Origin of the sequence: Rhizobium sp. PEPV16 (assembly GCF_008919455.1) — a bacterium.
GTDB lineage: Bacteria > Pseudomonadota > Alphaproteobacteria > Rhizobiales > Rhizobiaceae > Rhizobium > Rhizobium leguminosarum_Q.
This window is the reverse complement of record NZ_VSZV01000355.1, coordinates 57,672-112,856: the sequence shown is the minus strand read 5'-3', so window position 1 is coordinate 112,856 and position 55,185 is coordinate 57,672. Positions and strand designations below refer to the sequence as shown.

Genomic DNA, 55,185 nt, shown 5'->3' with positions numbered 1-55,185 from the left:
CGCGGATTGCCAGCGACCTGATGGCTGGCATGGTTGCTGACGAGCGTGCGGTCGAAATCCCAACCGCAATCGACCGTTTTGCCATTGTCGGAGATTTCCATGCGTACGCTTGCCGCCAGTCCGATCACCCAGCCCGTCGCCATCGCGTCGAGGAAGGGCATGCAACGCTTCACGGTCAAGCCGCTGTTGTTGGATGAGACATGCGCCTCATCGACGGCAGGCAGCCTGCGGAACCAGTCGGGCAGCGCCGTCTTGGCGCGCACGGGAGCGGGGATAACCCCCTCGTCCTCCTTGCGGCAGAGAAATGTCAATCCGGGCTGCGGTTTATTCAGAAAGGCCATTGTCATCGCTGTTCTCCCGTCAATCGATGCGGGATGAACGGCGCCCGGAAGGACTTATTCCCGATGATGGCAAATATTCATTCAGGGGCCAGAACCTCTCGTTCCTCCTCAGGCGAAAGTGGTGCCCCAGCCTGGATCGAGGCCAGATAGGCGTCGATCGTCTCCTGTGACGAGGCAGGGACGTATCCGTCGGCTTTCGCAGATGTTAGTGCGAGCCGCGTCGCCCAGACGCCGTTCTGCCGGCAAGCGACGGTGAGGGTGCTGCTTTTCGGCTGCTTCAGCTCATATTCGCGGCAGAGTTCGCCGCGTTCGTCGCGGAATGAGGCGACGACATGCAGCACCGTTTCCGCGGAAGACAGCGTCACGTCCCGACCAGACACCTCGCGATCGAGGACAGCGGCGATCTCTGCGCCGGAATTCGATGCAGACGGGTTTATGCGGCCCAGCGCAAAACCGACAACGCCGGTCACGATCGCCACAAGACTTGCCGCCACCGGCACGAGCCGGCGCCGCATCGCCTGCTGCTGTTGTTTTGGACGGAAGGAAACGACGTTATCCTGCGGCTTTTGGTGCCGTACCTCATCCGCCATCCTGCGGACCGAAGCAAGCAACGCCTCAGGCACCGGCTCGTCGATCCGGGGTTTCAGCGCGTCACCCACCAACTGGCGGCTGTCGAGGAAGACGGCGAGGCGTTCGCAGAGCGCCTCGTTACCAGCAAGTGCCTCTTCCAGCGCGCGGCTTTGCGTCTCGTCCAGTTCGCCATCGGCAAATGCCATCAACGTTTCATCGTCAAAATCTTTCTTGCTCATAGAACGCCGCCTTTCGTATCGGGCGAACGTCTCTCGCCAAAACTTATTCCCGTCAGCTCCATCAGATTTTTCCGTGCGCGGGCAAGCCTGCTCATCACCGTGCCGATCGGGATAGCGAGAACCTCGGCGGCATCGCGGTAACTGAACTCCTCAACGCAGACAAGCACCAGCACTTCACGCTGTTCGGCCGGCAGCTTTTGGAGGGCGGCGGTCACTTCGAGCAGATCCATGCGCACAAGCGATGCAGCCTCGCCGGAGGGAATCGACACATCGCGCGCATCCTCCAGATCTCCTTGGGGGCCGGCCGTTTTCTGGCGGCGCAGGTGGTCGATCCACAAATTGCGCAGAATGCGGAACATCCAGGCATCGAACCGGCTGCCGGGTACAAAGCTGTCGGCTGCGAGGATAGCGCGCTCGCAGGCCATCTGCACAAGGTCGTCTGCCAATTCCCGGGAACGGCACAGCGAGATCGCAAAACGCCTGAGGTTCGGCAGGAAGGCAACCAGCCGTTCGGGTACTGTCTGCGTGTCGTTGGTCATTTCGCTTTTTCGCACGCGAGGGAATAAGCTGTCGAGTCAAACGTATTCTCGGGATAGTTTGATCGAAAGTGGCTTCTCGATCTGAGAATCCAATCGGAAACTGCCGCAGGAGACCGACCATGCTGCTTACAGTCAAGATTAAGTCATTGCGCCTCCTCGCTGCTGCAACTATCGGCGGGGTACTTACTGTTCTGCCCCTGCCGTTGGGTGACGCCGGGTTCACCATGCCCGCTGCGCTTGCCGATGACGATGATGGAGATGACGACGACGGCGGCAGTGGTGGTGGTGGCGGCGATAACGGCCGCGGTGGAGACCGTGACAATCCCGCATACCATCGGGGCGGAGGCGGCTTCCATGATCTGCGCTCGCTCTTTCGCTGGCCATCCCGCGAGCGTCGTACACCCATGCGCCGCGCAGCCTCGACGCCGGAACAGGCGCAAAACGAGCTCGTCGCGATTGGTCTTGAAGAAGACGCGATTGCCGGATTGACCCAGGAGGGCTTTGCCGTTGAGGATCGCATCCAGGTTTCGCTCATCGGCAGCGAAATGGTGAGGCTCATCGTGCCGGCAGGCACGACGCTCGATTCGGCGCGCGCTGCCGTCGTGGCCCGCAGTGCGACGGCCGTGGTCGATCTCAACCATTTCTACCAGCCGCAATCGGAGAACAAGGCAGGCTGCTCGGGGGAGGGGTGCGCACTCGTCCGCGAGATCGTCGGGTGGCCGACCAGTGAGATCACCCGATGTGCCAAGCCGCCCCGCATCGGTCTCATCGACACGGCGATCAATATCGATCATGTGACCCTGACGAATACGCGGTTGGAGGTCATCCGCCTCAGCGAAGGGGAGGCGACAAAATCGGGCGCGCAGCATGGTACTGCCGTTGCTGCCCTTTTGATCGGTGCATCGGACAGCCGCGTCCCCGGGCTCCTGCCTGGAGCGGAACTCATCGCCGTCGATGCCTTTCAGCGCTCCGGAAAATCTGCGGATATCGCCAACATTTACGACCTCGTGCGGGCGCTGGATATGCTCGTTCAGCGCGACGTCAAGGTCGTCAACCTGAGCTTGACCGGCCCGGCGAACGCGGTGCTCGAAAAATCCGTGAAAGCAGCGACTGAAAGCGGGATGATCCTGGTGGCCGCCGCCGGCAATGATGGCCCGAACGCAAAGCCTGTTTACCCTGCGGCCTATGACGACGTGATTGCCGTGACGGCAGTTGACAAGGGGCGCAACCCTTATCGCCGTGCCGTGCGTGGCGATTATATTGACATTGCCGCTCCTGGCGTGGGGGTCTGGACTGCGGCGTCCATCTCCGGCGCCCGACAAAAAACCGGCACATCCTTCGCTGCGCCCTTCATCACGGCGGCGGTCTCGGTGCTGATTGCTGGCGATCCTGATATGTCGCACGAAAGTCTGGAGGCAAAGATAAGGCAATTTACCGACGACATTGGGAAGCCAGGGAAAGACCCGGTGTTCGGGTGGGGGCTTCTAAACGCAAGCAGGCTTTGTGAAAACATAAGCGACACTAAGCCATCGGCGTTGTGACCCAGCTGCCGCTTCACGATCTGTTGACACGAACGATTATGGTTAACAGAGTGTAACGGAAATAAAAGCCGAAATAATTTCCGGTTGGCAGCTTCCGGCTTTCGGATCAGAGGGTTAGGGCCGAGAAAATTTTGAGAGACGGAAGAGCCCCGCAGGGGATGATCGACCAAACCGATCCATCGAAAAAACACCACATCCCACCAGTTGACGCGAAACGCTTTTTGACGATACGGCAACGCGATAGCGCGAATGGCGGATGGTCGGTCGGCAAGTCGGAAGAACTGCGGAGCATGGGTTTGAAACGGGCGGTGGATTTTTTCTTGGCTTTGATTGCGGCGGCGATCCTGCTCGTTCCAATCCTTGTCGTCGCTCTTTGTGTTCGCCTTACCTCGCCCGGACCGATCCTCTATTGGTCAAAACGTGTCGGCCGTTTCAATCAGATCTTCCTGATGCCGAAATTTCGCAGCATGCGCGTCGACACACCGACGGTAGCCACGCATCTGCTCGAAGATCCGGATCGCTTTCTGACACCGATCGGCTCGTTTCTGCGCAAATCCAGCCTCGACGAACTGCCGCAGCTCTGGTGCATTCTCGAGGGGAAGATGAGTTTCGTCGGACCGCGGCCGGCACTCTACAATCAATATGATCTGATAGAGTTGCGGACGGCCCATGGTGTCGACAAGCTCCTGCCCGGACTGACGGGATGGGCACAGATCAATGGCCGGGACGAATTGCCGATTCCGGAGAAGGTAAAATTCGATGTCGAATATCTCGAACGCCGCTCGTTCGGCTTCGACATAAGCATCCTGTTTATGACGGCCGAGAAGGTCATTCGCCGCAAGGGAATAAGGCATTAAGCTACCTACTTCTGATAGATGAGCGGTGCGGGAGACCTTACTTTCCGATTATTTCAGTTGCGCTCGTTGCAGAAAATGACAAGAAGGTGGTTGTCTGATTGATCCGCGAGACGCTGGTAAGCAATGCCCGAAAATACCCCCACTGAGACGCCGCGCTCAGGATGGTTCTTAATGCCGATGCAAGCGCTCGTCGCCCCTCTGCTGGCGATGCCGCGGGTTGCCAAACGCGCTCTGGCCTTGCTGCTGGATTCCAGCTTTTGTGTTCTGACGATCTGGCTGGCCTATTGTTTCCGCCTGAACGAATGGACGGTGCTGACAGGTGTGCAGTGGCTGCCGGTCTTCGTTTCACTGTGCATGGCCCTTCCCATCTTCATCGTCATGGGCATGTATCGGGCGATCTTCCGTTATGCCAACATGGCTGCTTTCATTACTGTTCTGAAGGCGATTGCGATCTACGGCGTCGCCTTCATGACGATATTTACAGCACTCAGCGTCCCCGGTGTTCCGAGAACCGTCGGCATCCTCCAGCCCTTCCTTCTGTTGATTGCGATCGGGCTGTCGAGGTTGAGTATCCGCTACTGGCTCGGGGATGCCTACCAGCGCATCCTTCACAAGAATATGCTCGCCAAGGTGCTGATCTATGGGGCAGGGACGGCCGGGCGGCAACTGGCCGGTGCCTTGATCAACAGTGCCGAACTCAATGTCGTCGGCTATCTGGATGATGATCCGCGTCTCAAGGGCGGCGTCATGGGTGGTTTGCCGATCTACGACCCCTCGGATCTTCCGGTGCTTGCCGAATCTCTCGGCGTGCACAACGTGCTTCTTGCTCTTCCCTCCGCATCGCGGCAGCGTCGCAACGAAATCCTGGAGCACATCCGTAAAGCCAGGGTCAATGTTCGCACGTTGCCGGATCTCACTGCCCTGGCTCAGGGACGCATCGCCGTCTCCGACATCCGAGAGCTGGAGATCGAAGATCTGCTGGGAAGAGAAGCGGTCGCGCCGCGCCAGGAGCTACTTGACAAGTCAATGCGCAACAAGGTGGTGATGGTCACCGGTGCTGGCGGCTCGATCGGCGGCGAGCTATGTCGTCAGATATTGCGCACCGGGCCTTCCAGCCTCATCCTCATCGATCAGAACGAGTTTGCGCTTTATAATATCCATGCCGAATTGCAGAAGCTGGCCGAACTGTACAAGCATGAAAATATGCAGATCGTCCCGATTCTGTGTTCTGTCCGCGATCAGGATCGCATGGAACATGTCATGCAGAGCTGGCGACCTCAGACGCTCTATCATGCAGCCGCTTACAAGCATGTTCCCCTTGTCGAACACAATGCCGTGGAAGGCATCAAGAACAATGTCATGGGTACGCTGGTCGCGGCACGCGCGGCGAATAAATGCGGCGTCTCGAATTTCGTGCTGATCAGCACAGACAAAGCCGTGCGTCCGACAAATGTAATGGGCGCCAGCAAGAGGCTGGCGGAGATGGTTCTACAGGCGCTTGCGGCGGAATCGGCAGTCGACAGAATGCGAACGAATTTCTCCATGGTCCGTTTCGGAAACGTCCTCGGCTCCTCAGGATCCGTCGTGCCGCTTTTCCGGCAGCAGATCAAGGACGGCGGCCCCGTGACGCTGACACATCCTGATATAACCCGCTATTTCATGACCATTTCGGAGGCTTCCCAACTCGTCATACAGGCCGGTGCTATGGCGGAGGGCGGAGATGTCTTCCTGCTCGACATGGGAGAGCCGGTTCGCATCGCCGATCTCGCCCGCAAGATGGTAGAGCTTTCCGGGCTGGCCGTCCGCGACGAAGACAATCCCGAAGGCGATATCGAGCTGTCCGTTACCGGACTTCGACCCGGCGAGAAGCTCTTTGAAGAGCTGTTGATCGGGGATAATCCTGAAACAACCGAACATCCTCGGATTATGAAGGCGCGTGAGGATTTCCTGTCCTGGCCCGAGCTGTCGCGAAGGCTCAACGCGCTCAACGCGGCGTTGGACCGGAACGATATGATCGCTGCACGTGCGACATTGGCAGAACTTGTTTCGGGCTATTCGTCAACGGGTGAGGTCTCGGATCTGGCTTTCACCGGCGCCGAGCCACTTAGGCTGCCCCAGACAATTCAAAACACGCTGTAAGGGTTGCTGAGGCTCAAGGATGCCAGACGTCAGCTCCGAACAACGGGCGCAAAGCCCGTGCTGCCGCGATCCGCACAAATAAGGGCGACCATGTAGGCGAAGATCGGATCCAAAGCTTTCTGATTGAACATGATGCCAAAGCTGCCTGTTATGACGTAGCTGCTGACGAGTAGAAGAGCGAGCGCAATCGCTAAATCCCGGCCCGGTCCCCGTTCTTTTCTCCACGCGCCTATCACGGGCGTCAGCAGCATCAGCGAAAGCGCTGCAATACCGAAAACGCCGGCGTCGATTCCCGCGGTCAGAAAGCCGTTATGGACATGCGAGTAAGGCAGCTGCGGCCTTATATTATCGGGAAGCTCTGCCAAAACCGAACTCATCCGGTTCTGCGGGCCATAACCTGTCAACGGGTCCTTACTGATTGCTGATAGTGCGCCTTTGTACAAGGCGAACCGGGCACTCAGCGACGTGATCTCGCCGTCGGTGCGTTCGAGCGATGTCAGATTTTCCTGAAGCGCCTGGATGCGATGGAGGATCTGGCCGCTGCCCAGGGTGATAAGTCCCGCCAACAGCAAGGAGCTGGTAATAGCCAGGCTGCGCAAACTCAGATGGAAGCTGTGTTTGCGAAAGTACCAGAGGAAGATGACGATATGGATGGGAATGACCAGCCAGGCCGAGCGCGTTCCGGAAAGCAGAACGCAGCCTAGACCCGCGGCATATCCCAATATCGCAATTCTTTGCTCCACGCTTCTGGGAGATTGAATGTTGAGAAGCGCAATGCCGCCGAACAGAATACCTATCACGCCGAGGAGCGCAGCGTTGGACGTTCCAGCCTCTGCTCTGTCCATCAAAAACATAATCTGCAGGAGACTGAAAAGAAAGGTGACGATCATGCCGATACCTGCGCCGAGGATAAAGAGCGGCACGAGACGGCCATCGGGAGATTGGCGCATCCGCGGCAATATCAGCCAGACCGAAAAGAAAGGCAGGAGCCGGAATATCCAGTCCGGTACTTCGGAGTAGGGCGGATTGATGAAGATGCTGGCGATCATCACCAGCGGGTAGATCGACATGCCAATGGCAACCAGCCGGTCGGATTTCGACAGGTTCCAGACGAGGCGGCCCGTCGCCAGACAGTAGACGCCCCACACCATCGACGCGAGAAGGATGAAGGAGTTGAAGTTCGGCGAAAGCCCTGGAAGGATTGCAAAGAGAAAGACGGCAATGCGGTTGTTTCGGTCGAGTGCGCTTCCGGCCTCATCCCCCGGAGAAAGCACTGCCATCTTGAGTTGTCTAAAATAATTCACTTTGCCGGTCCTGACCGTGTCGATGCTGCCTCGCTAAGGATCGTCATCACAGCTGTCAAGCTGTGATCACGGTGCAATCTATGGCTTTATTCGACGTGGTATTCCGGCAACAGGCGTCCGGACAGACGTGGTTCTGTTCGATGATGGGTGGCAAATGGGTACGACGGTAAGGCCGGCTTCAACAGAAAACACGTCTGAGGTGCGGGCGTGATGTGAAGGTTTGATAGGCGGCATCATCGGGATCGGCGAAGAACCGATGCATGCGCCTCGTTGAAGTGAAGCGGCTGCCGCTATCGCCAATATGGGCGTGTCGAAGATTCCGCCGACGATCGACCAAGGAGATAGCCAACCCCGAATGCGACAATGCCGGTGGTGAGCAGCAATGCGCTTGCGGTATACGGGTGCTCTCTGGCGCCGAAGGCGACGGCATAAGCCTCACGTTTCATCTCTTTGGCCGCCGACTTCGCGACCTTGGTCAATCCCTCCGGTTGCTCAGCGGGCGTTCCGGTGAATCCGGCGTTCAAGTTCTGTTTGTCGGTCATGTCGGGGACCTTTCTGAGTGGCAAGGGGTCTGAGATTGGCGCGAGTCCCAAAGGTTCAATCCTGCTCGCGTGTGCCGGGGGAGGCTTCGCGTTGATCGGCGTCCTCAAGATCGGTCTTGACGAGGAATGCATCGGTATGTTCGCGCGACGCCTCTCGCAATGCTGCGAGGTTTGGAGGATTGTCGGCTTCGCCCTGCTGCGCATCGAGTTCATGTTCGGCCAGGGTCCAGTGATGCCCGTGCTTGCCTTCCGGCCTCCCTTCTTTCTCCCACAGGGAATATGCCCTTCTTCGTATCTCCTCCTCGCGGCTAGCTGCTGGCGATGCGCCGCTCAGCCTGTCGATTTGGCTTGCGGCTCGCCGAACCATCTTCCGTCCGCCTGCGTCCGCGGCGGGTGGAGTTTTCGGCCGGCCGCCGTCAGTCGTATTTTCGTTTGTCTTGCGTGGTGCTGGCTTTTTCATGAGGGTCTCCTTGCGGATCTCAACCAACTTGGCCGATCTAAGTTCCAAACAAAGAGTGCCTCGGCGTAGAGATCGGCTTTCCATTTCCGCGAGGTCTATGCCGTTCACCCGCGCTTGCGCACTGTAATTGCCGTTCCATGTTTTTGCCCTCCAGCCTGCGGCCCGCGGGGTCGACTTGCTCAATTCGCGAAGCGTCGAACCTTGAGCAGCATGTCTTGGCACGGCGATAAAACTGATATACTAGTATGCCACAAAGTTTCAGCGTCCCGGTGTATCCATGCAGCAAGCATCAGAAACCGAAGTTTTGGTCGTCCCGGCGTTGCGGGAGGCCGGGGGCAGGCTGCGCCGTATCACCACGGCCGGCGCCATCTACGATCGCCTTTATGCCGACATTGTGTCGCTGCGGATGCCGCCGGGCATGCTGCTGCAGGAAAAGCGGATCGCCGATGATTTCGGCGTCAGCCGCACGCCGGTACGCGAGGCGCTGCTCCGGCTTTCCGAAGGCGGACTGGTCGATATCTACCCGCAGTCGGGCACCGTCGTGTCGCGGGTGCCGGTCTCGGCGATCCCTGAGGCGGTCGTCGTGCGCAAGGCGCTCGAAGGCGCGACCGTCGAGGCTGCAGCTCTGACCGCGACGGCCACCGATATCGCCCGTCTCGACGCCATCATAGCCCGCCAGCAGGCCCATGCCGCGACCGGCAATGCTTCGAGCTTCCATGAGGAGGACGAGGCCTTTCATGAGGCGATCACGCAGATATCGGGTTATCCCGGCATCTGGGCAATCCTGAAAACGGTCAAGGTGCAGATCGACCGGGCACGGCGGCTGACGTTGCCGGTGCTCGGGCGTATGGATAACGTCGTGCCCGAACATATGATCATCCGCAATGCGCTCGCCGCCCATGATGCGGCGGGGGCACGCAGTGCGATGATCCATCATCTGAGTGCCGTCATTCCCGATGTCGACGAGTTGCGCGCGCGTTACCCCGATTATTTCTGCTGACAGCAGGCCAGAACACGAAACGAAAAGCGAGAGGGAAGGAAGAAGGATGCGACAGGGTTGGAGATGGTTCGGGCCGGAAGCGCCGGTGACGCTGGACGATGTCCGCCAGACGGGCGCGACGAATATCGTCTCTTCGCTGCATCAGGTGCCGATCGGCAGGGCCTGGACGGAGAAGGAAGTGCGCGAACGCCAGGCTCTGATCGAGACGACGCCCGGCGGCCGCTCGCCGCTCGTCTGGTCAGTCGTCGAGAGCATCCCGATCCCCGACGCCGTCAAGCGCAAGGGCGGGGAGGCGAAGGCCGAAATCGAGGCGTGGATCGCCAGTCTCGAAGCGGTCGCTGCCTGCGGTATTTCGATCGTCTGCTATAATTTCATGCCGGTGGTGGACTGGACCCGCACCGAACTCGATTTCGTGACGCCGACCGGCGCCACCGCCATGCGCTTCGACCACGAGCGTTTTGCAGCCTTCGATCTCTTCGTCCTGGAACGGCCGGATGCGGCGCAGCACTATTCCAGCGAAGACCGCGAACGGGCGCGTATCGTCTTCGAGGCGATGACGGACGACGAGGTCGCCGACATCACCCGCATCATCACCTCGGCTCTGCCGGGGTCGACCACCGAACCTCTGACCATTCCGGCTTTCCGCGAAAAGCTTGTCGCCTATAGTGGCATCGATGCCGCAAGACTGCGCCGGCACCTGATCGAATTCTTGGAAGCGGTGACGCCGGCGGCCGAAGCCCGCGGCGTCAAGCTGACGCTGCATCCCGATGATCCGCCGCGTTCGCTGTTCGGTCTGCCGCGCATCGCCTCGACGGCGGACGACTATGCCGCTCTCTTCGATGCGGTGCCGTCGGCGGCGAACGGCATGTGTTACTGCACCGGCAGCCTCGGCGTGCGCGCCGAAAACGACCTGCCGGCGATCGCCCGACGCTTTGCCTCGCGTATCCACTTCGCCCATCTGCGCGCCACGACGCGCGAGGGTGACGGCCGAACCTTCCATGAAAGCGCGCATCTGGAAGGCGACGTCGATATGGTCGCCGTTCTCAGCGAACTGGTCGCGGAAGACCGCCGCCGCAGTCCCGAAGACACCATCGTGTTCCGATCGGACCATGGCCATCGCATGCTCGACGACCTCGACAAGGTCGTCACACCGGGCTATCCGGCCATCGGCCGCATGCGCGGCCTCGCCGAACTGCGCGGCATCCTGCATGCGCTGGGCGCTCCGCCGAACTGAGGGTGGACGCAAAACCGCCGCGCATTTTTTGCTGGAATTGCTCTAGCGAAAATCATCGCGCTCTGAAGCCCGAGCGATGCTTCAGAGCGCGCAACCTTTCAGGAAAAGATCGGCGCACATCTTCGCCCGAGCCGCAATCGTCTCGATCTTCGGCGGCGGCTCCTGGCGTAGCATCGCGGCACGCTGCGGTTCCATGATCATCATGCCGCGCAGCATGCCGCAGGCCGCATGCGGATCATCAAGGGCAATCAGTCCACGATCGATCTGCTTTTGCAGCCAGTTTTCCATCAGTGTATTGGTTCTGACGATCGCCTTTTCATAAAAGGCGTTGGCGATCTCTGGGAAACGATCAGACTCGCTGATGACAAGCCGGGTCATGGCGATGGTATCGATCGAGAGCGTCAGCATACCGTAGGCCATCAGTATGCGCTCCAGCCCCTGCCTGATATCGGCCACGGCGAGTGTGCCGGGGTCAAGGGCGATCAAAAAGCGCCCCGTGCGCTCCGTGATCATCTCTGAAAAGAGATCTCCTTTCGTCGGAAACAGGCGGTAGAGCGTCTTGGTCGAAATGCCGGCCTCCTGCGCGATCGCAGCGATGCTAGCCGCGGCATAGCCATTCTCGTGGAACTGCCTGTTTGCCGCCTCGATGATCACGCTTCTCGTATCCTCGTCGCAGCGGACCTGCGGGCGTCCTCGCGGCTTCTTCTCGATTTCGTGATTTTGGACCATGACTATTTTCCAAATTCTCATTGACATCTATTTTCTAGTGCATATTTTGGAAAATATCAAGTTTCCTAAAGTGCATTTCATTCGAATTCAAAGGCCGCAGCCCAAGTGACGGCGACCGTCATCAGGAGAAAGACAATGACCATCAAGAAGCTGCATGCCTTGAATAACAATACCGCCGTTGAGACCGTTGCCGAAGCTGCCCCGGCAAGCCTGGACGCCGGCCAGCCGCCGCGCGTCGCGGAAGCTGCCGCCACCGTTGCCGAGGAAAAGCCCGCCCGCAGGCGCGGCGGCCGCTCCCTGCTTCTCGGCGCCACCGCGCTCGTGCTGATCGCCGCCGGCGCCTATTACGGCCATGATTACTGGACGGTCGGCCGTTTCCATATCTCGACCGACGATGCCTATGTGAAGGCCGACAACAGCACCATCGCCCCCAAGGTATCAGGCTATCTCTCCGAGGTCCTCGTCATGGATAACGAGACCGTCAAGGCCGGCCAGCCGCTCGCCCGCATCGACGATCGCGACTTCAAGGCAGCCCTCGATCAGGCCAAGGCCGATGTCGCCGCCGCCGAAGCCACCGTCAACGCCAAGCAGGCTTCTCTCGATATCCAGCAGTCGACGATTGCCGCCGCCCGCGCGACCGTCGACGTCGACCGCGCCAATGAGACCTTTGCCGAGCAGAACAACAAGCGTTATTCGAACCTTGCCACCAGCGGTTATGCCCCGGTGCAGACGGCGCAGCAGGCCGCCTCTCAGATCGCTGCCGCCCAGGCCACCATCATTCGCGACACAGCCTCGCTCGACGCCGCCGTCAAGCAGGTCGACCTGCTGAACGCAGAGCTGGCCCAGGCGAGAGCGGCCCTTGCGCACAGCAAGGCCGTCCAACACCAGGCCGAGCTCAACCTCTCTTATGCGACGATCACCGCGCCCGTCGACGGCACCGTCGGCAACCGGACGCTGCGCGTCGGCCAATATGTCCAGGCCGGCACTCAGCTGATGTCGGTCGTGCCGACGACGGCTGCCTATGTCATCGCCAACTACAAGGAAACCCAGCTCACCGACGTCCAGGCCGGCCAGCCTGTTGATATCGAGGTCGATATGTTCCCGGGCCGCACCTATCACGGTCATGTCGACAGCCTCGCGCCGGCAAGCGGCCAGGAATTCGCGCTGCTGCCGCCTGACAACGCCACCGGCAACTTCACCAAGGTCGTCCAGCGCATTCCTGTGAAGATCGTGCTCGACGGTGACGCTGCCGCAAACGGCGACCTGCGCCCCGGCATGTCCGTGCAGCCAAGCATCGATACCAAGAACGACCGCAGCTAGGGCCGGGGACGAGGAGTTCGTGTCATGTCCACCATTGCAGCAACAGCCATCGCCGTTCCGCAGCCGAAAACCGGCGCCAGCACCAGGGAATGGATCGCCGTTCTCGCCGGCATGATCGGCGCCTTCATGGCGATCCTCAACATCCAGATCACCAATGCCTCGCTTCTCGACATCGAGGGCGGCATCGGAACAGGCGTCGACAACGGCGCCTGGATCTCCACCTCCTATCTGATTGGCGAGATCGTCGTCATCCCGCTGACGGCCTATTTCAGCAATGTCTTCTCTTTCCGCCGCTATATCCTCGTCAATTCTGTCCTCTTTCCGCTGTTTTCGATCGCCTGCGCCTTCGCGCATGATCTCGGCACGATGATCGTGCTGCGCGGCCTGCAGGGCTTTGCCGGCGGCGTGCTGATCCCCATGGCTTTCACCATGGTGCTGACCAAGCTGCCGAAGTCGCAGCAGCCGCTCGGCCTGGCGATTTTCGCGCTCTCGGTGACTTTCGCACCGGCAATCGGCCCGACCATCGGCGGCTACCTCACCGAAAATTACGGCTGGCAGACGATCTTCTTCATCAATGCCGTCCCGAGCGCCATCATGGCGGTCGCCCTTGCCCTGACGCTCGACAAGCAGCCGATGCAGCTTGGCCTGCTGCGGGAAGGCGATTGGGCGGGGATCTTCACCATGGCCATTGGTCTGTCGGCGCTGCAGACCGTACTCGAGGAAGGCAATAAAGAGGATTGGTTCTCTTCGCCCTTCATCGTCAAGCTCAGTATCCTCGCCTTTGCCTTCCTCGTCGCCTTCATCTGGATCGAGCTCACGGTGAAGAAGCCGCTGGTCAAGCTCAGCCTGCTGAGGCAGCGCAACTTCGGCATCGGCGTTGCCGTCAACGTGCTGGTCGGCGTCGCCCTCTTCGGCACCGTATACATCCTGCCGCAATATCTCGGCCAGGTGCAGCGCTACAATGCCGAGCAGATCGGTTACGTGTTGGCCTGGACCGGCCTGCCGCAGCTGCTTTTGATCCCGCTCGTCCCGATGATGATGAAGCGCTTCGATGCGCGGTATATCGGCTTTCTCGGCATCTCGATCTTCGCGATCAGCTGCTTCATGAACATCACGCTTTCGGCCGACACGGCAGGTGACCAGTTCTGGATTCCGAACATCGTCCGCGCCATCGGCCAGGCCCTGGTGCTGACGCCGATCACCGCCATTACCACTGCCGGCATTGCGCCTTCCGATGCGGCCGCCGCCTCGGGCCTGACCAACATGCTGCGCAACCTCGGCGGCGCCGTCGGCACGGCGACGCTCGGCACGGTCCTGACCAAACGCGAGCAGTTCCACTCGAACATCATCGGCCAGTCGGTGACGCTCGGCCGCGATGAAGTCCGCACCCGTCTCGACCAATTGACAGCCTACTTCGTGCAGCATGGTGTCTCCGACCATGCCGTCGCAGCCCAGAAGGCCGTCGTGGCGCTGGGCCAGGTTGTCAAACGCCAGGCCCTCATCCTGGGCTTCGCCGATACATTCGCCGTCATCGGCGTGGTTCTTGCCATTGCCGCCGTCGCCCTGCTGCTCACCCAAAAACCGCGGGCCGGTGCTGGCGCCGGCGCTCATTGAAACAGCGGCACTCGCCGGCTTCCAGGCGAGTGCTCTCTCTATTCCGGAATTTCGACCGTAAAGGCGAAGCTCGCCACAGCGCCCGGCGCCAGGATCGTGGTCGACGGCCTCTTGGAAAGCTCGCTCGAACTCCCGGCTTCCGCAGCCGTCCCGTGCCAGGGCTCGATGCAGAGGAAGGGCGCGCCCGGTTTGGTCCATAACGCAAGGTTGGGCAGATTTTCGAAATGGAACCGCATGGCCGGCCCGCCTTCGGCGCCGTAACTCAAGCCGGCGCCCACACCATCAGGGAAAATCATCGCATCCTGCTCGAACATCGCGTGATCGAGCACCAGCCGGCCGCCATCGAACGGCGAGGGCAGGGGCGCGGGATTGATCAGGCCGCCTTCCAGCCGCACAAGACCCGGCTCGCCTTGATTGTCGAGCGTGACGATATGGTCGCGGCCGGAAGCATCGGGTAGCGGCCAGGCGAAGGCCGAATGGAATCCGAGGCCGAACGGCATCGCCTTCTGGTCGCGATTGGTGACCTCCGCCGTGACAGTCAACGCGCGGCCCTCGACCGCATGCACCACGGCCAGCTGAAATTCGAACGGATAGACCGCCCGGGTCGCATCCGAGGCGGCCAGTTCGAACCGGCACATCGTCTCAGTGGAGGCCGCAAGCACGAATTCGCTGCGGCGGGCAAAACCATGCTGGGCCATCGGATAGACCGTACCGTCGATTGCGATCTTGTCATCCGGCGCCTTGCCGACGATCGGAAACAGGACCGGAGACCGCCCGGTCCAGAAGGCTGCGTCGCCGGTCCATAACCAAGAGCGTCCGTCGCTTGACGTGAGCGCCTGCATCTCGGCGCCGAGGGAGGAGACATCGACGGTGAGATCCTGATTCCCGATCCGGATGGAGATTGGCATCACGTTTCCTTTCGAATTGGTGCGGCACCAAGCCATACCGTTCCGCACGGGGGATTTCCACCCAATAGAGGGGCGGGACGGCAACACACCAGCCGCTGCCCTCGTCATTTCCGCATCGCGCCCAATCTCGCGATCACTTCGTTCGGGATGCCGTAGCGCTGAATCGCGTCGCGGTTGTTCCGCAACCCGCATATCTCACGCTGGATGAAGAACGCCCAGACGGCATCGGATGCTTCGTTGAGAAGCCTCTCGCGGTCTTCGGCGCTTTGGCGGTCGGGAGTCCATGCCTTCAGAGCGGCAAGCGCCGCCTCCACCTTCAGCCCGTGACGTCCGAGAGAATCGGCCCGTTCCGACATCAGCTCATATTCGAGGACGTTGAAGCCGCTTCTATCCTGCTCGGATTGTCTGAAGGACTGTGGCGGACGAACGCTCATTGGCACAGGTCTCCGTTGGCGTGAGCCGCGATATTATCCAATCCTGTTCCAAATTAAAGAAGGTGAGCATGATGTCGTTCGAAAACCGCTCACGCCTTTCGGCATGACACTCTTGATCGAGACGGTGGGAACAGGGCTATCCTGCGGTTTCCCCGCATGGCATAAGCGCGCCAAAATCTCCTTCTCCAGGCGCCGCGCAAACCATGATCCGTATCGAAAATATCAGCAAGCAGCTCAGCCACCGCATCCTCTTCATCGAGGCGTCCGCAGCGCTCAACAGAGGTGAGAAGATCGGTCTCGTCGGTCCGAACGGTGCCGGTAAGACGACGATCTTCCGGATGATCAATGGCGAAGAGCAGCCCGATGAAGGCCAGGTCTCCTGCGAGAAGGGCGTCACCATCGGCTACTTCAACCAGGACGTCGGCGAGATGGCCGGCCACAGCGCCGTCGCCGAGGTGATGAACGGCGCCGGGCCGGTCAGCATCGTTGCTGCGGAGTTGCACGAGCTCGAAGCCGCCATGGCCGATCCCGAACAGGCCGACAACATGGAAGAGATCATCGAGCGCTACGGCGAGGTACAGGCGCGCTACGAGGAACTGGACGGTTACGCGCTCGAGGGGCGCGCCCGCGAAGTGCTCGCGGGCCTGAGCTTCAGCCAGGAGATGATGGATGGCGATGTCGGCGCGCTGTCGGGCGGCTGGAAGATGCGCGTGGCGCTTGCCCGCATCCTGCTCATGCGCCCGGATGTCATGCTGCTCGACGAGCCGAGCAACCATCTGGATTTGGAAAGCCTGATCTGGCTGGAGGAATTCCTGAAAGGTTACGAGGGCGCGCTGCTGATGACCTCGCACGACCGCGAGTTCATGAACCGCATCGTCACCAAGATCATCGAGATCGACGGCGGCACCTTGACGACCTATTCCGGCGACTATGAATTCTACGAGCAGCAGCGGGCGCAGAACGAGAAGCAACAACAGGCCCAGTTCGAGCGCCAGCAGGCGATGCTCGCCAAGGAAATCAAGTTCATCGAGCGGTTCAAGGCGCGCGCCTCACATGCCTCGCAGGTGCAGAGCCGCGTCAAGAAGCTGGAGAAGATCGATCGGGTGGAGCCGCCCAAGCGCCGTCAGGCGGTCTCCTTCGACTTTCAGCCGGCGCCGCGTTCCGGCGAAGACGTGGTCAGCCTGAAGAACGTTCACAAGAAATACGGCAGTCGAAGCATCTATGAAGGGCTCGATTTCATGGTGCGGCGCCGGGAACGCTGGTGCATCATGGGTATCAACGGCGCCGGCAAATCGACGCTGCTGAAACTGGTGACCGGCACCGCCGAGCCTGACGAAGGCAGCGTCGCTCTCGGCGCCAGCGTCAAGATGGGCTATTTCGCCCAGCACGCCATGGATATTCTCGACGGCGAGCACACAGTCTTTCAATCGTTGGAGCACCGGTTTCCCCAGGCAGGGCAGGGGCCCTTGCGTGCGCTGGCCGGATGTTTCGGCTTTTCCGGCGACGATATCGAGAAGCGGTGCCGGGTGCTCTCGGGCGGTGAGAAGGCGCGGCTGGTCATGGCAATGATGCTCTTCGACCCGCCGAACCTGCTCGTGCTCGACGAGCCGACGAACCATCTCGACCTCGACACCAAGGAAATGCTCATCAAGGCGCTGTCGCAATATGAGGGCACGATGCTGTTCGTCTCGCACGACCGGCATTTCCTGGCCGCACTGTCCAACCGGGTGCTGGAGCTGACGCCCGACGGCATCCATCAATATGGCGGCGGCTATACCGAATATGTGGCGCGCACCGGCCAGGAGGCGCCCGGCCTGAGAAGCTGACGATTATCGTTGCGGGGCAAGTCGAAACCGTCAGTGTCGAAGCGACCAGTGGAGAGCCGGCCAGCGATATCGGTTGGCCGCTCGAAGCAACGGAGGAGAAAATACCATGCTGTTGGATCGAATCGAGGTCGTCACTCTGTTCGTCGATGATATCGAGGCGGCCAAAGCGTTCTACCAAAATGTCTTTGCGCCAGAGGTCGTCTATCAGGACGCGGTATCGGCGGTCCTGAAATTCTCGGGAACGATGATCAACCTGCTCGATGCAGCGCAGGCGCCTCAACTGGTCAAGCCGGTCGCAGTGTCAGCGCCCGGTTCGGGCGCACGCGTGCTGCTGACGATCAAGGTCGACGACGTCGATGCGGTTTGTGCAGAACTGCGCAAACTCGGGGTCACGCTGCTCAACGGTCCGATCGATCGTCCATGGGGCCGCCGCACCGCAGCCTTTGCGGATCCGTCGGGCCATGTCTGGGAGGTCGCGCAGGAATTGCGCTAACCCGTCGCGCGCGCTCTGGAGCTGCGTTTAAATCTTGCCGTCATCGGCCTCACGGACGGGCCGCTTCTTCCGAGCGAAGAGCGAATTCGGCGGTTATTGCCACGATGATGACCAAATTCCGTGGTGTTCGGAGGCCTCTTCATGCAATCGGGGACGGGCGCATCGGCATGGACTGGATCAATCGTTATATCGATCAGCCGCTACTGCACGGCGCGGCGGGTTTGCTGCGGAGTTGGCATCTCCGCACGCGGCAACCGCCGGAGTTGCTGGAGCCGACATGGAACCTCGTTGTGCTCTCCTTTCTCCTGATCGCGAGCGGGCAGGTCATGGCCGGCGAGACTTTCACGCTCAGTGTTGCCGCGCTGGTGATGCTGGCGCTGCCGTCCGCTCGAAAGCTGCTTTCGGCTGTGAAGGCAGGGCAAGGCGGTTACGGCGCCCGGGAATACAAGTCGCTGAGAGCGCGCGCCATCGCCAAACGTGAGGCGGAGTGGTCGGTGCGGATCATTGTCCTCTTCGCATCGGCCTGCCTTCCGTTCATCGCCCGCATCGACGATCCGGTGGGAGCCTGTTTCATGCTGGGGGCCAGCATCTGGTTCGTCCTGACCGGGCCGCTTAAGGCCTATCTCGACGCAGCCGAACCTCCCGAGCCGAATGAAGGCGACCGGATGTACAGCGGCGTCTTTCACGTCGGCTGAATGGAGCTGATGCGACGTTGCATGTCCCGGCCATCAGACGGACGGGAACCAAATGGGGCGGCCTCCGTTATCTCCGCAGCAACGTACAAGGAGATTGCGATGCTTTACTACGCTCTGGTATTTCTCGTCGTGGCCTTGATTGCCGGCGTCCTCGGATTTGGCGGCATCGCAGGGGCGTCAGCTTCCATTGCCCAGGTTCTGTTCTTCATTTTCCTGGTGCTGTTCGTCGTATCGCTCGTCATGCGACTGATGCGAAAAGTATAACGCGGACAGATTAAAGTATAAAGACCCGGCGAAGCACATCGCCGGGTTTTTCTTTATTGCCACATTCGGTTTCATGTCTCCGTCAATGAAGGCTTCCGTCCCGATCGTGGTCGGCTGTCGCGAAATCCGCCATCACCCGCTGCATGAATTCGCTTCGGCTGATGCGGCCGTTGTGGTTCGCGTCGGTCAAAGTGAATTGCTCGACCGTCAGGATCTGCACCGTCTCGTCGGACTGCAGGCTGCCGTCCTTGTTCTTGTCGAGACTTCCGAAAGCCGTGCCCATGAAGGTCTCGTATTCCGATCGGTCGACGGTCTTGCTGGTATTTGTGTCAAGCCCATCCATCTGGCCCTGATACATCGATCCGGGCTGTTGCTGTTGCTGCGCCACTGCCCCAACGCATTGGCACAGTACGAATGTGGTCACCAAAGCCAAGGTCTTCATCGCTTGATATCCCTCCCCAATTAGCGGCAAGCCAGACGGTTGCCGACGTAACCACCGCCGCCGATGCCGGCGCCGACAGCAAGCACCTGCCCGGTTCCGGCGCCGATCGTGCTGCCGATCAAGCCACCGACAATCGCGCCGCCGACGGTTCCCGCGATGCAGCCGAATTCGGAATTACGATCCGAGACGGCCTGCGACGTCGGGCCGGACTGGCAGGCGGAGATGGCAAGGCATCCCGCCAGTATGATGTTTGTCCTGCGTATGCGCATCTTTCCCTCCCGATAAATTACCCGTTATCTCCAATAGAGATCGGCGGGCGTACGATTGTCCGGCCCCCGCGAAAATATCGCCTGATTATATTTCTCAAATTCAGACTTAGTTTCTGTTCGAACAGAAGCAGAATTCCGGAAAACAAGCGGAAATTCTGCGGCAATGCCAAAGCAATCATGCCGTTTCCTCTCCAGTTGCAGTACTGCATGGAGAGTATTTTCAAATAGTACAGCTATCTATACCGCATGGCAACCTGCGCGATCATCGATCGCCTATCCAAATAGGGGCGCCTGCGATGTGCATGATACCGCTCGTCGAGAGTTGACGGCGATCAGGATCGTGCCTTTCCGGCAACCATCCCTGACAAGATCGTGAAATAAACGGATGACGCGAAAAGGTGCCTTCGAAATGTCCCAATGGGAGCTGAACCGTAAGCGAGTTTGTCGCTTGCGCCCTCCCAGGCGCTTTGACATGCGATGCGTAAATGATGCCGGTTCGGGATCGTTTTGCGGTTCCGTCCGTTATCTGTTGCCGAATCTGGTGGCGAGTAGCCGGGTATGCTCCCGTCACGATTTGAGAAGGAGAGACTTATGAACAAAATTCTTGCGACGGCGTTTGCCGCGGTATCGTTGACGTTTGTCGGCGCTGGGGCGGTCAATGCCGCCGATCTCGGCACCAGGACATATGAAGAGCCGGACCTGCGCAATGGCGTGAAGATCGGTTACCTCACCTGCGATATCGGCGGCGGCACGGGTTACGTGCTCGGTTCCTCCAAAGAGGCCGACTGCATCTTCCAGTCGACCGTCGGCAACGAACTTTCGGATCGTTATACGGGTGAAATGAGAAAGCTCGGCATCGACCTTGGCTTCACCACGCGAAGCCGCCTGATCTGGGCCGTGTTCGCGCCGACGGCCGGCTATCACCGCGGATCGCTCGCCGGCCTCTATGTCGGCGCCACCGCCGAAGCCACGCTCGGCGCCGGTGTCGGCGCCAATCTCCTGGTTGGTGGCACCTCCGGTTCGATCCATCTGCAGACGGTCAGCCTGACCGGTCAGCTCGGCCTCAACGTTGCGGCCGGTAGCGCCTCGATGACGCTCACACCAGCGAATTGATATGGTCTTTTTGACATCCCCTGCCGCGTCGCGGCAGGGGACGTCATCTCGTCTGCGGCGCGATTTCGCACCCTCGCATGCCCAAGCCGGATCACGACATGATGGATATTCGAATGGCAACGCCCGACGAGGACGAGATCCTGGTTGGGCACTATCTGAAGATCTGGGACAGCTACGGCACACCACCGGAACACTACAGGCCTGATGCGGCGGCGCGGATCTTGTCGTTCATCAGAAGCGGTCGCGAAGAGCGTCGCCTGACCTCGTTCCTTGCCATCATCGACGGGGACATCGCCGGTTCCGCATCCTGCCAGCTGCACCAATCGCCGTTTCCGGAGGTCATCCAGCCGGAACAGCGGCTGCACGGTTACATCTGGTCCGTCTATGTTGCCGACGCCTTCCGCCGGCGCGGCATCGTACTGGCGTTGACCAACAAGGCTGTCGACTATCTGAAGTCGATCGGCTGCACGACTGCTGTTATTCATGCCTCCGATGCCGGCGAACCCGTCTATCGCGCCGCTGGTTTCGAACTGGCGAAGGAAATGCGCCTGAAGTTTTCGGCGGAGTAGCGACCGGCGATCGCCGGAGCCCAGCCTTCAGCCTACGCTTTCGCTCGGCCGGGTGCGATAAAAGTAGCGATCGTCGCCTCGTCATGGCCGGCCTCGCGCAGGAAGCGGCTGGCGAATTCGATGGCAGGGCTTCTCAGGGCCTCGTCCGGTCTAATCAGGTGAAAGGCCACATGGTAATCGAGCGTCCGCTCCGACACCGCGACGACGCGCCCGGTGGCCAGCGCGGCATCCGACAGCGGCGGCCGCGCGAGCGCGATGCCGAGCCCTTGCGCACAGGCATCGATCACCAGATTGTAGTCCTCGAAGCGCCGATCATGGCCGCGCGGTATATAGTCGACGCCCTCACGAGAGAGCCAGCGCCGCCAGCCTTCAATATTCGAATCGTGAAGGATCGGCAGATCGAGCAGCGCCAAGGCATCGGAGCGCTGCCCGAGCCGCTCCGCCAGCGCCGGGGCGGCGATCGGAAACGATTTCTCCTGCCAGAGCGGCAGGGCGCGCACGCCAGCCCATGGTCCTTTGCCGCAGCGAATGGCAAGATCCGTGCCTTCGCCGAAATCCGCCAGCCGGTGTTCGAGCGTCAGCTCGACATGCAGCTCGTTTCCTTCGAGCTTCGGCAGGCGTTGAAACAGCCATAGAGAGGCGACAGAGGGCGTCACCGAAAGGCGTACCACCGCCTTGTTGCGGCGAGGCAGCCAGCGTTCGCCGCTATTGCCGAGCAGCGTAAGTGCTTCTTCCGCCCGCGCGAAAAACCGCATGCCTTCCGGCGTCAGACGCACGCCTCGGGCTTCGCGCGCAAACAGGCGAACGCCCATCCAGCGCTCCAGGCGCGAGACCTGGCGCGACACCGCGCCGTGCGTGATGCCGCTTTCCTCGGCCGCAGCTGAAAACGATCCCAGCCGGGCGGCGCGGGCAAAGGTCTCGAGCGTATCGAGCGGCGGAAGAACTGGCGAGCTGTGAACCATACGCACATTTGATCATCGATTGCGATGCTTTTCAAGCACGGATCGAAGGCCTAATCACTGTCGCAGCAACACATGGAGGCGAAAATGAGCATGGTGGCAAGCGTACCGGTTTCGACGAAACAGCAAGGCGGGTTCGATCTGGTCGCCTTTGCGGCGATCGTCGTCACCATCCTCTTCTGGGCTTCCTCCTTCGTGGTGATCCGCATCTGTCTCGGACCGCTGACGCCGATCGAACTGGCGACGGCGCGTTATGTGGCAGCCGGCGTCATCGCCCTCGTCTATCTCGTCATCTATCGGCCGATGCCGGAAAAACGCGATTTCGTTCGTCTCTCCGTTGCCGCCGTGCTTTTCATCGCCGCCTATGCGGTTCTGCTGAACACCGGCGAGCAGACCGTTGCGGCGGGACCGGCAAGCTTCATCATCAACACCATGCCCGTCTTCACCGCCCTCATCGCCACATTCGCGCTCGGCGAGCGCTTCGGCCGCTGGGGCTGGGCGGGCACCGCGGTTTCCTTCGGCGGCGTGGCGCTGATTGCGGTCGCCTCCGACGACGGTTTCAAGCTCGATCCGAATGCCGTCCTCATCCTCGGGGCAGCGCTCTGCTCGGCGATCGCCAGCGTGCTGCAGAAGCCGCTGCTCGGGCGGTTGCCGGCGCTTGCAGTCACTGCCTGGATCCTGCTCATCGGTTCCGTGCCACTGTTTCCGGCCGTCCCGGCGACGATTCAGGCGCTGGCCGCTGCACCGGCGGAGGTGAACTGGGGCGTTGCCTATCTCGTTATCTTCCCGACCGCGATCGGCTATCTCACCTGGGCAATCGCCCTGAAGCGGCTGACGGCCGCCCGCGCCTCGAATTTCCTCTATGGTGTTCCCCCGGTCGCCACGCTGATCGGGTTCGTCTGGCTGGGCGAAACGCCGACAGCGCTCGGCGCGGTCGGTGGCGTCATGGCAATCCTCGGTGTGCTCGTCGTCAACGTGATGCGGAAGCGGTAGCGTCGAATTCGGGCCGTGAAGGCGGCCCGGTAACAGATAGGCATTGCGCTGCGGTTCGCTTTCTTTAAAACGAAAGCAGATCGAAAGGCGCGCGCTCATGTTCTTGACCGACCGGCAAATTGAAATCGTGGCGATTGCGAAATCGAGCGGCAGGGTGCTGGTCGAGGAGCTCGCCTCCCGCTTTTCGGTGACGCCCCAGACGATCCGCAAGGACCTGAACGATCTCTGCGATGCGCAGGTGCTGACGCGCATCCATGGCGGCGCCACATTCCCGAGTGGGACGGAGAATGTCAAATACGAAGCGCGCCGTCAGATCGCCGCTTCCGAGAAACAGGCGATCGGCATTGCCACGGTCGAGCTGATTCCGAGCGGGGCCTCGCTCTTCATCAATATCGGAACGACGACAGAGGCGGTGGGCGAGGCGCTCGCCAACCATCACGAGCTGATGGTGATCACCAATAATATCAACGTTGCCAATAGGTTACGCCTTTTTCCGGCAATCGAGGTCGTCATTGCCGGCGGGGTCGTGCGCGGTTCGGACGGCGGGATCGTCGGCGAGGCAGCCGTCGATTTCATCCGCCAGTTCAAGGTCGATTACGCCGTGATCGGCGCGTCGGCGATCGATATCGATGGCGCGCTTCTTGACTATGATTTTCGCGAAGTGAAGGTCGCCCAGGCCATCATCGCCAATGCCCGGCATGTCATTCTCGTTGCCGATTCGACGAAGTTCGAACGTACCGCACCGGTCAGGATCGGTCAGCTTTCCCAGGTTCATACCTTCATCACCGATCGCTGTCCTGTGCCGTCGATCCGCAATCTCTGCCTCGAAAACAATGTGAAACTGATCGAAACGAACGGCAGATCTCGCTAGACAACGGACCCCTCACAAACATTCGTTTGACATTCGTATTCCTTTCGTTTTAACTGATGTTACTTTCGCAATTGCGCAAGTTTTGTGCGATGCGAAATCGACGGCGGGCTCGGAGGGGGAATTGGGCCGAAATATTCACGACATATTCGTCATCGGTGGCGGCATCAACGGTTGCGGCATTGCACGCGATGCCGTCGGGCGCGGCTATACGGTGGCGCTGGCGGAGATGAACGATTTCGCCTCGGGTACCTCGTCGGGCGCCACCAAGCTGATCCATGGCGGCCTGCGTTACCTCGAGCATTACGAGTTCCGCCTGGTGCGCGAATCGCTGATGGAGCGCGAGATCCTCTGGGCGATGGCGCCGCACATTATCTGGCCGCTGCGCTTCGTGCTGCCCTACCACAAGGGCGGCATCCGCCCGGCCTGGCTGATCCGGCTCGGCCTCTTCCTCTACGACCATCTTGGCGGCCGCAAGCTGTTGCCGCCGACATCGGTGCTCGACATGCGCAGCGATCCGGCCGGCAAGCCGCTGAAGGCGCTGTTTTCCAAGGCCTTCGAATATTCCGACGGCTGGGTCGACGATGCCCGCATGGTGGTGCTGAACGCTCGCGATGCCGCCGACAAGGGCGCGCTGATCATGCCGCGCACCAAGGTGGTGTCGGCAAGGCGCGAGAATGGCCTGTGGCAGATCGAGACCACCGATACCCTCACCGGTCGCAATGACAGCCATCAGGCCCGCATGCTGGTCAATGCCGCCGGTCCCTGGGTCGACCATGTCATTCGTTCCGCCTTCGGCCAGAACGAAGCCCACCATGTCCGCCTTGTCCAGGGCAGCCATATCGTCGTGAAGAAGAAGTTCGACGATGCGAGAGCCTATTTCTTCCAGAATCCCGACAACCGCATCATCTTCGCCATTCCCTATGAAGGCGATTTCACCCTGATCGGCACCACGGATCGCGACTATACCGCCGATCCCCGGGATGTCCGGATCTCCGAGGAGGAGACCGTCTACCTCTGCAATGCGGCGTCGGAATATTTCAAGGAGCCGGTCAGGCCGGAGGATATCGTCTGGACCTATTCTGCGGTCAGGCCACTTTATGATGATGGCGCCTCAAAGGCGCAGGAGGCGACGCGCGACTATGTGCTGGAGCTGGAAGGCGAAGGTGCCGCGCCGCTGCTCAACATCTTCGGCGGCAAGCTCACCACCTATCGCCGGCTTTCCGAACATGCGCTGGAGAAGATCGGTGCTGCAATCGGCGCCAAGGGCGCCCCGTGGACGGCCAAAAGCCATCTGCCGGGCGGCGACTTCCCGGTCCGCGGTTACGAGGCACAGGTTGACAAGCTGAGGCGGCGTTATTCGTTCCTCGCCGATCCGCTTGCCCGCCGCCTGGTGCGCCGCTACGGCACCAGGGCAGAGCTGTTGCTTGGCAATGCCCGCGGCATCGACGATCTCGGACGGCTTTTCGGCGGCGATCTCTACGAGGCAGAGGTCACCTATCTCGTCGAACATGAATGGGCCCGGCACGCCGAAGACGTGCTGTGGAGGAGAACAAAGGATGGTCTGCGCCTTTCGAAGGAGCAGGCCCAGTCACTGGAGGAGTACATGGCTGCCATGCCGGCGATGGCCGGGTAGGAGCCATGTGGTCCCCGATGCGTGGAGGCACGGGAATCGGAATGCTTGAACTGCGAAACGCCGCCAAGATGGTGGGCGCGGACTATCATATCTATCCGACCGATCTGGTTCTCGAGCGGGGCACGCTGAACGTCCTGCTCGGGCCGACGCTCGCGGGTAAGACCTCTCTGATGCGGTTGATGGCGGGGCTCGACCGGCCGACCGGCGGCTCCATCCATTTCGACGGCGCCGACGTCACCGGCATGCCGGTGCAGAAGCGCAACGTCGCCATGGTCTACCAGCAGTTCATCAACTATCCGGCGCTGACGGTCTACGACAACATTGCCTCGCCAATGCGCATATCGGGCAAGGATGCTGCGACGATCGACAGTGAGGTGCGCAAGGCTGCCGAGCTGTTGAAGCTCACGCCTTATCTCGACCGCACCCCGCTCAATCTGTCCGGCGGCCAGCAACAGCGCACGGCGCTTGCGCGCGCGCTCGTCAAGAATGCCAGCCTCGTGCTGATGGACGAGCCGCTCGCCAATCTCGATTACAAGCTGCGTGAGGAACTGCGCGAGGAACTACCGAAGATCTTTGCCCAATCCGGCGCGATCTTCGTCTATGCCACCACCGAGCCTTCCGAGGCACTGCTGCTTGGCGGCAACACGGCAACGCTGAACCAGGGCCGGGTGACCCAGTTCGGGCCGACGATCGAGGTCTATCGCCGACCCGTCGATCTCGCCACCGCCGGCATTTTCGCCGATCCACCGCTGAACGCCCTCGACGTCACGAAATCCGGCAATATCTTCATGCGCCCGAGCGGGGTGACGATCTCGGTTCCCTCGCATCTGGCCATCGTGCCGGATGGTCCCGTCACCATCGCCTTTCACCCGCATCATCTCGGCCTTGCGCCGCAGACCGGCGACGCGGCCCGCCTGCCGGCGCGCACACTGGTTTCCGAAATCACCGGCTCGGAGAGCTTCGTTCACCTGGAATATGATGGTGTGCGCTGGGTGATGCTGGCGCATGGCATTCACGACATCGATCCCGACATGGAGGTTGAGGCCTTTCTCGACACCCGCCACCTGATGGCCTTCGGCAGCGACGGCCGCGCCATCGCCGCGGCCGGAAAGGTATAGGAGAGCACAATGGCACGCATCACGCTCGACCATATCCGCCACGCCTACGGCGCAAATCCGAAGTCCGACAAGGATTATTCCCTGAAGGAAGTCGACCACGAATGGAACGATGGTGGCGCCTATGCGCTGCTCGGCCCTTCCGGCTGCGGCAAGACCACGCTGCTCAACATCATCTCCGGCCTGCTTCAGCCCTCGCACGGCCGCATCCTGTTCGACGGCAACGATGTCACGAACCTTTCGACGCAGAGCCGCAACATCGCCCAGGTTTTCCAGTTCCCCGTCATCTACGACACGATGACCGTTTACGACAATCTCGCCTTTCCCCTGCGCAACCGCGGTGTGGCCGAGGCGGATGTCGACCGGCGCGTCCGCGATATCCTCGAGATGATCGATCTCGCCGGTTGGGCCAGGCGCAAGGCGCAGGGCCTGACCGCCGATCAGAAGCAGAAGATCTCGCTCGGCCGCGGACTGGTGCGCAACGACGTCAACGCCATCCTGTTCGACGAGCCGCTGACCGTCATCGATCCGCATATGAAATGGGTGCTGCGCTCGCAGCTGAAGCGGCTGCACAAGCAGTTCGGCTTCACCATGGTCTATGTCACCCACGACCAGACCGAGGCGCTGACCTTCGCCGAGAAGGTCGTCGTCATGTATGACGGCCAGATCGTCCAGATCGGCACGCCGGCCGAGCTCTTCGAGCGGCCGAGCCATACCTTCGTCGGCTATTTCATCGGTTCGCCGGGCATGAATTTCATGCCGGCCAGGATCGAGGGCAGCGCGGTCAAGGTCGGAGACGAGACACTGACGCTCGATTACGCGCCGAAGACGTCAGGCACGGCCAAAACCGAACTCGGAATCCGTCCCGAATTCATTCGCCTCGGACGGGAGGGCATGCAGGTCACGATCAGCAAGGTCGAGGATATCGGCCGGCAGAAGATCGTGCGCGCCCGCTTTGCCGGCCAACCGATCGCCATCGTCGTGACTGAAGACGCCGACATTCCCGCGGACGCCCGCGTCACCTTCGATCCGTCCGCCATCAGCATCTACGCCGACAGTTGGCGTGTCGGCAGGGAGGCCTGAGCCATGCAGAAGACGTGGAATAACAAAGCCTGGTTTCTGGTCCTGCCGGTGCTGCTGCTCGTGGCGTTTTCGGCCGTCATCCCGCTGATGACCGTCGTCAATTATTCAGTGCAGGATACGTTCGGCAATAACGAGTTCTTCTGGGCCGGTACCGACTGGTTCGTCCAGACCCTGCATTCCGACCGCTTCTGGGAATCGCTCCAGCGAAATCTGCTTTTCTCCTTCATCATCCTGGCGCTGGAGATTCCGCTTGGCATCTTCATCGCGCTCAATATGCCGAAATCAGGACCGGGCGTTCCCGTCTGCCTGGTGTTGATGGCGCTGCCGCTGCTCATTCCGTGGAACGTCGTCGGCACCATCTGGCAGGTCTTCGGACGCGTCGATATCGGCTTGCTCGGCCACACGCTCGAAGCCATCGGCCTCGACTATAATTATGTCCGCGATCCCATCGATGCCTGGGTGACGGTTATCGTCATGGATGTCTGGCACTGGACAAGCCTCGTCGTGCTGCTTTGCTATGCGGGCTTGGTGTCGATCCCGGACGCCTATTACCAGGCCGCCAAGATCGACGGCGCCTCGCGCTGGTCCGTCTTCCGCTACATCCAGCTGCCGAAGATGAAGCGGGTACTGCTGATTGCCGTGCTCCTGCGCTTCATGGACAGTTTCATGATCTATACTGAACCGTTCGTGGTCACCGGCGGCGGGCCTGGCAACTCGACGACCTTCCTGTCCATCGACCTCGTGAAGACGGCCGTCGGCCAATTCGATCTTGGTCCGGCGGCGGCAATGTCGATCATCTACTTCCTCATCATCCTGCTGCTCTCATGGGTGTTCTACACCGTGATGACCAGCAGCGACGCGAGCTAAGGGAGGGCGAGATATGAGCAACAAATACAAACCTGCAGGCAGCCTCTCCTGGCTCGTTCCGACGATCTATATCATCTTCCTGATCCTGCCGATCTACTGGCTCGTCAATATGAGCTTCAAGGAGAATTCCGAAATCACCGGCGCCTTCTCGCTCTGGCCGACGAACCCGACGCTGCGTAACTACACAGTCATCTTTACCGACCCGTCCTGGTATAACGGCTATATCAACTCGATCATCTATGTGGTGATGAACACGGTGATCTCGGTCGCGGCGGCGCTGCCGGCAGCCTATGCCTTCTCGCGCTACCGCTTCCTCGGCGACAAACACCTGTTCTTCTGGCTGCTGACCAACCGCATGGCGCCGCCGGCGGTCTTCGCGCTGCCGTTCTTCCAGCTCTATTCGGCCTTCGGCCTGATCGACACCCACATTGCCGTGGCGCTCGCCCATTGCCTGTTCAACGTGCCGCTCGCCGTCTGGATCCTCGAAGGTTTCATGTCCGGTGTGCCGAAGGAGATCGACGAGACCGCCTATATCGACGGTTATTCCTTCCCGCGTTTCTTCATCAAGATCTTCATTCCGCTGATCGCCAGTGGCGTCGGTGTCGCGGGCTTCTTCTGCTTCATGTTTTCGTGGGTCGAGCTGCTGCTTGCCCGCACGCTGACGACGACGGCGGCAAAGCCGATCTCGGCGATCATGACGCGAACGGTGTCCGCCTCGGGCATGGACTGGGGCGTGCTGGCGGCTGCCGGCGTGCTCACCATCATTCCGGGCGCACTCGTCATCTATTTCGTCCGCAACTACATCGCCAAGGGCTTCGCGCTCGGGCGCGTTTGAGGAGGAGACGGTCATGAATTTTTCCTGGATGGCCTGGACGCTGCCGACAACGCTGTTCTTCCTGACGATCCTGGCGCTTCTGATCGCCATGAGTGTCTGGGAATATTTTTCGCCGGGCGGCTCGCCGCGCACGGGCGTGCTGCGTTTCGAGACGACGCGCGGCGACCGGCTCTTCATTTCGCTGCTGGGCAGCGCTTTCATTCATCTTGCATGGCTTGGGCTCGGTGGGCCCAACCTGTGGTGGGCTCTTGCCATCTCCGTGGTCTACGCCATCGGCGTCTTCCGCTACGTGTGAAGGCAAGGAGAAGACAGATGGCCGGGGATACTGGCCGCCTGAGACGTGACTGCAATCGCAAACCCTGGGAGGATATTATGCGAAGGCACTTATTGACGACGACAGCAGGCTTGCTGCTGGCAATGACAGCATCGGCTTATGCCGGCATGGACGAGGCCAAGACGTTCCTCGACAAGGAAGTCGGTGATCTCTCGGCGCTTCCGCGCGCCGACCAGGAAAAGGAAATGCAGTGGTTCGTTGATGCTGCAAAGCCTTTCGCCGGCCTGGACATCAAGGTCGTGTCCGAAACTATCACGACCCATGAATACGAATCGAAGGTGCTGGCGCCCGCCTTCACGGCGATCACCGGCATCAAAATCACGCACGACCTGATCGGCGAAGGCGACGTGGTCGAGAAGCTGCAGACGCAGATGCAGTCCGGCGAAAACATCTATGACGCCTATATCAACGATAGCGACCTGATCGGCACCCATTGGCGCTATCAGCAGGCCCGCTCGCTGACCGACTGGATGGCCAACGAAGGCAAGGATGTCACCAATCCCGGCCTCGACATCGACGACTTCATCGGCAAGTCCTTCACCACGGCGCCTGACGGCAAGCTCTACCAGCTGCCTGACCAGCAGTTCGCGAACCTCTACTGGTTCCGTTACGACTGGTTCAACGACGAGAAGAACAAGGCAGACTTCAAGGCGAAGTACGGCTACGATCTCGGCGTGCCGGTCAACTGGTCGGCCTATGAAGATATTGCCGAGTTCTTCACCGGCCGCGAGATCGACGGCAAGAAGGTCTTCGGTCATATGGACTACGGCAAGAAGGACCCATCGCTCGGATGGCGCTTCACCGATGCCTGGCTGTCGATGGCCGGCAACGGCGACAAGGGCATCCCGAACGGCAAGCCGGTCGATGAATGGGGCATCAAGGTCGACGAGAACTCCCGTCCGGTCGGCTCGTGCGTCGCGCGTGGCGGCGATACCAACGGCCCTGCTGCGGTCTATTCCATCCAGAAATATCTGGACTGGATGAAGGCCTATGCACCGGCTGCCGCCCAGGGCATGACCTTCTCCGAGTCCGGCCCGGTCCCATCGCAGGGCGAAGTCGCCCAGCAGATGTTCACCTACACGGCCTTCACAGCCGATTTCGTCAAGGAAGGCCTGCCGGTCGTCAATGCGGACGGCACGCCGAAATGGCGTTTCGCACCGAGCCCGCATGGTGTCTACTGGAAGGACGGCATGAAGCTCGGCTATCAGGACGCCGGTTCGTGGACGCTGATGAAGTCCACGCCTGACGACCGCGCCAAGGCGGCCTGGCTCTATGCCCAGTTCGTCACCTCGAAGACTGTCGACGTGAAGAAGAGCCACATGGGCCTGACCTTCATTCGCCAGTCGACGCTGGACCACAAGTCCTTCACCGATCGTGCGCCGAAGCTCGGCGGCCTGATCGAATTCTATCGTTCGCCCGCCCGCCTGCAGTGGTCGCCGACCGGTACGAACGTTCCTGACTATCCGAAGCTCGCTCAGCTTTGGTGGCAGGCGATTGGTGATGCCTCTTCCGGCGCCAAGACGGCGCAGGGGGCGATGGACTCGCTCTGCGCCGAACAGGAAAAGGTGCTGCAGCGCCTGGAACGCGCCAAGGTCCAGGGCGACATTGGCCCGAAACTCGCCGAGGAGCATGATCTCGCCTATTGGAACGCGGATGCGGTGAAGAACGGCAACCTTGCCCCGCAGCTGAAGATCGAGAACGAGAAGGACAAGCCGGTCACTGTCAACTACGACGAACTCGTCAAGAGCTGGCAGAAGAAGTAAGGCGGACCCGGCCGGAGGCGACGAGGCTTCCGGCCATCACTTCCTGCCACCGGCAGCAAGCCGGTGGCACCCACAATCTTTCTCTCATGAAACGTCCGCGTCCTGCCGACCTCTGCAGGCGGAGCGGTTTCGTGCGAGCCGGAGACGGATATGAGCGGCTATATTCTTTCAATCGACCAGGGCACGACATCGTCGCGCGCGATCATCTTCGATGGCGACATGAAAATGGCCGGCTCGGCGCAGGCGGAGATCACCCAATATTATCCGCAGCCCGGATGGGTCGAGCACGACGCCGCCGAAATCTGGCGATCCGTCGTCGATACGGTGCGCAAGGCGATCGCCGATGCTGGTATTGACGCCGCCGACATTGCCGCGATCGGCATCACCAACCAGCGCGAGACGGCGGTCGTCTGGGACCGCGGGTCAGGAGAGCCACTTCACCGCGCGATCGTCTGGCAGGACAGGCGCACTGCAGAAATGTGCGAGAGCCTGAAGGCCGACGGCTACGAGAAGCTGTTCAGCGCCAAGACCGGGCTGCTGCTCGACCCCTATTTCTCCGGAACGAAGCTGCGCTGGCTGCTCGACAATGTCGATGGCCTGCGTGAGAAGGCGGAAGTGGGCGATGTCTGCTTCGGCACGATCGACAGCTGGCTGATCTACAATCTGACTGGCGGCCGCGTGCATGCCACCGATGCGACCAATGCGTCGAGAACGCTGCTCTACAATATCGACGACGGTGCCTGGGACGAAGAGCTTCTGGGCATCCTCCGCATTCCGGCCGCCATGCTTCCTGACGTCAGGGAATGCGCCGATGATTTCGGCCGCGTCGACAAGGCTATGTTCGGTGCGGAGCTTCCGATCCTCGGTGTCGCCGGCGACCAGCAGGCTGCGGCGATGGGCAATGCCTGCTTCGAGGCCGGGATGATGAAATCCACCTATGGCACCGGCTGCTTTGCCCTGTTGAATACCGGCCGGGATCGTGTTTCCTCCTCCAACCGGATGCTGACGACGATCGCCTGCCGGCTCGACGGCGAGACGACCTATGCGCTCGAAGGCTCGATCTTCATCGCCGGTGCTGCCGTGCAATGGCTGCGCGACGGCCTCGGCATCATCGGTCAGGCATCCGAGGCAGGAGTGCTTGCGGCCAAGGCCGATCCCGGGCAGCAGGTCTATATCGTTCCGGCCTTCACCGGCCTCGGCGCCCCTTACTGGGATCCGGCCGCGCGCGGCGCGATCTTCGGTCTGACGCGAAACAGCGGGCCGGCGGAATTCGCCCGCGCCGTGCTTGAATCCGTCGCCTACCAGACGCTCGACCTGCTGGTGGCGATGAAGAAGGACTGGGGCGCCAACCAGCTGGAAACGGTGCTGCGCGTTGATGGCGGCATGGCGGATTCGGATTGGACTATGCAGTTCCTAGCCGACATGACCGGAAACCCTGTCGACCGCTCGGCGATCCGCGAGACGACGGCGCTCGGCGCAGCCTGGCTTGCCGGCTCGAAAGCCGGCATCTGGCCCGGCAAGCGGGATTTTGCGAAAGCCTGGGCCTGCGACCGCCGCTTCAGCCCTTCGATGGATGAGACCGAGCGGCAGGGCAAGATCATCGGCTGGAAGAATGCCGTATCCAGAATGATTTCGGACGCCTCGGCGGGATAGAACCACTTCCGAGGAGACGCAACTTCTCTTAAGCGGCGCCGGCGGCCTTTCTGTTGATGAAGCTGAGGGCGAGCACGGCGAAGATCAGCGTTCCCGTGCCGACCTGCTGCCAATAGAAGTTCAGATCGGTCAGCAGCAGCCCATTGGCGACGATGCTGAGCAGCAGCGCGCCGAGAACGGTCCCGCCCACATTCGGCCGTCCGAGCGGGCTGAGCGTCGTGCCGATGAAGGTCGCGCCGATCGCATTCAGCAGGAAGGCATTGCCCGAGGAGGGGATGTAGGTGGTGACGGTTGCGGTCAGGATCAGTCCGGCGATTGCCGCGATCAACCCGACCAGCATGAAAGTCACCGCGACATGGGCCGGCGCGGCGATGCCGGAATAGCGCACGACGCCCGGCTGGATGCCGATCGACAGGATGACGCGGCCGAAGCGCGTGCGGGCAAAGACAACGGCAGCCGCCCCGATGACGACGATGGCAGCGGCAAGCGGTACCGGAAAGCCGGCAATCGTCCCATGGCCGAGGAAACGGAAGGCTTCCGGCACGCCGTTCGGCGGCAGATAGACCGGATTGCCGCCATTGGTCAGCAGCTGCTGCACGCTGCGGCCGATGAACAGCGTGCCGAGCGTGGCGAGGAACGGCGACACGCCGATCCCTGAAATCAAGAGCGCGTTGAAGGCCCCGACGAACGCTCCGGCGGCCAGTCCCGCGAGTGCGGCGACTGCCACCGGCTGTCCGGCGAGGACGAGCGAAACGAAGGCGAAGCTGGCAAAATCCATTGCCGTTCCCACCGAAAGATCGATGCCGCCCGACGCGACGGCGAAGGTCATGGCGATGGAGACGATGGCAAGCAGCGTGAAATTGTTGACCAGGATGCTCTGCAAGTTCGCGGGCGTCAGGAACGTCGGCGTTGCCGCGGAAAAGGCGGCAAACACCGCAATCAGGGCGAGGATCAGCCCATAGCGCACCAGGCCGCCGGCGATCAGACGCGGCAAGCCTATGGTGGCGAGGGGAGGGGTCTGGAGCGACATGGTCAGGCCTCCTGCCGGCGCAGCAGCGTGGTCGCGGAAACGACGATGAGAATGAGCACACCCTGGACGCCGCTGACCAGCGTGCTCGAAATGTTCAGCAGCTGGAAACCGTTAACCAGGAAGCCGACCAAAAGGGCCGAAAGCAGCGTCCCGGTGACCGTTGGAACCAGCCGGCGCGAAAAGACCGAGCCGAGCAGGGCCGTCACGACGACCGGCAACAGCATCTCGCCGGCGCCGGTCGTGCTGCCGCTCAGATAGGAAACCGACAGGATGCCGGCGATGCCGCCGGAGACGCCGCTGGCGACGAAGGCGCCGGCGAGTAGCCGTCGAAGCGGCAGACCCGCGGCACGCGCTGCATCCGGAAATTCACCGACGGCATAGAGACGCAGGCCGAGCGGCGTATATTGCACGATCGCCGTGGCGATGGCCGTGAAGACGAGGAGCACATAGGCGAGAACCGGGATGCCGAAAGCGTCCGAGGCCGAGAGCGCCGACAGGAATGGCGTCGAAGCCGGCAGGACGGTATTGCCGGTCAGCACCAATTCCAGGCCGGCGACGACGTTCATGACGGCCAGCGTGGCCAGCAGCGGCACGATGCCGGCATAGACGACGGCAATGGCATTGACCGTGCCGATCAACGCGCCGGTGAGGATCGCAGCGGCAACCGCCGTCGCATCGCCGTAGCCGAACTGTGTCAGGCTCGCGTAGACGGCGGCGCTCAGGCCCATATTGGCCGCGAGCGACAGGTCGATCCCGCCGGTGACGACATTGGAGCCGCCGGCGATCAGCACGATCGTCAAGCCGATGGCAAGCACACCGGAGATGGCCGATTGACCAAGTACGTTGCCGATATTGCCGATGCTGAGGAAATAGGGTGCGGTCAGCGAAAAGATGATCAGGATGGCGGCGAATGCGATCAGCGATCCGAAGCGCAACGCGGTCGCTGCAATATTGCCGGCCGGCCGGGCAGGCGGTTCCGCAGCGGAAAAACCGGAAGGCGCGAATTCCACTTCAGCCGACATGGCGTTGTCCCTCGGATGATCCGGTCGATTGAGCCAGCACCGCATCTGCCGTGGTCTCCGACGAGATGAATTCCCGCGCCACGCGACCGCGGAAGAGCACCAGGATGCGATCGGTGATGCCGATCAGTTCGGGCAGATCCGAAGACAGCACGATGACGCCGGCGCCGCGCGACGCGAGTTCTCCGATCAGCGTATAGATCTCGACCTTGGAGCCGATATCGACTCCAACTGTCGGCTCGTCGAGGAGATAGACCTCGGAGCGGCGGCTCAGCCACTTGGCGATGGCGATCTTCTGCTGGTTGCCGCCCGAAAGGGTGCGCAGCAGGGCATCGCGCCCGTTGGTTTTCACCTGCAGCCGCGTAATCAGAGCGTCGACTTCCTTCCGTTCACGTTTGCGATCGAGAAAGCCGAAACGGGTGAAGCGGCCAAGGCTCGAAAGGCTGATATTTTCCGCGACGCTGAGGTCGAGCGCGACGCCATGGCGACGTCGATCTTCCGGCACTAGGGCGATTTCGCGGCCGGCCGCCTGGGTGGGATTGGTGAAACGGGCAGCCTTGCCGTTGATCTCGATATGGCCGGAAGCCGGGGTCTCCAGACCGAAGAGCGCGCGGACCAGCTCCTTTGCGCCGGAGCCGAGCAGGCCGGTAAGGCCGAGCACCTCGCCGCGGCGAAGCGTGAAACTGATGTCGCTATATTTCCCCGGCGCCGACAGCTGCTCGACCTTGAGGATGTCTTCGCCGGGCGTCACTTGCGGCTTCGGAAACATTTCCTTGATGTCGCGCTCGACCATCAGCCGGGCAATCGCACCGGCGGAAGTCTCCCCGATCGGCAGGGAGGCCACGTCGAGCCCGTTGCGCAGCACGGTGACGTGGTCGCAGAGCTCTTCGATTTCGTTCAGGTAATGCGAGATATAGATGATGGTGACGCCTTCGTCGCGCAGACGGCGGATCAGCCGGAAAAGGATATCGGCCTCGCGGCGCACCAATGCGGCCGTCGGCTCGTCGAAGACGAGCACCTTCGGCTGATTGAGGAGGGCGCGGGTGATTTGCACGATCTGCTTTTCGGCCGTCGACAATTCGCCGATCAAGGCGGCGTTCGGCAACCGGATACCGAAATAGTCGTTGAGAATGTCAGATGCCCGGCGCTGCATCAGTCGGCGATCGAGGAACGGCGTGCCCGATATCCGCGGTTCCCAGCCAAGGAACAGGGCTTCGCCGACAGTGAAGGTCGGCACCAGCAGCCGATCCTGGTGAATGAAGTGGATACCGAGCTCTTCGGCTAGATGCGGCGTCAGTCTGTCGAATGTTTGCCCTTCGATCTCGATCCGGCCGCCATCGGGCTGATGAAGACCGGCCAGCAGCTTGATCAGCGTCGATTTGCCGGCGCCGTTCTGGCCGACGAGACCGTGGATGGTGCCGCGCCTGACGATCAGCGACGCACCGGCAAGCGCCTGCGCGCCGCCGAAATGCTTGACGATGCCTTCAAAGCGAATGATGTCGTCGCGTGCCGTCACCGGCTGCTTCAACGAAATGGCCGTCATGTCGATCTCTCCGGGCGGGCAGATTCCGAGCGATCCGGCATGGCAGGATCGCTCGTGTTCGGTGTCAGCCGATGCCGAGCTTCTTGGTGACTTCGCCGACATTGGTCTTGTTGGCGAGCAAGGCCGGAACATAGGTCTCGCGCGGCAGGGTCTGGCCGGCGAGCAGCTTGGCGACGTTGCGGATGGCGGTGCGGCCAATTTCCGCCGGCTGCTGGGCGACATCGGCGCCGGCCGGCGAATTCGGATCGGCGATGAGTTGCAGCACTTCCGGGCTGCCATCGACACCGTAGGTGCGGATCTCCGTGCGTCCGGCGGCAGCCAAAGCCTGGGTCGCACCAACCTGCGGAATGTCCCAGGCCGACCAGATCGCCTTGATCGAACCTTTTTCGGGATATTTGTTGAGGATGGCCGTGATCTGCGTGAAGGCGTCCTGCACGGTGTTCGGGATGACGTCGCGCAGTTCCGGCTGGAGGATTTTGACCTTCGGGAAATATTTGACGACATTGACCAGCTGGTCGTAGCGGATCGCGCAGGGGGTTACGCCGTAGAAGCCGTTGAAGACGACGATATTGCCTTCGCCGCCGATATCGGAGACGAGCTGCAGCGCCAGATCCTTGCCGATGCCCCAGTTATCGGAGGTGGTGTTGTTGATCGAATTGGTCGAACCGACGTCGACGGTCAGAATCGGGATCCCGGCATCGCGCGCCTTCTTCAGCCAGGGATCGATGACGCTGAGCGTGCCGAGGATTTGAACGATCGCATCCGGCTTCTGGGCAATCAGCGTCTGCAGCTGCGAGACCAGCTTGCCGTCGTTGCGCCCGGCATCGACAGCGATCGTCTCGCCGCCGAGGCGCTTTACCTCTTCGATCTGGGCATTATAGGCCTGCAGGTCGAAGAAGTGATCGGTGCCGGTTGCGCTGATGGCGATGCGCTTGCCTTTCAGCGACAGTTCTTCGCCGGCGGCAAAAGCCGGCTTCTGCCCGATGAACGAAGCACCGGCGACGGCGACCCCGGCCGCGGCAGACAGTTTCAGCAGATCTCGTCTTCCGAGACCGTGCTCGGACTTTTCGATACTCATCGCAATTTCTCTCCAATTAATTATGTCTATAGATTAAATGGATTAATGCCGGTGGATAGGAACGAATTTCCAAAAGAACGATCTCCGGGGAAAAGAGTGGATGGAGCGAAAGCTCATCCCTGGCCGCGGTTTCCCCCAACCGGGAATGATTTCGGATGCCTCGGCGGTCTTCAGAGCGGACAGATGGTCTACGGCCACCGATCAAGAAGAACATGCACTGCATAATTCTTGCGCATGCGACCAAATTTGCCGAAGGCGAACTCTGCTAGGCCGCGGTGCCGTGTGGCGCGACAGCAGGCGTAAAATGACGATTTTCTGGGCACCGTCGGGTTTTATGCTGCGACGTTGATATCTAGCGCGAAGCTTCGCTCCACTTGGCGCGCAACTTGCCTCTCTCCTGCTAGGGAGAATGAAACAATGCCCGACATCGACCCGCAGATTTTCTCAATATGCCGGCCATCCCTCGGAGGCTACAAGGCCTTTGTTCAACGCGACATGATCGTCGAGACCTATCGTAGCGCCGCGGGGCAAATGGTTTCGAGGGGCTCCCTTCATAGAATTTCGATCAACCGCACGGCGCACGGCAAATATGCCTATCGGCTTGGAAGCGGGGCATTCCGCAAAGTTGAGAGGCCGCCGTTCACCCTGGGATTTCAACCGGCCGCCACCGTCCTTGAAGTCGATGGCGATGCGGCGGATTATATCTCGATCTTCCAGTCACCTGCGCTTTACAGCGGCATCGGCGGCTCTCGCTTCGATCCCGAGCATTGGGATAGTGACGCGCTCAGCGCGACGACCGATCCGACAACGCTGCAGGTCGCACTCTCCCTCGCATTTGCCGCCGAGAAGAGCGGGCGCGCCGACCTGCTTTTGATGCAGCATCTGGGGATGGCGCTCGCCTGCTGCGTCGTAAGACTGCTGGGCGCCAAACCTGAAGCCGGAGATCGTCCGCTGACATCGGACAATCTCCGGCGTGTGATCGATTACATCGAGAACCTGCTTGGCAAATCCGATCTGAGTGTCGAGGAGCTGGCCGGGGTGGCCCATATGAGCCCCTTTCACTTCAGCCGGGAATTCAAACGGGCGGCCGGCATGGCGCCGCATCGCTTCGTTCTCGAACGCAGGATCGAGCGGGCGCGACTTTACCTCGCCGATGGCAAGGAGACGCTTGCAAACATCGCTTATGCCACAGGCTTTTCCAGCCAGGCGCATTTCTCCAGCGTCTTTCGCCGTCTGATGGGGGCGACCCCGAAGGAATACCAGCGTTCGGTCCGCCTTTGAGCCGGCTCTTGCCGAGGACAGATCAGCAGCTTTGCGAAAGACAACCGCACGAATCTGAAATCTCTTGAGGCTGCGGTCTGCGAGGTTTTTCCCATCAGGAGGCCCATATGACCGCTTTTGCCCAAACCAACCCGATTACCGACATTTGCTTTTTGGTCGACGATATCGACAAAGCATCGGCCTTCTATGTCGAGCGGCTTGGCTTCAAGCCGCGGCGCCGGGCTCCGGGCTTTGCCGATTTCAAAGGGGCGGGCGTGACGCTGGCGCTGTGGGAGATCGAGCATATCGCCGAGAATACCGGTGTCTCAAGTCGCCGTGCCCCTCCAGGTGCGCACAAGGCCTGCGCGGCCATCGAGCTCGCCTCGCCAGAGCAGGTCGATGCTGCCTATGCGGAGCTGAAAGCTGCGGGCGTGCTCTTCCACGCGCCGCCGCAGGACTATGTCTGGAACGCGCGATGCGTCTATTTCGCCGATCCTGACGACAATCTCTGGGAAATCTATGCGTGGTCCGCAGGCGGCCCGATCGGTGACATCGACCCGCAATAGCGAGCGCAATCGGCCGTCGTCCAACAATCCAACAAGGGGAAAGGCAAGCAGATGAATGGGGATGACAAGCAAATCGTGGTCGGCAGGCGTACCGTCCTGCAGGGCGGAGCCTTTGCCCTTGCTGCAGCGGCGGCAGGGATCAGCGTGTTGGTGCCGCGTCACTCGAAAGCCGCCGCATCCAAGGTCGTCATCAAGTATGACTGGCTGATGAGCAACGGACAGATCGGCGATATTGTCGCAGTCAAGCAGGGCCTGTTCCAGGCCGAGGGTCTCGATGTCGAGTTTTCCCCCGGCGGTCCCAATTCGGCGACGGTGCCGCCCGTGATCACGGGTGATGCGCAGCTCGGCCAGTTCTCGGATTCGGCACAGCTTCTTCTAGCCCGTTCATCCGGCGTGCCGATCAAGATCTTCGCTTGCGGTTTCCGCATGGCGCCTTTCGCCTTCTATTCGCTGCCCAAGGCGCCGATCCGCACCGTCAAGGATATGGTCGGCAAGCGCATCGGCATCCAGCCGACGGCCCGTTATGTGCTCGATGCCATCCTGCTGAAGAACAATATCGATCCCTCGAGCCTGACCATCACGAATATCGGCTTCGACATGACACCGCTGATGACCGGCCAGGTCGATGCCGTGACTGGATGGATCACCAACACGCAGGCCCTTTCCGTCATCGGCCCCGACCGCATAGATCTGATGATGAAGGACACGGGCCTGCCGTCCTACGCCAATGTCTATTTTGCCACCGACGATGCCGTGAGCGGCCATGCCGAGACACTGGCAAAGGTGCTGCGCGCCGTCGCCAAGGGCTGGGCCTGGACGCATGAACATCCCGAAGAGGCGGTCAAACTGACGGTGGAGGCCTATCCGCAGCTCGATCTTGCAGTAGAGCTGAAGACGGTGCCGCGCATACTGTCGCTGAGCTTCGACGCGGCAACCGGTAGGGATGGCTGGGGCAGTTTCGATCCGGCCGCTCTTGCCGAGCAGATTTCCGTCTACGACAAGATCGGCCAGTTCAAGAGCGGCGCGCCGAAGCTGGACGACTGCTATACGACCAGGATCCTGGACATGACGGCGGATGAGCGCCCGAAGATTGCGTGAGAGCGGATTTGCCTGAAGCAGCGGCCATCGAAACCAAGGATTTGGCTGTCGGTTATTCCGGCGCCGGCGAGACGACCCGCATTCTGTCCGGCGTCGATCTCAGCGTCGGCAGGGGCGAGTTTTTGACCATTCTCGGCCCTTCCGGCTGCGGCAAGTCGACCTTCCTGCGCGCGGTGGCGGATCTTCTCCCGCCGCTTGACGGGCAGCTGGCGGTGCTCGGCAGGACAGCGTCGGAGGCGCGCCGGCGCCGCGAGGTCGCCTTCGTCTTTCAGGACGCAACGCTGTTGCCCTGGCGGACCGTGAGGGAGAATGTCGCGCTGCCGCTGCAGGTGGGGAAGAAGAGCGTCTCGCGATCGGTCGATTCGCGGCCCGACCATTGGATTGAACTGGTCGGCCTGTCGCATCTGGCTGATCGCTATCCGCATCAACTGTCCGGGGGCCAGCGCCAGCGTGTCGCCATTGCGCGTGCGCTTCAATGCGAGCCGGATATCCTGCTCATGGACGAACCCTTCGGTGCGCTCGACGAGATCACCCGCGAACGACTGAACGACGAGCTTTTGGACGTCTGGCGCCGGACCGGCACGACCATCCTGTTCGTCACCCACAGCGTCATCGAGGCGATCTGTCTCGGCGGACGCGTGCTGGTCCTGGCGGCCAATCCGGGCCGCGTCCAGGCGCTGATCGACCTTGCACCGCTGAAAGACGAGCGCGGCCTCTGTCGGCGCGAGAGCCTCGATGTCCAGGAGACCGCTGCTCATCTGCGCCAATTGCTGCAGCAGGGGAGTTCGGCTGCATGACGCATCGTCGGCTATCCCTCACCGAGGCAATCGGCCTTCCTGTTATCGGCGCCCTCTCGTTGCTTCTCGCCTGGCAATGGCTGGTGCCGGCGCTCGGTATTCCCAGTTATATCGTTCCAACGCCGCTGGCGATCCTGCGCACGCTCGGAACGGAATGGCGCTTCCTTCTGTCCAATGCGATCCCGACATGGGGTGAGGCGGGCCTCGGCTTCCTCCTGGGCAATAGTCTCGCCGTGATCATGGCAATTGCCTTTGTCTATAATCCGCGGTTCCAGGCCGCCTATTTTCCCGTTGTCCTGCTCTTCAACACCATCCCCGTGCTGGCGCTCGCGCCGATCATCATCCTCATCTTCGGCCTCGGCATGCTGCCAAAGGTTATCATCGCCGCTCTCATCTGCTTTTTCCCGACCCTGGTGAATACCGCCCGGGGCCTCAATCTGGCGACTGCGAGCGAACTCGACCTGATGCACGTCCTTTCGGCGAGCGGGTGGGAGACGTTCTGGCGCCTGCGCGCCCCACGCTCCGCCCCTTTGCTCTTTGCGTCGCTGCGCATTTCGGCAACCACCTGTGTCATCGGCGCGATCGTCGGGGAGTGGATCGGCTCGAACCAGGGGCTGGGCGCCGTCATCATCCAGTCGACATTCAACTACCAGGCGGAAAGGCTCTTTGCCGCCGTCGTGCTCGCCTCTTTCTCCGGCATAGTCTTTTTTGCCGCTGTTGCCCAGATCGAACGGATTTTCCGTCGGCTGCAGCCGGGGCAAAGCTGAAAGCGTTCAATGCGGGCGCTGCAACGCTGACGCTTTCCAGGATATGACAAGGCCTCCCGATGTTATCTGCGGGAGGCCTTGTACGTTGCTACTCCTCCATGCTCTCACTGATGTCGGAGAGATCGATGCCATGAGTGTCGAACCACCAGTCGGGACTCATCTCGGAATAGCGTTCACGCAGACGCAGATATTTGGCGCGCAGCCGCTTCTGGCGTTCGACCTCTTCCTTGAAGAAGGGATGATCGAGCGTGCCGCCCATCTTGTGGATGCGACGGAGCAGTTTTCGCAAGACGTATCCCTGCTCCTTATTGCCCGGCCGGTAGCCGCTTTCCACGACCGTCATGACCGCCTCGCACAATGTCCCAAGCGCATCATCTTGCGGCGTGCCGTTGACGATCATGTCGAGACGCTCGAGACCGAAGCCGACGTCGATGCAGGTTCCGAGCGGATTGACGATGTTTCCGATCTCGACGCCATCCTTATAGAACTCGGTGCAGTATCCGCTGATGCTGCCATCGCTCCATATGCATTCCGGATCCGGCATGATGGGCACGCGCCCGCCATAGAGCGGCGTCCATTCCACCAGGCGGTCAGGATGGATCGTCACATGGTCAGGCACGAGCCCCAGAGTTCCCAGAAATTCGAGCCAGAAATCGATGGCGTTGCCGACTGTCAATTCCCGGAAGGAGAAAAGGCCGAGCATGGTGAAGTGGAGAAGGTGGGTTCCGTCGCCGATCTCGTCGAGGTCGCCCATGCGCAGGCAAGCCTGGCTGTTTGTGACTGTTCCACTATGGGAGGGATCGGAGAAGAGGGGCTTGTACTGCTGCATTCCAGCGCTGCAGAAGAGCGTGGTATCGTCATGCGGCCGTACGGATTCAATGCGTGTGAAATCGATGCCTTTGGAAAGGCAGAAGTCCTGGTATTGCTGGATTAGGCGTCCCGCGGTGACATAGGCAACCTCCTTTGCTGTTCGTGTGCCTTCGGGGAAGATAGCGATCTAGTGCGCCTGCGGCAATCCGCTGCTCGGCTGGCGAGGATCAAAAACCGGAACGGTGCACTTGATAACAGGATCACTTGAGACTAAGTATAGCCTCAAGTGAAAAGGAGCCGTTACCATGATGGGATTTGCCGGTATCGCCGATGTTCTCGGGCTGCCCGCCAGGGAGCCGGTATCGCGTTCGGCCTTCGGCCTGCTCTCCAGCATCGAGGAAGGATTGCCGGTCAAGGCGCTTGACCGCATGGCGCTGCTTCTGGCGCCTGATGACGCCCAGTTCAAATACCGGCTGGTTCCGAAGGCCACCTATGAACGGCGCAAGTCCAAGCATCGGCTCTCCTCAGATGAAGGCATAAAGCTTGCCCGTCTCGCGCGTGTCTGGGGTCAGGCGCTCGATGTCTGGCAGACCGAGATCGAGGCCCGCGATTTCCTGTTTCGGCCGCATGCAATGCTTGAGGACAGGCGGCCGATTGACGTGGTCATCCAGAGCGAGATCGGCGGCGAGCTCGTGCTCGATATTCTTGGAAGCCTGAAATACGGCAGCGCTGCGTGAGCGCACAGGTTCTTGACCGCACACTGACATCCGTCCGCATCGGAGATCCCCATGGAACCTATCCGATCTTCGACGCCACCGGCTCGACCATCGCGCCGGGGCGGTGGAACACGTCCGGCAGCCCGATCATCTATACGAGCGAGCATTATTCGACGGCATTGCTCGAAAAGCTCGTCCATGGCAGCGGGCGGCTGCCGCCCAACCAGCACTATGTCACGATCACCCTACCGCGGGGGCTAAGCTACGAGGTCTTCTCCGAACCCGCGCTGCCCGGCTGGGACAGCATGCCGGCAAACGTCAGCAAGGCTTTCGGCGAAAAATGGTGCCAGGAAAAGCGCAGCGCCATCCTGCTGGTCCCAAGCGTCGTCGCCCGCGTCGACCGCAACATATTGATCAACCCGGCCCACCCGGAATTCCCGTCGATCACAGTAAGCCTCCACCAACCCGTCTTCTGGGATCGTCGCTTGTTCGGCATGTGATGGGGCAGGTGCCTTTCAGTCCGCGCTCCTGCATCGCCTCGGAACCGATTTCAGTCAGCGGCTCACGCGCCCGTCTCCCATGGATTGATCACCGCTGCGCAGGTGTCGTCGAAATCGGCGACATTGCGAGTGATGACAATCAGATCGTGAACGATCGCGGTTGCGGCGATCAGCCCGTCGATATCGCCACGCGGCCGGATGGCGGCGATGCGGCCCCATTCGACGGCGATCTCGTCGGTCACCGGCAGGATCCGGTCGCCATGATCATAACGCAGCTTGCGGAGCCACTCGGTGAGATGGGTCGCGGTCTTCGGATCCGACTTCTGTTTGAGGGCAATGCCGCGCATGATCTCGCCAAGCGTCAGCGCGCTCAGGTGGATGGTGAGCGGATCGACGGAGCGCAGCCAGGAGACCGCCTGCGGCGTGCCGCGTCGCGCCTCCGAGACAATGTTGGTGTCGACCAGATACATCAGAACGCAACGTCGCGGCTTGGAGTCTTGTTGCGTGCTTCGACCGCATCTGCGAATTCATCGTCCCAGGCGGGGCCGTCGAGCAGGTCGTCGACGAGCGTCGGCCTGCCGGCGCGCAGGGCGTCGTAGTCGCGGGCCGACAAAACGACGGCCGTTCGCTCGCCGCGCACGGTCACCACCTGCGGCCCTTCTTGTCGGGCCTTCTGCACGACCTTCGAAAATTGGTTCTTGGCGTCCTGCAGTTGCCATTCCATCGATTCTGCTCCTAGCTAGACTGTCTAGCTATGTAAGCGCGGAATGCCGACGCGTCAACGGCGGGACGTTCCTGAACGACAGAGTCCTGTCCTGCTATTAGGTGTCCCAACGAAGTTCGACATCGTTGCGTCGGCGATCGGCGCCTCTCGGCCATTCTGGAAGCCGCGATCACACCTCTCGCCGCGGCGAGCGGGCCATCAGCCTGGCATAGGCGATGGCCGAGAGCATGTTGACGTGGTTGGCCTTGCCGGTGCCGGCAATGTCGAAGGCGGTGCCGTGATCGACCGAGACGCGGTCGATCGGCAGGCCGAGGGAGACGTTGACCGCCGTGTCGAAGGCGACGAGCTTGATCGGGATATGGCCCTGGTCGTGATACTGGGCGATGACAAGATCGAAGGCGCCGTTATAGGCGCGGGCGAACACCGTATCGGCCGAGATCGGCCCGACAACGTCGATGCCCTTTGCCTGCGCCTGCTCGACGGCGGGTGCCAGGAATTCGATGTCTTCGGTGCCGAACAGGCCGTTTTCGCCGCAATGTGGATTGAGGCCAGCGACGGCGATGCGCGCCTTGCGGCCGAGCCGCAGGAAATGATTGTGGCCGGCTTCGATGGTGGCGAGCACCCGCTCAGTCTTGGCGCGCTCGATCGCGCCCTTCAGCGAGATATGGGTGGAGACGTGGATGGTGTTCAGCCGCTCGGAGGCAAGCAGCATGAAGGAGCTCTTCGAGCCTGTGAGATGCGCGAGCAGCCCGGTGTGGCCGTCATGGTGATGGCCGGCAAGGTTCATAGCTTCCTTGTTGATCGGCGCGGTGACGATGATATCGGCCTCGCCCGACATGGCGAGATCGACGGCGCGGGTGATATAACGCACCGAGGCATCGCCGGCGACGGGGCTGACCTTGCCGATTTCGGGCAGGGCCGCGCCGAGCGCGACTTCGTCGACGGCGATCCTGTCGCCACCGGGTGCATCGGCAGGCCCGAACCGCAGTCCGGTGCCGGTGACGCGGTCGGCGCGTTCCAGCGCTTCGACATTGCCGACGATGACGAAATCGCGCCGCTCTTCTCTGGGAAGGGCTGCCAGTGCCTTGACGATCACCTCGGGGCCGACGCCGGCCGGATCGCCGAGCGTCACGGCGACTTTCGCATTCCTGTCCATCGATCGAGTCCCTTCTAAAACCTTACTGCTTAAAAAGCAGCCGCGTAAATCGCGCGGATGTCGGCGCGCGAGATCGCGCGGATTGTTATCGGAGCAGACGGCGAATGGCAAAGGCGTCGTCGGCCATGGCGTCGAGATCGCTTTCCTCTTCCACCGCGCGGTGACGGAGGCGGCGAACAATCACTATTACACGGCCTCGATCGATGCGCTGAAGGCTCATATCGCCGTCGGCATGCATCTCCACGGCCTCTCTTTGCTCGGCCCCCGCCAGGGTTGGAACAGGTCTATGAAGAGCATAACGCCATCTACAATGCGATCGCCGATGGCCGGCCTGACGATGCGCAGAGACTGATGAAGGCGCATCTCGAAGGCTCCCGGGACCGTCTGTTCGAGGGCAGGGTGCTCGACCTATCTTTCTGAAGCGCATCCCGCTCGAAAAAGCAGAAAGATCATCACGATGTTTTCGCGGCTGCCTCGGCAATGCCGATAAGCGCGCTTTTGATCATGCCGCCCTGATCGTCGGGATGCCGGAGACGTCCACCTCCCGTTCGGCGTGCCAAGCATCATAGGCAGCCTGCATGCGCAGCCATATTGCGGGGCCATCACCGAACAATTTCCCAAGTCGGGCAGCGACATTGGGCGAAACCGGCTTCTTCTCGTTCAGAATATCGTAGAGTTGCTGGCGCGAGATTCCGAGCAGATTGGCGATTTCCACCTTGGTTTTTCCCGTTGCAGGGATGATGTCCTCAAGCAGTGCCCCAGGGTGGGAAGGGCAACGCGTCGTCGGCCTCGTCGTTTCATATACGGGCATTAGGTCATTCCCCAGTCAGAGCCACCTCAGTGATATTGCTCGAAATCGACGCGGGCGGCATCATTGCCATCGAACTCGAATGTAATGCACCAGGGGCCGTTAACATGAACAGTGTACCGGGTGGGACTATGACCCTTCAGCGCATGGAAATCGAACCCGGGGAGGTTCATGTCATCAGGCTTTTCGGCCTGCTCCAGACGGTCGAGCCGGATCAGAATGCGCTTTTGCAGCTTGGCATCGATCTTTGCGGTTTTGCCTGTCTCAAAGAGATCCGCCAGAGCTTTGTTTCTGAACGACTTGATCATTGTTGACTGTAAGTTTTTGGCTGACGGATGTCAATTTTTAACTTACAGGCGGAATGAGAAGATTCCATAGATCTTTTGGTGCCGGAGATCGATTGTCAGCCGGATTTCTGCTTCTTGATGATGCTGATGTTGCCGCTCACTTCGAGGATGGCAAATTTTATCTCCGTCACGCTCTCGATGCCTTCCTGGCTTCGAGCCGCTTGCATGACATCTTCCTTCTGCAGCCGGGCGCCTTTGAGCGCGCCTTCGTCATAGACGCCATCCGTCACCAGAATGGTTGGAACGCCGTCGATAATATGGGCTGCGCGAGGCCACCACCTCTTCACGTAGGACAGGCCGATGTCGGTCGTAAACAGCGTGAGGATCAAGATGACGGCGTTGGTGATCGAGAAGTCATCGCCCAGCATCGCCTGCTGGGTGGTTTCGGAGATCACCAGCACGATGACCAGATCGAACGGTGTCATCTGGGCCAATGTCCGTCTTCCCGACAGACGGATGATCACGAGCAGCGTGAAATAAATTGCCAGTCCGCGTAGTACCGCATCCACCGTGCCGCCCTCATGGAAAGATGAAAGTCGATTGGGTGCGCGTCTCGCCGCCCATGCCGATGAGGGTGCGACGCGGGCCGGGGAGTTGTGTTTGCAGACGGAAGACGATCTGCGTCGGCCCAGCCGAGTCGGCGGGGAACACATAACCTATCCGGCCGCCGCGCGCGAAGGTCGCCTTTTGGGGCGGATGGATTCCCTGAACTGAAAAGCTCTGAAGAAAGGCGGCATCGATCGTGAAGACCCTGTCTTCGGATGACGGCGTGAAGGTCACGGTCATATCCTCGGGGGCATTCCATCGGGAGATGACGGGAAAATCGACGGATCCTTCTGGCAATAGGAGTGTTTGCCGCGAAAACGGACCACCTCTTCCCAGCAATCCCAGCAAGCAGGTCACCAAAAGAAGCATGAACACGATCCAGGAAATACGTTGAACAGCCCAGAACCTTTGCTGAAATTCGCTATGATCGAGCACGCCTTCCGGCAACGCGGGCAACTTGTATATCTTTTCCATGCTCCCTCCCTGTGCGTTTGGCGGAGAACTTGGCTTGGGCGCAATAGTTTCCGGCAATGAGGGCGCCGTCGCCGTGTACATTGGATGTGAAGCTGTCCAGGCGTCTTCGCCGATCAAGGGAACGAAGAGTACCCCACCGAGATCTTCTTCCTCGAATGCGGTGGCGCCGGTGCGCGTGAACCGTTTCAGGCGCTGCCCTTCACCGCCGCCGACCGGGATGATGAGCCGCCCTCCGAGGTCCAACTGTTCTTTCAAGGCAGTTGGCACCTCGGGTGCGCCCGCGGAAACGACAATAGCATCGAACGGAGCGGCTTTCGCCCAGCCCTTGCTGCCATCGCCGACGCGAACGTCGATGTTGCGGTATCCCAGGTTCTCGAACCGTTCCCTGGCCTGAAGAGCCAGCTTTTCATGGCGCTCTATGGAGTAGACATGCCTTGCTATCCGGCTGATGAGGGCCGAAGCATAGCCGGAGCCCGTTCCGACCTCGAGCACCTTGTCACCGGCATTCAGATTGGCCTTTTCGAGCATCAGCGCCACGATGAACGGCTGCGAAATTGTCTGGCCCTCGCCGATCGACAGCGGTGTATCCTGATAGGCGAATTCCTCGGAGCCTGGCGGAACGAATTTTTCGCGCGGTACCATGCGCATCGCCCCGATGACGTTTTGATCGCGAATGCCACGACGCGTCACGTGGTGTTCCACCATGCGATCTCGGATGCGCGTCATATCCATGGATCAACTCCACTGCCGCCGATTGCATCTGGGGGCAATTTCTGAGCGGTGCAGAATGTAAAACAAATGGGCGACCGGAGAGTTCCTGAGATGCGCCAGGCGGCGGAACGGAGCAACTTGCTAGACGACTGGCCAAAGGCGAAAATGGAGGAGGCGCTGGCCAATGGCAGCGTGATGCAGCCGAAGTGGTCGACGCCGTCCTTTTCATGCTGTCGCGACCGCGTAATGTGACCGTCCGCGATCTGGTGATTCTGCCAAATAGCGTGGATCTGTAAACACCGGTCCAGACTGCAGTTAGCCTGATCCTTGCCGATTTCAAAGGAGAGACCATGAGCGACACATCTCGCACGCCAGAAGCAGATGCCAAACATGTCATCGGCGTCGACGTCGGCACCGGCAGCGCCCGCGCCGGCCTGTTCGACCTGACGGGGCGGATGCTGGCGTCCGCCAAGCGGAATATCACCCTGTTTCACGAACCGGGTTCCATGGTTGAGCAATCGAGCACCGAGATCTGGGCGGCGGTTTGCGCGGCAGTGCGCGAAGTGGTTTCCTCGGCCGGGGTCGATCCGGCGTCCGTCATGGGGCTCGGGTTCGATGCCACCTGTTCGCTCGTCGTCCTCGGCGAAGGCGGCAAGCCGCTTCCCGTCGGGCCTTCGGAAGATCCGAACCGGGACATCATCGTATGGATGGACCACCGCGCCGTCCCGCAGGCGGAGCGCATCAATGCGCTCGGCCATGACGTCCTGCGTTACGTCGGCGGCCGTATCTCGCCTGAGATGGAAACGCCCAAGCTTCTCTGGCTGAAGGAAAATCGCCCTGAGGTTTTTGATGCCGCGTGGCAATTCTTCGACCTTGCAGATTTCCTAACCTGGCGGGCGACCGGCGATCTGTCGCGTTCGACCTGCACGGTCACCTGCAAGTGGACTTATCTCGCCCATGAAAAGCGCTGGGATGGCGGTTATTTTCATCAGATCAGCCTCGGCATGCTCGCCGACGAAGAGTTTGCCCGCATCGGCCAGGCTATCGTCGAGCCTGGTTCGGCACTCGGTCAGGGACTGACCGCGGCAGCAGCAGACGAACTTGGCCTGAAGCGGGGAACGGCGGTTGCGGCCGGGCTGATCGACGCCCATGCGGGTGGGATCGGAACCGTCGGCATCGGTACCGATCCGAAAGCCAATCTCGCCTATGTTTTTGGTACCTCCTCCTGCACGATGACGTCGACGGCAGAACCGTCATTCGTGCCCGGCGTCTGGGGACCTTATTTTTCGGCGATGGTGCCGGGGCTGTGGCTGAACGAGGGCGGCCAGAGTGCTGCCGGCGCGGCGATCGACCATCTTCTCTCGTTCCATCCGGCAGCCGCGGAGGCGAGGGAGCTTTCAAAGAGCGCCGGCATTCCGCTGCCGGTTTTGCTTGCAGACATGGCCGCTCGAAAAGCGGGCCGTTCTTCCGATGCCGTCACGCTTGCGACGGGACTGCACGTCGTTCCCGAATTCCTCGGCAACCGCGCGCCCTTTGCCGATCCGCATGCCCGCGCAATCATTGCCGGTCTCGGGATGGAGGACGATATCGGCAGCCTGGTCTCTCTTTACGTCGCAGGGCTTTGCGGTATCGGCTACGGCCTCAGGCAGATCATCGAGACGCAGGCCGATGCGAGCGTTACCATCGAAAACATCGTCATCAGCGGTGGCGCCGGCCAGCACGACTTCGTTCGCCAGCTGCTTGCCGATGCAAGCGGCAAGCCGGTCATTGCGACAAAGGCAGAGGAACCGGTCCTGCTGGGGGCCGCCATCCTGGGCGCTGTCGCCGGCGGGCTGTTTGCGGATGTGCGCGAAGCGATGACGACACTCTCGGCGGTCGAAACGACATTTCTGCCATCAGAAGGGGCGATCCCTCATATTCACGACAAGCGCTATGAAGGGTTCAAGGAGCTTCAGGCTCTGGCGCGCAAGCTGCGTATCGACGGTTAGATATCTCGGCGCCAATCCGCCGATCGGCTAACAGCTAGCGCCGAACGATGACCTGTGTTCCCGGCTGGACGATCTCGTAAAGCTCTTCGACATCTTGACGGTACATTCGAAAGCACCCGCTCGACGCGTTCGTGCCGATGGACGAGGGGTCGTTGGTGCCGTGGATGCGCAACAGGCCATCGGCGAGATAGATCGCGCGCGTTCCAAGCGGATTGGCGGGGCCGGGCTTCACGACCGCTGGAAGCCGAGGGTTCTTCTGACGCATGCCGGCCGTGGGTCGCCATTCAGGATGCGCTCGCTTCGACACGACCCGCGTAGATCCATACCATTGCTTGCCCTCACGGCCGACCGCGATGGGGTAAGCGAATTGCTCGCCCCAAGGGGTGGTGTAAATGAGCGTATGTTCGCTCGTGACGATTTCGATGGTTCCTTTTGCACGCCCTGTCGGCGGTTGCCTGCGATCTTGCAGGGGCTCTTGATAGGGAGGCGCCGGATCGTAATCGAGTGGTGGCGGATAAGGGCTGTAGGGATCGTCGTAACCATATCCATCAAAGTCGTCATATCCATCATACGGCCCATAGATCTGGGCTTGAGTCTGAAAGACCGTCAGCAAAAAGGCCGCAGCCACGAGAGCCAGCAATCTCATCTTGTCGCCATCCGCTTGTTGAACAAGCTTGATTGGGCTGAATTCTGTGGCGGCACTATGACTGCTCGCCGCAGGATCTTGAAAAGCTATTGCTGCTGATGATGCTGCAGTAGCTCAGCCGGCCGGCTCCGGCATCGAACTGCCGCAGCCTCGATGTGGCCACGGCCGTGCGCATGGCTGTCAATCTGTCAGTTGAAGGTCAGGTCTGCTCTTCAACAGCGTTTCGCCCTTGAACTGGTCATCCGAGGAAGCGCATGTGGACAAATGGGGAATCCATCCTGGCATCCGGCCTATACGGCGTCTATTGGCGCGACCGACTGGCGCACGATCATTTCGCACTCCAGCTTGACCTTGTGATTGTCATGCCGCATCCGCGGCGCGGCGATCATCTCGGCAAGCTTCTCGACGGCATAGCGCGCCATGTCGGCATGGGGCAGTTGCATCGTCGTGAGCGGCGGCAGCATATCGCCGGAATAGGATTCATTGTCGAAACCGATCACCGAAAGGTCGCGCGGGATAGACAGACCGGCTTCCTTCGCTGCTTCATAGACACCCATGGCAATGCGGTCGCAGAAACAGCATATTGCCGTGGGCCGGTCATCGAGCGCTTGCAGGCGCTTGAAGGCTGCATAGCCTCCCTGAATCGTCCAACGTCCCTTGATGATGAGATGGTTATCGACAGGAATGTCGCGCATTGTCAAAGCTCGGCGATAACCCTTGATGCGCTCGCGAGAAGCTTCGATCGCGTCCTCGCCACCGATATAGGCAATGCGCGTATGGCCGGCATCGATCAGCGACAGCGTCGCCTTCATGACAGCCGACAGGTCTCCGGGCACCACGCTCGGCAGGGGCTTGTCGACCGTATAGCAGTTCAAAAGTACGGTCGGCCATTCCGCGAGCTGCGGAGCAAGTGTCACTTGCTGCGTGATCAGCCGCGCATAGATGACGCCCGCAGCGGGCAGCGTCGCGAGATGGCTGAGAGCGGCCTGCTCTGCCTCCTCGTCGGCGTCCGTCGGCATCACCGAGAGCAGATAGCCCAGCTCGTTTGCCGCCTCTCCGGCTCCGTCGATCAGGCCGGCGACATGGGGCGAGCTTGTCACCTCGTTGATGAGCATGGCAATCAGCGGACGCCGGTCGATGCGCCGAGCCTGGGTCCTGTAACCCATCCTGGCCGCCGCACTTAGAACAGCCTCACGCGTTGCCGGCGATATGCGTGTTCCCGGAGCATTGTTGAGCACAAGCGACACGGTTGCCTGCGAGACGCCGCAGGCGGCAGCGATGTCGGACATCGTCGGCTTTTTGATCACGCGAACCCCTTGCAAGACTGACTATTCGCTTAGCACGAAGTTTTACGAACGCAAAAGCGGCGAGGGCTTGCTTGATAATAATTTTAGTTATAACTAGTGATTTATAACTAATCACTCTGGGAGGAGTGCATGGCAGGAGTAACGCTCGCTGGGGTGTCCAAAAGCTATGGCGCGGTGAACGTCATCCGTGACATTTCGCTTTCGATCAACGACGGCGAGTTCCTGGTTTTCGTCGGACCTTCCGGCTGCGGGAAATCGACGCTTCTGCGCATGATCGCCGGTTTCGAAACCATCACCGGCGGCGACGTCCTGCTCGGCGGCAACCGGGTCAATGACATGGCCGCCCGCGATCGCGGAGTGGCGATGGTCTTCCAGAACTACGCGCTGTACCCCCATATGACAGCTCGCGAGAACATGGCCTTCGGCCTGCGCAATATTGGTACGCCGAAGGCCGAAATCGCCTCACGCATCGATAAGGCCGCCGCCATCCTCCAGCTTGAGCCTTATCTCGACCGCAAGCCGAAGGCGCTTTCCGGCGGCCAGCGTCAGCGTGTTGCGATCGGCCGCGCCATCATGCGCGAACCGGATGTCTTTCTGTTTGACGAGCCACTCTCCAATCTCGATGCCGCTCTTCGCGTCTCGATGCGCACCGAGATCGCTAAGCTCCACCACCGCCTCGCCGCAACCATGATCTACGTCACCCACGATCAGACGGAAGCCATGACCATGGCGGACCGTATCGTGGTCCTCAGGGAGGGGCAGATCGAACAGGTCGGCGCGCCGATCGAGCTTTACGAGCGCCCTGCGAATGCCTTCGTGGCTGGTTTCCTCGGTGCGCCGCGCATCAATCTGCTCCCGGCAACAGTCACAGCCGTCGACGGCGACACGGTCGAACTCGCCTGTGCGGGAGATGCCCGCCTTACTGCCAAGGTCCGTGCCAGTCCCGCCAAAGGCGACACGGTGACGATCGGCCTGAGGCCGGAAATCCTGTCGCCGGCCGATGAAGGAGCGCTCAGCGGAATCGTTGATGTCGTTGAGCAGCTCGGCTCGTTGCAACTTGTCTATGCGACACTTGCTGATGGCACCGCCATCGTCTCCGAACTGCGCGGCGGCGCGGCGCCTTCGATCGGCTCCGTCGCCCGTTTCGCGATCGGCCCCGGCACGCGCCACGTCTTCGATGCAAACAAGGTCTCGATCACCCTGCATTCTGAAGTGGGTGGAGCATGAGCACCAGCAGCCTGACCGCCGCGCGAAGGCGCGATGCACTTGCCGCTTACATCTTCCTCGCGCCTTTCGCGGTGATCTACGCCACGTTCCTGGTCTACCCCTTCTTCAAGGGCCTGTGGATCAGTCTCCACGACTGGGAGCTTGCCGGCAGCTACCGGAAATATATCGGCCTCCTCAACTATGAGGACATGTGGTTCGACACGATCTTCTGGAAGACTGTGGGCAATACGCTGGCCTTCGTCGCCATGACCGTGCCGACTATGACAGCACTGGCCCTGGTGCTGGCTCTTGCCGTGTTCGGGCAGGGGCGGCTCAAGGGTGTGCTGCGGTCCGTGTTCTTCATGTCGAGTGTGTTTTCGGTATCGGTCGTGACGCTGATCTGGTCGATGGTGCTGTCTGCGGACAACGGCCTGCTGGTGCCGCTCTTCAATCTCATCGGCGTCAAGCCGATCAATTTCCTCGGGCACCCGACGCTCGCCATGCCGTCGATTGCGTTGACGACGCTTTGGTGGGGTGTCG

59 protein-coding genes and 2 pseudogenes (2 of these 61 running past the window's edge) are annotated in these 55,185 nt (G+C 60.9%); 35 read left to right on the top strand and 26 right to left on the bottom strand.

Annotation, left to right across the window (positions count from 1 at the left end; translation table 11 throughout):
- From FY112_RS34175 to FY112_RS34165, 3 genes are all read right to left on the bottom strand, one after another.
- Positions 1–347: the beginning of a DUF6065 family protein gene (locus tag FY112_RS34175; RefSeq protein WP_131629856.1), read on the bottom strand. The gene continues 370 nt to the left of window position 1, outside the view; 347 of the gene's 717 nt are visible here — the first part of the coding sequence; the start codon lies at positions 345–347; its stop codon lies beyond the left edge, outside the window.
- Between the two features lie 71 nt (positions 348–418).
- Positions 419–1,150 carry a hypothetical protein gene (locus FY112_RS34170; RefSeq protein ID WP_151520333.1) on the bottom strand — a complete coding sequence of 244 codons (732 nt, stop codon included), beginning with the start codon at positions 1,148–1,150 and terminating at the stop codon, positions 419–421.
- A complete protein-coding gene (locus FY112_RS34165; protein WP_131629858.1) occupies positions 1,147–1,689 on the bottom strand; it encodes an RNA polymerase sigma factor in 543 nt (180 codons plus the stop codon). The genes FY112_RS34170 and FY112_RS34165 overlap by 4 nt, the downstream gene beginning before the upstream one ends.
- Positions 1,690–1,808: 119 nt before the next feature.
- On the opposite strand from FY112_RS34165, the gene FY112_RS34155 reads away from it, so the two are divergent.
- From FY112_RS34155 to FY112_RS34145, 3 genes are all read left to right on the top strand, one after another.
- Positions 1,809–3,230 carry a S8 family serine peptidase gene (locus tag FY112_RS34155; RefSeq protein ID WP_245506269.1) on the top strand — a complete coding sequence of 474 codons (1,422 nt, stop codon included), beginning with the start codon at positions 1,809–1,811 and terminating at the stop codon, positions 3,228–3,230.
- Positions 3,231–3,520: 290 nt separating this feature from the next.
- A complete protein-coding gene (locus tag FY112_RS34150; protein WP_062941905.1) occupies positions 3,521–4,087 on the top strand; it encodes a sugar transferase in 567 nt (188 codons plus the stop codon).
- A 123-nt stretch (positions 4,088–4,210) separates the two neighbouring features.
- Complete coding sequence (locus FY112_RS34145; RefSeq protein WP_027667063.1) at positions 4,211–6,226, top strand: nucleoside-diphosphate sugar epimerase/dehydratase; 2,016 nt, start codon at positions 4,211–4,213, stop codon at positions 6,224–6,226.
- Between the two features lie 29 nt (positions 6,227–6,255).
- On the opposite strand, the gene FY112_RS34140 is transcribed toward FY112_RS34145, so the two are convergent.
- The 3 genes from FY112_RS34140 to FY112_RS34130 all read right to left on the bottom strand — a co-directional run bounded on the left by FY112_RS34140 (position 6,256) and on the right by FY112_RS34130 (position 8,532).
- Complete coding sequence (locus tag FY112_RS34140) at positions 6,256–7,530, bottom strand: O-antigen ligase family protein (RefSeq protein ID WP_131629861.1); 1,275 nt, start codon at positions 7,528–7,530, stop codon at positions 6,256–6,258.
- Positions 7,531–7,820: 290 nt separating this feature from the next.
- Positions 7,821–8,072 carry a hypothetical protein gene (locus FY112_RS34135; RefSeq protein WP_017957608.1) on the bottom strand — a complete coding sequence of 84 codons (252 nt, stop codon included), beginning with the start codon at positions 8,070–8,072 and terminating at the stop codon, positions 7,821–7,823.
- Positions 8,073–8,127: 55 nt separating this feature from the next.
- Entirely contained in the window at positions 8,128–8,532 is a 405-nt protein-coding gene (locus FY112_RS34130) for a DUF2934 domain-containing protein (RefSeq protein ID WP_026264637.1), read from the bottom strand.
- 277 nt (positions 8,533–8,809) lie between these two features.
- Here FY112_RS34130 and FY112_RS34125 point away from each other — a divergent pair, with 277 nt between their 5' ends.
- Positions 8,810–9,532, top strand: coding sequence for a GntR family transcriptional regulator (locus tag FY112_RS34125; protein ID WP_131643572.1), 723 nt, complete (start codon positions 8,810–8,812; stop codon positions 9,530–9,532).
- A gap of 46 nt (positions 9,533–9,578) precedes the next feature.
- Positions 9,579–10,766, top strand: a complete 1,188-nt coding sequence (gene uxuA, locus FY112_RS34120; protein WP_094088944.1) for a mannonate dehydratase — start codon at positions 9,579–9,581, stop codon at positions 10,764–10,766.
- An 81-nt stretch (positions 10,767–10,847) separates the two neighbouring features.
- Here uxuA and FY112_RS34115 read toward each other — a convergent pair whose 3' ends face one another.
- Positions 10,848–11,495, bottom strand: a complete 648-nt coding sequence (locus FY112_RS34115) for a TetR/AcrR family transcriptional regulator (RefSeq protein ID WP_017957604.1) — start codon at positions 11,493–11,495, stop codon at positions 10,848–10,850.
- A gap of 135 nt (positions 11,496–11,630) precedes the next feature.
- Here FY112_RS34115 and FY112_RS34110 point away from each other — a divergent pair, with 135 nt between their 5' ends.
- Entirely contained in the window at positions 11,631–12,815 is a 1,185-nt protein-coding gene (locus FY112_RS34110; RefSeq protein WP_131709884.1) for an HlyD family secretion protein, read from the top strand.
- A gap of 24 nt (positions 12,816–12,839) precedes the next feature.
- Entirely contained in the window at positions 12,840–14,429 is a 1,590-nt protein-coding gene (locus tag FY112_RS34105; RefSeq protein WP_017957602.1) for an MDR family MFS transporter, read from the top strand.
- Positions 14,430–14,467: 38 nt separating this feature from the next.
- Here the strand turns inward: FY112_RS34105 and FY112_RS34100 are convergent, their stop codons facing one another.
- Together FY112_RS34100 and FY112_RS34095 are read right to left on the bottom strand one after the other, a co-directional pair.
- Positions 14,468–15,337 (bottom strand): aldose 1-epimerase family protein, encoded by an 870-nt coding sequence (locus tag FY112_RS34100; protein WP_026158339.1) that lies wholly within the window; start codon positions 15,335–15,337, stop codon positions 14,468–14,470.
- Between the two features lie 104 nt (positions 15,338–15,441).
- Positions 15,442–15,771, bottom strand: coding sequence for a DUF6665 family protein (locus tag FY112_RS34095; protein WP_043294226.1), 330 nt, complete (start codon positions 15,769–15,771; stop codon positions 15,442–15,444).
- Between the two features lie 203 nt (positions 15,772–15,974).
- On the opposite strand from FY112_RS34095, the gene FY112_RS34090 reads away from it, so the two are divergent.
- The 4 genes from FY112_RS34090 to FY112_RS34075 all read left to right on the top strand — a co-directional run bounded on the left by FY112_RS34090 (position 15,975) and on the right by FY112_RS34075 (position 19,049).
- Positions 15,975–17,597, top strand: a complete 1,623-nt coding sequence (locus tag FY112_RS34090) for an ABC-F family ATP-binding cassette domain-containing protein (protein WP_017957599.1) — start codon at positions 15,975–15,977, stop codon at positions 17,595–17,597.
- A gap of 106 nt (positions 17,598–17,703) precedes the next feature.
- Positions 17,704–18,090, top strand: coding sequence for a VOC family protein (locus FY112_RS34085; protein WP_017957598.1), 387 nt, complete (start codon positions 17,704–17,706; stop codon positions 18,088–18,090).
- Positions 18,091–18,194: 104 nt separating this feature from the next.
- Complete coding sequence (locus FY112_RS34080; RefSeq protein WP_131643567.1) at positions 18,195–18,785, top strand: hypothetical protein; 591 nt, start codon at positions 18,195–18,197, stop codon at positions 18,783–18,785.
- A 99-nt stretch (positions 18,786–18,884) separates the two neighbouring features.
- Positions 18,885–19,049: a DUF1328 domain-containing protein gene (locus FY112_RS34075; RefSeq protein WP_003549551.1), complete on the top strand. Its 165-nt coding sequence runs from the start codon at positions 18,885–18,887 to the stop codon at positions 19,047–19,049.
- 82 nt (positions 19,050–19,131) lie between these two features.
- On the opposite strand, the gene FY112_RS34070 is transcribed toward FY112_RS34075, so the two are convergent.
- Together FY112_RS34070 and FY112_RS34065 are read right to left on the bottom strand one after the other, a co-directional pair.
- A complete protein-coding gene (locus FY112_RS34070; protein WP_131621566.1) occupies positions 19,132–19,491 on the bottom strand; it encodes an EF-hand domain-containing protein in 360 nt (119 codons plus the stop codon).
- 20 nt (positions 19,492–19,511) lie between these two features.
- Positions 19,512–19,760, bottom strand: coding sequence for a membrane protein (locus tag FY112_RS34065; protein WP_017957595.1), 249 nt, complete (start codon positions 19,758–19,760; stop codon positions 19,512–19,514).
- Between the two features lie 591 nt (positions 19,761–20,351).
- Here FY112_RS34065 and FY112_RS34060 point away from each other — a divergent pair.
- Positions 20,352–20,873, top strand: coding sequence for a DUF992 domain-containing protein (locus tag FY112_RS34060; protein ID WP_017957594.1), 522 nt, complete (start codon positions 20,352–20,354; stop codon positions 20,871–20,873).
- Positions 20,874–20,950: 77 nt separating this feature from the next.
- Positions 20,951–21,442 (top strand): GNAT family N-acetyltransferase, encoded by a 492-nt coding sequence (locus FY112_RS34055; protein WP_131709885.1) that lies wholly within the window; start codon positions 20,951–20,953, stop codon positions 21,440–21,442.
- A gap of 32 nt (positions 21,443–21,474) precedes the next feature.
- Here FY112_RS34055 and FY112_RS34050 read toward each other — a convergent pair whose 3' ends face one another.
- Entirely contained in the window at positions 21,475–22,404 is a 930-nt protein-coding gene (locus tag FY112_RS34050; protein WP_130785568.1) for a LysR family transcriptional regulator, read from the bottom strand.
- 72 nt (positions 22,405–22,476) lie between these two features.
- On the opposite strand from FY112_RS34050, the gene FY112_RS34045 reads away from it, so the two are divergent.
- The 10 genes from FY112_RS34045 (at position 22,477) to glpK (ending at position 33,548) form a co-directional block, all read left to right on the top strand.
- Positions 22,477–23,394 carry a DMT family transporter gene (locus FY112_RS34045; protein ID WP_131629871.1) on the top strand — a complete coding sequence of 306 codons (918 nt, stop codon included), beginning with the start codon at positions 22,477–22,479 and terminating at the stop codon, positions 23,392–23,394.
- Between the two features lie 97 nt (positions 23,395–23,491).
- Positions 23,492–24,265 (top strand): DeoR/GlpR family DNA-binding transcription regulator, encoded by a 774-nt coding sequence (locus FY112_RS34040; RefSeq protein ID WP_017957589.1) that lies wholly within the window; start codon positions 23,492–23,494, stop codon positions 24,263–24,265.
- A gap of 121 nt (positions 24,266–24,386) precedes the next feature.
- Positions 24,387–25,898: a glycerol-3-phosphate dehydrogenase gene (gene glpD, locus FY112_RS34035; protein WP_026158338.1), complete on the top strand. Its 1,512-nt coding sequence runs from the start codon at positions 24,387–24,389 to the stop codon at positions 25,896–25,898.
- A gap of 41 nt (positions 25,899–25,939) precedes the next feature.
- Positions 25,940–27,016, top strand: coding sequence for an ABC transporter ATP-binding protein (locus FY112_RS34030; RefSeq protein WP_017957587.1), 1,077 nt, complete (start codon positions 25,940–25,942; stop codon positions 27,014–27,016).
- 9 nt (positions 27,017–27,025) lie between these two features.
- A complete protein-coding gene (locus tag FY112_RS34025; RefSeq protein WP_017957586.1) occupies positions 27,026–28,096 on the top strand; it encodes an ABC transporter ATP-binding protein in 1,071 nt (356 codons plus the stop codon).
- Positions 28,097–28,099: 3 nt separating this feature from the next.
- Positions 28,100–28,963, top strand: a complete 864-nt coding sequence (locus FY112_RS34020) for a sugar ABC transporter permease (RefSeq protein ID WP_017957585.1) — start codon at positions 28,100–28,102, stop codon at positions 28,961–28,963.
- A 13-nt stretch (positions 28,964–28,976) separates the two neighbouring features.
- Positions 28,977–29,798, top strand: a complete 822-nt coding sequence (locus FY112_RS34015; protein WP_017957584.1) for a carbohydrate ABC transporter permease — start codon at positions 28,977–28,979, stop codon at positions 29,796–29,798.
- Positions 29,799–29,811: 13 nt separating this feature from the next.
- A complete protein-coding gene (locus FY112_RS34010; RefSeq protein WP_003549529.1) occupies positions 29,812–30,093 on the top strand; it encodes a DUF2160 domain-containing protein in 282 nt (93 codons plus the stop codon).
- Positions 30,094–30,170: 77 nt separating this feature from the next.
- Complete coding sequence (locus tag FY112_RS34005) at positions 30,171–31,895, top strand: ABC transporter substrate-binding protein (RefSeq protein WP_020047582.1); 1,725 nt, start codon at positions 30,171–30,173, stop codon at positions 31,893–31,895.
- A gap of 150 nt (positions 31,896–32,045) precedes the next feature.
- On the top strand, positions 32,046–33,548 hold the full coding sequence (gene glpK / locus FY112_RS34000) for a glycerol kinase GlpK (RefSeq protein WP_151520332.1): 1,503 nt from the start codon (positions 32,046–32,048) through the stop codon (positions 33,546–33,548).
- 28 nt (positions 33,549–33,576) lie between these two features.
- On the opposite strand, the gene FY112_RS33995 is transcribed toward glpK, so the two are convergent.
- From FY112_RS33995 to FY112_RS33980, 4 genes are all read right to left on the bottom strand, one after another.
- Positions 33,577–34,578 (bottom strand): ABC transporter permease, encoded by a 1,002-nt coding sequence (locus FY112_RS33995; RefSeq protein WP_131629876.1) that lies wholly within the window; start codon positions 34,576–34,578, stop codon positions 33,577–33,579.
- Between the two features lie 2 nt (positions 34,579–34,580).
- Positions 34,581–35,600, bottom strand: coding sequence for an ABC transporter permease (locus FY112_RS33990; protein WP_151520331.1), 1,020 nt, complete (start codon positions 35,598–35,600; stop codon positions 34,581–34,583).
- The gene (locus FY112_RS33985) at positions 35,590–37,140 is read right to left on the bottom strand and encodes a sugar ABC transporter ATP-binding protein (RefSeq protein WP_131621573.1); all 1,551 of its coding nucleotides are present in this window, start codon (positions 37,138–37,140) and stop codon (positions 35,590–35,592) included. Before FY112_RS33985 ends, FY112_RS33990 begins: the two co-directional genes overlap by 11 nt.
- A gap of 64 nt (positions 37,141–37,204) precedes the next feature.
- Positions 37,205–38,218: a sugar ABC transporter substrate-binding protein gene (locus tag FY112_RS33980; protein ID WP_151520330.1), complete on the bottom strand. Its 1,014-nt coding sequence runs from the start codon at positions 38,216–38,218 to the stop codon at positions 37,205–37,207.
- A gap of 417 nt (positions 38,219–38,635) precedes the next feature.
- Here FY112_RS33980 and FY112_RS33970 point away from each other — a divergent pair, with 417 nt between their 5' ends.
- The 5 genes from FY112_RS33970 to FY112_RS33950 all read left to right on the top strand — a co-directional run bounded on the left by FY112_RS33970 (position 38,636) and on the right by FY112_RS33950 (position 42,706).
- Positions 38,636–39,499: an AraC family transcriptional regulator gene (locus FY112_RS33970; protein WP_131621575.1), complete on the top strand. Its 864-nt coding sequence runs from the start codon at positions 38,636–38,638 to the stop codon at positions 39,497–39,499.
- 107 nt (positions 39,500–39,606) lie between these two features.
- The gene (locus FY112_RS33965) at positions 39,607–40,044 is read left to right on the top strand and encodes a VOC family protein (RefSeq protein ID WP_017957576.1); all 438 of its coding nucleotides are present in this window, start codon (positions 39,607–39,609) and stop codon (positions 40,042–40,044) included.
- A gap of 51 nt (positions 40,045–40,095) precedes the next feature.
- Positions 40,096–41,142 carry an ABC transporter substrate-binding protein gene (locus FY112_RS33960; protein ID WP_131621577.1) on the top strand — a complete coding sequence of 349 codons (1,047 nt, stop codon included), beginning with the start codon at positions 40,096–40,098 and terminating at the stop codon, positions 41,140–41,142.
- A gap of 8 nt (positions 41,143–41,150) precedes the next feature.
- Positions 41,151–41,939 carry an ABC transporter ATP-binding protein gene (locus tag FY112_RS33955; protein WP_131621579.1) on the top strand — a complete coding sequence of 263 codons (789 nt, stop codon included), beginning with the start codon at positions 41,151–41,153 and terminating at the stop codon, positions 41,937–41,939.
- A complete protein-coding gene (locus tag FY112_RS33950; protein ID WP_131621581.1) occupies positions 41,936–42,706 on the top strand; it encodes an ABC transporter permease in 771 nt (256 codons plus the stop codon). The genes FY112_RS33955 and FY112_RS33950 overlap by 4 nt, the downstream gene beginning before the upstream one ends.
- An 88-nt stretch (positions 42,707–42,794) precedes the next feature.
- On the opposite strand, the gene FY112_RS33945 is transcribed toward FY112_RS33950, so the two are convergent.
- A complete protein-coding gene (locus FY112_RS33945; protein WP_131719414.1) occupies positions 42,795–43,697 on the bottom strand; it encodes an alanine--tRNA ligase-related protein in 903 nt (300 codons plus the stop codon).
- 124 nt (positions 43,698–43,821) lie between these two features.
- On the opposite strand from FY112_RS33945, the gene FY112_RS33940 reads away from it, so the two are divergent.
- Together FY112_RS33940 and FY112_RS33935 are read left to right on the top strand one after the other, a co-directional pair.
- Entirely contained in the window at positions 43,822–44,253 is a 432-nt protein-coding gene (locus FY112_RS33940) for an antitoxin Xre-like helix-turn-helix domain-containing protein (RefSeq protein WP_003552236.1), read from the top strand.
- On the top strand, positions 44,250–44,732 hold the full coding sequence (locus FY112_RS33935) for an RES family NAD+ phosphorylase (protein ID WP_131621585.1): 483 nt from the start codon (positions 44,250–44,252) through the stop codon (positions 44,730–44,732). The genes FY112_RS33940 and FY112_RS33935 overlap by 4 nt, the downstream gene beginning before the upstream one ends.
- A gap of 62 nt (positions 44,733–44,794) precedes the next feature.
- Here the strand turns inward: FY112_RS33935 and FY112_RS33930 are convergent, their stop codons facing one another.
- The 3 genes from FY112_RS33930 to pdxA form a co-directional block, all read right to left on the bottom strand.
- Positions 44,795–45,202: a type II toxin-antitoxin system VapC family toxin gene (locus FY112_RS33930; RefSeq protein ID WP_094088930.1), complete on the bottom strand. Its 408-nt coding sequence runs from the start codon at positions 45,200–45,202 to the stop codon at positions 44,795–44,797.
- Positions 45,202–45,456, bottom strand: coding sequence for a type II toxin-antitoxin system Phd/YefM family antitoxin (locus FY112_RS33925; protein ID WP_017957569.1), 255 nt, complete (start codon positions 45,454–45,456; stop codon positions 45,202–45,204). The genes FY112_RS33930 and FY112_RS33925 overlap by 1 nt, the downstream gene beginning before the upstream one ends.
- A gap of 169 nt (positions 45,457–45,625) precedes the next feature.
- On the bottom strand, positions 45,626–46,612 hold the full coding sequence (gene pdxA / locus FY112_RS33920) for a 4-hydroxythreonine-4-phosphate dehydrogenase PdxA (RefSeq protein WP_017957568.1): 987 nt from the start codon (positions 46,610–46,612) through the stop codon (positions 45,626–45,628).
- 142 nt (positions 46,613–46,754) lie between these two features.
- Between pdxA and FY112_RS33915 the strand changes: the two are divergent.
- A pseudogene (locus FY112_RS33915) lies at positions 46,755–47,032 on the top strand (FCD domain-containing protein); the annotation flags it as partial.
- An 82-nt stretch (positions 47,033–47,114) separates the two neighbouring features.
- Here the strand turns inward: FY112_RS33915 and FY112_RS33910 are convergent.
- The 4 genes from FY112_RS33910 to FY112_RS33895 form a co-directional block, all read right to left on the bottom strand.
- The gene (locus FY112_RS33910) at positions 47,115–47,423 is read right to left on the bottom strand and encodes a HigA family addiction module antitoxin (protein ID WP_026158333.1); all 309 of its coding nucleotides are present in this window, start codon (positions 47,421–47,423) and stop codon (positions 47,115–47,117) included.
- 26 nt (positions 47,424–47,449) lie between these two features.
- A complete protein-coding gene (locus tag FY112_RS33905) occupies positions 47,450–47,728 on the bottom strand; it encodes a type II toxin-antitoxin system RelE/ParE family toxin (RefSeq protein ID WP_094088928.1) in 279 nt (92 codons plus the stop codon).
- A gap of 95 nt (positions 47,729–47,823) precedes the next feature.
- Complete coding sequence (locus tag FY112_RS33900) at positions 47,824–48,276, bottom strand: YetF domain-containing protein (RefSeq protein ID WP_017957565.1); 453 nt, start codon at positions 48,274–48,276, stop codon at positions 47,824–47,826.
- 10 nt (positions 48,277–48,286) lie between these two features.
- On the bottom strand, positions 48,287–49,519 hold the full coding sequence (locus FY112_RS33895; RefSeq protein ID WP_151520329.1) for a protein-L-isoaspartate(D-aspartate) O-methyltransferase: 1,233 nt from the start codon (positions 49,517–49,519) through the stop codon (positions 48,287–48,289).
- 111 nt (positions 49,520–49,630) lie between these two features.
- Between FY112_RS33895 and FY112_RS38355 the strand changes: the two are divergent.
- Together FY112_RS38355 and FY112_RS33885 are read left to right on the top strand one after the other, a co-directional pair.
- A pseudogene (locus tag FY112_RS38355) lies at positions 49,631–49,794 on the top strand (glucose dehydrogenase); the annotation flags it as partial.
- 54 nt (positions 49,795–49,848) lie between these two features.
- Positions 49,849–51,486: an FGGY-family carbohydrate kinase gene (locus FY112_RS33885; protein ID WP_151520328.1), complete on the top strand. Its 1,638-nt coding sequence runs from the start codon at positions 49,849–49,851 to the stop codon at positions 51,484–51,486.
- 34 nt (positions 51,487–51,520) lie between these two features.
- Here the strand turns inward: FY112_RS33885 and FY112_RS33880 are convergent, their stop codons facing one another.
- Both FY112_RS33880 and FY112_RS33875 read right to left on the bottom strand, forming a co-directional pair.
- Positions 51,521–52,132, bottom strand: a complete 612-nt coding sequence (locus FY112_RS33880; protein WP_151520327.1) for a L,D-transpeptidase — start codon at positions 52,130–52,132, stop codon at positions 51,521–51,523.
- 290 nt (positions 52,133–52,422) lie between these two features.
- Entirely contained in the window at positions 52,423–53,439 is a 1,017-nt protein-coding gene (locus FY112_RS33875; protein WP_151520326.1) for a LacI family DNA-binding transcriptional regulator, read from the bottom strand.
- Between the two features lie 129 nt (positions 53,440–53,568).
- Between FY112_RS33875 and ugpC the strand changes: the two genes are divergently transcribed.
- On the top strand, positions 53,569–54,666 hold the full coding sequence (ugpC, locus tag FY112_RS33870; protein ID WP_151520325.1) for a sn-glycerol-3-phosphate ABC transporter ATP-binding protein UgpC: 1,098 nt from the start codon (positions 53,569–53,571) through the stop codon (positions 54,664–54,666).
- Positions 54,663–55,185: the 5' portion of a sugar ABC transporter permease gene (locus tag FY112_RS33865; protein ID WP_131602306.1), read on the top strand. It continues 368 nt past the right edge of the window; only the first 523 of its 891 coding nucleotides appear in the window; its start codon is at positions 54,663–54,665; the stop codon falls past the right edge of the window. Before ugpC ends, FY112_RS33865 begins: the two co-directional genes overlap by 4 nt.

What these genes read in the sequence shown, in the direction of transcription:
- FY112_RS33925 (WP_017957569.1), bottom strand. Translation starts at nt 45,456, where the DNA reads ATGGAATGGCAACTGCAGGACGCCAAGAACCAATTTTCGAAGGTCGTG.
- FY112_RS33930 (WP_094088930.1), bottom strand. Translation starts at nt 45,202, where the DNA reads ATGTATCTGGTCGACACCAACATTGTCTCGGAGGCGCGACGCGGCACG.
- FY112_RS34145 (WP_027667063.1), top strand. Translation starts at nt 4,211, where the DNA reads ATGCCCGAAAATACCCCCACTGAGACGCCGCGCTCAGGATGGTTCTTA.
- FY112_RS34030 (WP_017957587.1), top strand. Translation starts at nt 25,940, where the DNA reads ATGCTTGAACTGCGAAACGCCGCCAAGATGGTGGGCGCGGACTATCAT.
- FY112_RS34065 (WP_017957595.1), bottom strand. Translation starts at nt 19,760, where the DNA reads ATGCGCATACGCAGGACAAACATCATACTGGCGGGATGCCTTGCCATC.
- FY112_RS34165 (WP_131629858.1), bottom strand. Translation starts at nt 1,689, where the DNA reads ATGACCAACGACACGCAGACAGTACCCGAACGGCTGGTTGCCTTCCTG.
- FY112_RS34005 (WP_020047582.1), top strand. Translation starts at nt 30,171, where the DNA reads ATGCGAAGGCACTTATTGACGACGACAGCAGGCTTGCTGCTGGCAATG.
- ugpC (WP_151520325.1), top strand. Translation starts at nt 53,569, where the DNA reads ATGGCAGGAGTAACGCTCGCTGGGGTGTCCAAAAGCTATGGCGCGGTG.
- FY112_RS34025 (WP_017957586.1), top strand. Translation starts at nt 27,026, where the DNA reads ATGGCACGCATCACGCTCGACCATATCCGCCACGCCTACGGCGCAAAT.
- FY112_RS33905 (WP_094088928.1), bottom strand. Translation starts at nt 47,728, where the DNA reads ATGATCAAGTCGTTCAGAAACAAAGCTCTGGCGGATCTCTTTGAGACA.
- FY112_RS34010 (WP_003549529.1), top strand. Translation starts at nt 29,812, where the DNA reads ATGAATTTTTCCTGGATGGCCTGGACGCTGCCGACAACGCTGTTCTTC.
- FY112_RS34055 (WP_131709885.1), top strand. Translation starts at nt 20,951, where the DNA reads ATGCCCAAGCCGGATCACGACATGATGGATATTCGAATGGCAACGCCC.
- FY112_RS34105 (WP_017957602.1), top strand. Translation starts at nt 12,840, where the DNA reads ATGTCCACCATTGCAGCAACAGCCATCGCCGTTCCGCAGCCGAAAACC.
- FY112_RS34020 (WP_017957585.1), top strand. Translation starts at nt 28,100, where the DNA reads ATGCAGAAGACGTGGAATAACAAAGCCTGGTTTCTGGTCCTGCCGGTG.
- FY112_RS34060 (WP_017957594.1), top strand. Translation starts at nt 20,352, where the DNA reads ATGAACAAAATTCTTGCGACGGCGTTTGCCGCGGTATCGTTGACGTTT.
- FY112_RS34085 (WP_017957598.1), top strand. Translation starts at nt 17,704, where the DNA reads ATGCTGTTGGATCGAATCGAGGTCGTCACTCTGTTCGTCGATGATATC.
- FY112_RS33940 (WP_003552236.1), top strand. Translation starts at nt 43,822, where the DNA reads ATGATGGGATTTGCCGGTATCGCCGATGTTCTCGGGCTGCCCGCCAGG.
- FY112_RS34100 (WP_026158339.1), bottom strand. Translation starts at nt 15,337, where the DNA reads ATGCCAATCTCCATCCGGATCGGGAATCAGGATCTCACCGTCGATGTC.
- FY112_RS34040 (WP_017957589.1), top strand. Translation starts at nt 23,492, where the DNA reads ATGTTCTTGACCGACCGGCAAATTGAAATCGTGGCGATTGCGAAATCG.
- FY112_RS33910 (WP_026158333.1), bottom strand. Translation starts at nt 47,423, where the DNA reads ATGCCCGTATATGAAACGACGAGGCCGACGACGCGTTGCCCTTCCCAC.
- FY112_RS33885 (WP_151520328.1), top strand. Translation starts at nt 49,849, where the DNA reads ATGAGCGACACATCTCGCACGCCAGAAGCAGATGCCAAACATGTCATC.
- FY112_RS33980 (WP_151520330.1), bottom strand. Translation starts at nt 38,218, where the DNA reads ATGAGTATCGAAAAGTCCGAGCACGGTCTCGGAAGACGAGATCTGCTG.
- FY112_RS34080 (WP_131643567.1), top strand. Translation starts at nt 18,195, where the DNA reads ATGATGACCAAATTCCGTGGTGTTCGGAGGCCTCTTCATGCAATCGGG.
- FY112_RS33995 (WP_131629876.1), bottom strand. Translation starts at nt 34,578, where the DNA reads ATGTCGCTCCAGACCCCTCCCCTCGCCACCATAGGCTTGCCGCGTCTG.
- FY112_RS34015 (WP_017957584.1), top strand. Translation starts at nt 28,977, where the DNA reads ATGAGCAACAAATACAAACCTGCAGGCAGCCTCTCCTGGCTCGTTCCG.
- FY112_RS34170 (WP_151520333.1), bottom strand. Translation starts at nt 1,150, where the DNA reads ATGAGCAAGAAAGATTTTGACGATGAAACGTTGATGGCATTTGCCGAT.
- FY112_RS34070 (WP_131621566.1), bottom strand. Translation starts at nt 19,491, where the DNA reads ATGAAGACCTTGGCTTTGGTGACCACATTCGTACTGTGCCAATGCGTT.
- FY112_RS33965 (WP_017957576.1), top strand. Translation starts at nt 39,607, where the DNA reads ATGACCGCTTTTGCCCAAACCAACCCGATTACCGACATTTGCTTTTTG.
- FY112_RS34155 (WP_245506269.1), top strand. Translation starts at nt 1,809, where the DNA reads ATGCTGCTTACAGTCAAGATTAAGTCATTGCGCCTCCTCGCTGCTGCA.
- FY112_RS34135 (WP_017957608.1), bottom strand. Translation starts at nt 8,072, where the DNA reads ATGACCGACAAACAGAACTTGAACGCCGGATTCACCGGAACGCCCGCT.
- FY112_RS34125 (WP_131643572.1), top strand. Translation starts at nt 8,810, where the DNA reads ATGCAGCAAGCATCAGAAACCGAAGTTTTGGTCGTCCCGGCGTTGCGG.
- glpK (WP_151520332.1), top strand. Translation starts at nt 32,046, where the DNA reads ATGAGCGGCTATATTCTTTCAATCGACCAGGGCACGACATCGTCGCGC.
- FY112_RS33880 (WP_151520327.1), bottom strand. Translation starts at nt 52,132, where the DNA reads ATGAGATTGCTGGCTCTCGTGGCTGCGGCCTTTTTGCTGACGGTCTTT.
- FY112_RS33985 (WP_131621573.1), bottom strand. Translation starts at nt 37,140, where the DNA reads ATGACGGCCATTTCGTTGAAGCAGCCGGTGACGGCACGCGACGACATC.
- FY112_RS34150 (WP_062941905.1), top strand. Translation starts at nt 3,521, where the DNA reads ATGGGTTTGAAACGGGCGGTGGATTTTTTCTTGGCTTTGATTGCGGCG.
- FY112_RS34130 (WP_026264637.1), bottom strand. Translation starts at nt 8,532, where the DNA reads ATGAAAAAGCCAGCACCACGCAAGACAAACGAAAATACGACTGACGGC.
- FY112_RS33970 (WP_131621575.1), top strand. Translation starts at nt 38,636, where the DNA reads ATGCCCGACATCGACCCGCAGATTTTCTCAATATGCCGGCCATCCCTC.
- FY112_RS34110 (WP_131709884.1), top strand. Translation starts at nt 11,631, where the DNA reads ATGACCATCAAGAAGCTGCATGCCTTGAATAACAATACCGCCGTTGAG.
- pdxA (WP_017957568.1), bottom strand. Translation starts at nt 46,612, where the DNA reads ATGGACAGGAATGCGAAAGTCGCCGTGACGCTCGGCGATCCGGCCGGC.
- FY112_RS34050 (WP_130785568.1), bottom strand. Translation starts at nt 22,404, where the DNA reads ATGGTTCACAGCTCGCCAGTTCTTCCGCCGCTCGATACGCTCGAGACC.
- uxuA (WP_094088944.1), top strand. Translation starts at nt 9,579, where the DNA reads ATGCGACAGGGTTGGAGATGGTTCGGGCCGGAAGCGCCGGTGACGCTG.
- FY112_RS33950 (WP_131621581.1), top strand. Translation starts at nt 41,936, where the DNA reads ATGACGCATCGTCGGCTATCCCTCACCGAGGCAATCGGCCTTCCTGTT.
- FY112_RS34075 (WP_003549551.1), top strand. Translation starts at nt 18,885, where the DNA reads ATGCTTTACTACGCTCTGGTATTTCTCGTCGTGGCCTTGATTGCCGGC.
- FY112_RS33960 (WP_131621577.1), top strand. Translation starts at nt 40,096, where the DNA reads ATGAATGGGGATGACAAGCAAATCGTGGTCGGCAGGCGTACCGTCCTG.
- FY112_RS34095 (WP_043294226.1), bottom strand. Translation starts at nt 15,771, where the DNA reads ATGAGCGTTCGTCCGCCACAGTCCTTCAGACAATCCGAGCAGGATAGA.
- FY112_RS34090 (WP_017957599.1), top strand. Translation starts at nt 15,975, where the DNA reads ATGATCCGTATCGAAAATATCAGCAAGCAGCTCAGCCACCGCATCCTC.
- FY112_RS34115 (WP_017957604.1), bottom strand. Translation starts at nt 11,495, where the DNA reads ATGGTCCAAAATCACGAAATCGAGAAGAAGCCGCGAGGACGCCCGCAG.
- FY112_RS33895 (WP_151520329.1), bottom strand. Translation starts at nt 49,519, where the DNA reads ATGGATATGACGCGCATCCGAGATCGCATGGTGGAACACCACGTGACG.
- FY112_RS34045 (WP_131629871.1), top strand. Translation starts at nt 22,477, where the DNA reads ATGGAGGCGAAAATGAGCATGGTGGCAAGCGTACCGGTTTCGACGAAA.
- FY112_RS33990 (WP_151520331.1), bottom strand. Translation starts at nt 35,600, where the DNA reads ATGTCGGCTGAAGTGGAATTCGCGCCTTCCGGTTTTTCCGCTGCGGAA.